We start from the raw sequence: 57,671 nt of genomic DNA, 5'->3' as shown, positions 1-57,671 counted from the left end.
CTGCGGCAATTTCCGGGCCGGGTGTTGAGCACATTGTCCAGTTGACGCTTAACAGACTCGATCAGTGCTTCAACGTCCGTTTCAGGGGAGGAACGACGCTCCTCCCCACGGATACGATCAAACAGACTTGCCGCGTTTCCCCTTTCCCAAGCAGAAAGAGACGGCATGAGTCTTATTCCTTATCCAAACGTCCTACCAGCGACAGCTCAAAATTCGCGCCCATGTACTTGAAGTGCGGGCGCACAGACATGGTGACCTGATACCAACCTGGTTCTCCTTCTACATCCAGCACTTTGATTTGTGCGGCACGTAGAGGACGACGGCTACGAACATCTGCCGGCGGGTTTTCCTGATCGGCGATGTACTGTTTAATCCAGGTATTCAACTCACGCTCAAGATCCTGACGCTCTTTCCATGAGCCAATCTGTTCACGCTGCAGCACTTTGATGTAGTGCGCCAGACGGTTGATGATGAACATGTACGGCAGTTGCGTACCCAGCTTGTAGTTGGTTTCCGCTTCTTTGCCTTCTTTGGTGTTTGGGAACACCTTCGGCTTCTGCACCGAGTTAGCCGAGAAGAAGGCCGCATTGTCGCTGTCTTTACGCATCGTCAGCGTGATAAAGCCTTCTTCGGCCATTTCATATTCGCGACGATCGGTGATCAGGACCTCAGTCGGGATCTTGGCCTGAAGTTGGCCCATGGCTTCATAAACATGCACGGGCAGGTCGGTAATCGCACCACCACTCTGCGGACCAATGATGTTCGGACACCAGCGATATTTCGCAAAGCTGTCCGTCAGCGCCGTTCCCATCAGATAGGCGGTATTGCCCCACAGATAGTGTTCGTGATTGGTGCTGATATCTTCCTTGTAGTTGAAGCCCTTAATCGGGTTCTCTACCGGGTCATAAGGCAGGCGAGCCAAGAAGCGCGGTGCCGTCAGCCCCAGATAGCGACCATCTTCGGACTCACGCAGTGAACGCCATTTCGTGTAAGCCGGGCCTTCGAAAACGGACTTCAGATCTTTGATAGAAGGCAGATCGGTGAAGCGATCCACGCCAAAGAAGGTCGGAGCAACGGAAGAGATGAACGGCGCATGCGCCATCGCGCCAACAGCGCTGACATACTGCATCAGCTTGATATCTGGTGAGCTTTGCGTCAGCGCATAGTCACCAATTACGCCACCGATAGGCTGGCCGCCGAACTGGCCGTAACCGCTGGAATATACGTGCTTATAGAAGCCAGACTGTGAGATTTCAGGGGCGAATTCGAAATCCTCCAACAGCTCTTCTTTCGTCGCATGCAACACCAACAGTTTGATGTTTTCACGGAAATCAGTGCGATCAACTAGAAGTTTCATAGAACGCCAGGAAGATTCCAGTTCCTGTAGTTCTTTAGCATGCAGAATAACGTCAATCTGCTTGCTGAGCTTTTTGTCCAGTTCGACGATCATGCTATCGACCAGCGCTTTGTTCACGGGTTCTGCTGCGTTACCGCTATCAAGAATGTTAGCGACCAGCGCGGCAATACCCTGTTTAGCCACGCTGTAGCCTTCATCAACTGGGCTGATACGCGCTTGAGCCATGATGTCATCAAGCAGCGACCCAGAAGCGCTGGCAGCGCCTGCCTGAACCTGTTCTTCAATTATTGACATATTTATTTCCCTATTTCGTCAATTATTCGGCGGGTTTTACCAGATCGAGCTCTTTCAAAAGCTGCTCTCTGGCTTCTTCGCTGGACAACAGATCCTGCAAACGATTACGGAATGAGGGAATATTGCCGAGGGGGCCTTTCAGCGCGACCAATGCCTCACGTAAATCAAGCAGCTTACGCAGTTCAGGCACTTGCTGGGCGATGCGGTCAGGGGAGAAATCATTCAGGCCACTGATGCTCAGCTTCACCGGCAGATCGTCCTGACTTTCTTCTTCAAGGCGATTTGGCACACTGAAATTTAGCTCCAGATTTGCTTCTTTCATCACAGAGGTAAAATTGTTTTTATCGATCGATACCGTCTGACGTTCTTCGATCGGCGTTTCCTCTGTGCGACCTTTCATATTTCCCACGATCATCAGCGTCAACGGCAATTCTATTTCCGCCTGCTGACCACCAGTGGCCGGAACATATTTAATATTAATACGTTCCTTTGGTGCGACAGATGCACCATCAGTTCCTTTTGCCATGTGTCTATACCAACGTAAGGGCGCTTGGGCCCGGAGAAGTAAAGTCGATTCCTACCAAAGCCTGCCATAGCCCATAAGAACAGCAGTGATTCGGCAAACAAATAGTACATTTGTTTTTCGACCAGCGAGATGAAATAAATTAAAAACGAATTAAAAACCATAATAAAATCGTAATATTACGATTTATCGGTGTAAAAAATTCACACCAAAAAGGAAGTAAAATACATTCATATTTTGAGTTTAGATCATACACACAACACAAACACATGGTCAACGCTTATATAGCAGAGCAACTAAATAGAATCGATAAAACAAAAATAACATAAAAAACAATAAGTTAAATTAAATAAAAGTAAAAATAATCATAAAAAAACAAAATAAAACACTGAGTTTCAATTAACGGAAAAGGAATATATTTTGCGCCTTTTAATTTCGTTAAAAACGAAATACTTAATACGCTAACAAAAATAAAAATCTATATTTACCTTGTTCATTTTAATTTAATAAGGAAATTTAATCTCTATTTTTTACTTTTGACAGAACAAATACCTATATCACTTAAAGAAACTATTTATTTGTTAAGGTATAAATATTAGATAATTTAGCAATCATTTATTTTTTAATTAAAATTTTCAGTTTTTTATACTACAAAACATAGCATAATAAGAATTGTTATCTAAATTATACAATTTATAATTATTTCATAACAAAAATTATCAACAATGGCAGTGAAATGAGCTTTTCAACGACGATTTCTGGTCAAAGAAATGGCCATTTTAGGCAGGAAAATATTCAGGCTACATGTGAGCGTAACAAAGGGGGGAGTGCCTTTATTATTTGATATTTGATGTACAACCAGACCTGTTGAAGTACGTACATGGCCTACGTTAATATTCATTTTCCCTAGGTTTTGTTAAACGGCATGATCCTCGGGCCTTCATTGATAAATGCATGTTCTACTAATCGGATGCACCACCTTTTTTGGTTTTCCGCTGGTCTACATTTTTCTTCGCACCAGAATCCATCTCACACAAATAATAACAACAGAAACTATATTAAATATAATTATTAGAATGATGAACATACTATAATAGCAGCTAATTGACTCACTGACTAAAAAATGCAGAAATTACCCTCCCATAAGGAAAAAGGATTTATGGGGCAGGATTATAGACAACATTAAGGAATGGATAATGGCAAATTTGATCTATCTGAAACTCACCGGTATCAAACAAGGTCTAATCTCTGCGGGCTGTTCAAGTGCAGACTCGATTGGCAACAAATATCAGATCGCTCATGAAGATGAAATTTTTGTTTATGAGTTAATGAATAGAATAACTCGACAGGATAATGTTGCTCTCAACCCCGTAGAAATAAGAAAGCCAATAGATAAAGCCACCCCACTTATTGCCCAGGCATTAGGCGATAACGAAAAACTAACCTGTGAATTTCTGTTTTACAGAACATCACAATCCGGTGGCAACGAACTCTATTTTAAAATGGTGCTGAGAGATGCGGTTATCAATGACATTCAGTTTTTCTATCCTAACTCATTGACACATAATGAAACCCAGCCACAGGAAAGTATTTCGTTCAAATTTGCATCAATCGAATGGGAGCATGTGGTAGCAAGAACCAGTTCTTTCCTCTTATGGACTGATTCGACTTACTAATACATAATTGATGGGCGATAGTGTTAAAATGTCTCTACGCCCTATCAAACACAATAAAATCGGGATAAAAAATGAATGATCAGGAAATGGAAAAAGAACTTTTAGAGAATGGTTTCTCTCAGAAAGATATTAACTTCATGAGAAAAATAATCTCTCGTGGTGAGGATAGTGAAGAGACACTACAAAATCTGACTCATACATTACGAGCACGGTTCTATAATGGATGCTTTTTGTTTATTGTTATAATTTCTGCATTTACCATTAATTTTATTTTTAATACACCGGTTGATTCAGTTGAATTCTTTGTTTATTTTTTTGTCATGATGCTTTCTCTTTTTTTAGTTTATCACATAGGGCCAATGAAGTTGGCGTATAAATCATATAGACTAATAAAGGCGAAGAAATATGAATGACCAAGAGATAGAAAAAGAGCTCTTAGAAAATGGTTTCACTCAGGGGGATGTTAATTTCATGAGGAAAATAATCTCTCGTGGTGAAAATAGTGAAGAGACATTATTGATGTTAACACACACGTTAAAAAGCAGATTTCACACTGGATGTTTTTTATGTATCGTTCTAATCACTATACTTATAACAACCCTGATTATAAAATATGACATTATTGTCATCTCGGTATATTTTTTATTTACACTTATTTTTATTTTTCTAGTCTATTATCTTACCCCAATGAACTTAGCATATAAATCATATTCCTACCTAAAGAGAAAAAGTAAGATGGGCTGAGTCAGCCCATTAGATTAAAGAGAATCATCTTTATATATATCGGACATTATCCGTATCTTATTTCCAGCCCCAACCATCTTCAGCATCAGCGATGCTCTGCTCTGCTCTGCTCTGCTCTGCTCTGCTCATCGTATTTATTTTTCTATAATAATCACTGGAAATATATCTAAAAAGCCGCCAGGCATCAGGTTTTTGTGTTAATTTTACGATACCATAGAATGAAGTGACAAGATCGACTGAGTGATAAGCCAACAGGCCTGATTTTTTATCAAACCCCAAAAATTCTGCTGTACGTATATAGCCAGACTTCATAAATCCGACGCTATTATCACGACCAATAAGATGTAAAAAATTTTCCATAGATGAACTTACGCCGTTTAATACAATATGAGCACCAATAAATTTACCGACGAAAGATGTAGCGCTGCGATAACACCAACTCCAGAAACAACCTGTGCACCACCAACCATCACACCGATTGCATTTATTGTATAACCAATTTCCTTCTCTCTTTTCTCCATGTTGATGGTAATAAATACTTTGGCTTTTTCAAGAGAAAGCATTGTTCCCTGCTTTTCAATATTGGCACACTCTTCCTTGATGTTATTAATAGCAACCTGACATTCTGATGAACTACTGGCATTTCTAACGATGTCCAGATTTCTATTAGAAAAACGCCGAATTTCATCCTCAAATTTTGCTTTAAGAAAAAGATCGTTAATATGGCGGGATGATACAATTCTGGCCGTTTTCATTAGATCAAACGCGGCGGCCTGAGCCATAGCCAAAAAATATTGATTACTAACACTATTTCTATTTAGGTAGTTGTCCATATTTCGCATCCTTTGCGTCAAAGAACATTGATAACCACCAATACCATTCCCTTGGTTATCTGTTCTGCTAATCAGCTAACTTTCAGCCCTTCGGCTCAATCCCCTGCCTTCTCAACTCCTGACGGGCAAGCTCTTTGAACCCATTGCCGAGACTAACACCTTATTTTACTACAGCAATCTTACCCTATGAATGATTGCGGCATTAGGCAAAAATGTCACCCATTATAAGCTCAACAACATTGATTGCTTCCCGATTGTACTCAATCTTCGTTTTATTGACCTTATACCTCTTCATGGCAAACTTGCGAGCCGCCTCGCGCGTTCGAGCAATAGTGGAAAAATCGGATACGCATCCCTGTCTCTGATCTTACCCGCCAATAGTGGACACGTGACTAAGTGAGTAAACTCTCTACCAGAGGTAGCTCACATGACAAAATCCGTATCAACCAGTAAAAAACCACGTAAGCAACATACGCCTGAATTTCGCAACGAAGCCCTCAAGCTTGCAGAACGCATCGGTGTTGCTGCCGCTGCTCGTGAACTCAGTTTGTACGAATCCCAGCTCTATAACTGGCGTAGCAAGCAGCAGAGTCAGACAACCTCCTCTGAGCGAGAGAGTGAACAGGCAGCAGAGATTGCCCGCCTCAAGCGCCAACTGGCGGAGAGGGATGAGGAGCTGGCCATTCTCCAAAAGGCCGCGACATACTTTGCAAAGCGCCTGAAATGAAGTATGTCTTTATCGAAAAACATCGGGCTGAGTTCAGTATCAAAGCCATGTGCCGGGTACTGCGGGTCGCCCGCAGCGGTTGGTATGCCTGGCGCGGTCGCCGCCATCAGGTCAACTCGCGTCAGCGGTTCCTGCTTGTCTGCGATGATGCTGTCAGCAAGGCATTCAATAACGCCAAACAGCGGTACGGTGCCCCACGACTGGCTGATGAGCTACCGGAATATAACGTGAAAACCATTGCTGCCAGTCTGCGCCGTCAGGGGCTGCGAGCAAAAGCTGCCCGGAAGTTCAGCCCGGTCAGCTACCGGGAGCACGGCCTGCCTGTGTCTGAAAATCTGCTGAAGCAAGATTTTATCGCCAGCGGCCCGAATCAAAAATGGGCGGGAGATATCACTTACTTACGTACAGATGAAGGCTGGCTGTATCTGGCGGTGGTCATTGACCTGTGGTCGCGTGCCGTTATCGGCTGGTCGATGTCATCGAGAATGACGGCGGCGCTGGCATGTAATGCACTACATATGGCACTGTGGAGACGTAAACGGCCTCAAAACGTCATAGTTCACACTGATCGTGGCGGTCAGTACTGTTCAGCAGACTATCAGGCCATGCTGAAAGGCCATAATCTGCGAGGCAGTATGAGCGCAAGGGGATGCTGTTACGATAATGCCGGCGTGGAAAGTTTTTTCCACTCACTGAAAGTGGAATGTATCCACGGTGAGTACTTTGCCAACCGGGAAATAATGCGAACGGCGGTGTTTAATTATATCGAGTGCGATTACAATCGGTGGCGTCGTCACAGCGCCTGTGGCGGTCTCAGCCCGGAACAGTTTGAAAACCAGAACCTCGCTTAGGGCTGTGTCCACATTACGTAGGTAGGATCACAGGGCTCGCCACACGAAGTCATGAAACCAGAATTACTACAACGGGTATTCAGCATCGATGCAGAGATCCATGCCGAGCCAGTCTCAGGCCAGCCGATGTGCGTAGTGCGGTGAGTGCGGGTCATGTTTTTTATCCAGCATCCGTGGGCATAACCTCCTCATAAAAATATTTATGCCCCCTCAAAAATAGCCTTGTTAGCAATGAGCCAGCGAAAGCACTACTCTACGTACATTACTTCGAATCAATACAGGTAGTAGGAACAGCATCATGGCGATGAGCTCAAACCATCAGGGCTAAATAATTTATATGGACACCGACCCAGTGCAAACACGGGAAATCTTTTTCTGACAAAGCAGTCACACACCTATCCAGCGTCGTGAGTTCTTTTTCCGCGTCTTCTCTCCCTGATGATATCTCATTTATGTGCTGATATTACCCAGACTCGTTATTTATTTCGGTAACATGGTCGTTAATAAGAAGAGAAATTGGATAATCATGATAATTATTTTCATTGAATTAAATAATATGGAAATTATATTGATGCACATTAGATAAGCTAAAACACATATAATATAATTATCATACTAATGAATTCGTAGTGCTAAAAAAATTATTTCTTTTGGAAGGATATTGATTAACAAGAGAGACAATTTTCCTGACATCTTCGGCGGTAAAGCATGGAGGAATAAGGATAAAACATCCTCCAGCAGTCAATAGCCTCTCGCTTGAAGCGTTTATACCGTTTAAAAGTAAGTCCTGAGCGTGTAAAAAAACCGCATGGTCATGTACATGCATCATTACGTATTCCTTGTAGAGTGAATGCTTGTAACTTATTGTAATGCATAGTCTTAATTAAAGTTAATTAGAATATTCAGTATAGCATATAGTCGGCCATAATTTACTGTCATAAAAATGCAAAAAATGTGACTCAAGCAGTTTTAATGCTGTAGCAGGGCGCTATAAAATCAGCATAGATTTTTAGGAGAATGAAAATAAACAAATAAAAGGTAGTGTATGAAAAACACATGCTTCGATTTTATGTTGCCGAATGGAATATCCATTGATCTAAATTCTTACATTGAACCTCTTGGACTGCTACCCAATGATATTATCATTGCATCAGGTACGCTGGTTGAGGGGATAGGAAATGAATATTCAGACATCGATATTTATGTAATCACTGATAGGTATAAAAAATCCAAAAAAATGGATATATCTAAATATTTCAGAGTGATAAGCACAACAAAAGAAATACTCAAGGATGGTGATGATGAAGATATTTTACTTATTCATCTTCCCGTTGAGAAAACCGGAATTAAAGTTGATGTGGAATTTAAAACTTTCAGCGAATTAGAAACCATGCAAAAAACGCTGATTGATAACTATAATTATGCTATGAGCAATCATATTCTCTTAACAAAAGAGATGCCTGAAAGACATCTTTCGTTCATTCATAGAATTCATCATTGTATCTGCATCTATAATGAACCTGGGTTTAAAAATCTTCGTGAAGGATTTAATCAATCTATTATGCGATATTATTTATATCGCCTGAATGCTTCCGATTTCTCAGACTTACTCGATATTTCTGGTGCTTGGAAAAAAGGTGAACTAGAAAGATGTTTTGATCTGGCAAGAGAGAACCTAATAAAACAAATGTTAGCTTATCTCTGTTTGATTGGAAATACAGACTATAAAAGGAAATGGATCTTAACGCGCTTAAAACAACTCAATGTTGAAAGCTCTATTCGTGATAGATTTATTGAATTGTTTTTGTGCAAAAACGTCTCATCAATCAATCAATACATATTAGACACAGTAGATTTTATTGATGAGATATATTCACTTTCAGCACAATTTTTTGAAAAAACGGAAGATAAATACTTTCCTACAACTTTACAAGTAATGAATTGGTTAAGTAATGAAAAAGATCATTGTCATGAAAAGTATGAGCATGTAGAAATTGAATATCGTATGAAGGCGTATTCCAAAACCTCGTCATGGTCAACGATCAATTTTATTGATGGTACGATTATATGAAAACTCCAGTTATCGGCGTTCTTTGCTGTGCAAGAATGATTGATGATGATTCGGATCTACATCATGTTGTTTTTAAAAGTTATCTGGATTTTATCAAAAAAAAATTGAACGCAGTACCACTACTCATACCTGCTATGTCAACATGTTTTGATTCATGCTATGCGAAAAATATTATTGATAGGATTGATGGGGTTTTCTTACCAGGATCGCCAAGTAATGTTTCCTTAAGAAAGGATACAAAAGGAATAAATGGATTTCTTGAGGAAGATACAAATGGCATCAATGATTTAGCTCGTGATTATACTGCGATGAGTTTAATTGAATACGCTTTAAAGGTTGACAAACCCATTCTAGGTGTCTGCCGTGGTTTTCAAGAAATTAATGTTTTTTTTGGTGGTGATTTATATAAAGAATTACATAAAATTCCAGGGAGAATAGATCACAGAGCAAAAAAAAGCCCTTCACTTTATGAAAAATATGCACCAACACACAGTATTTCTCTGTGTGATAACTCTCTTATTAAGCGTTTATGTTCTGGCAGTGAAGTGTCGGATATATGTCATGTTAACTCCCTTCACACTCAGGGAGTGTCCATTCTGGGCAATGGACTTAATATTGAATGCACTGCGAGTGACGGCACGGTTGAGGCTATAAGATATCCAAACGCATCTTTTGTGTATGGGGTTCAGTGGCACATGGAATGGTTACGCTCTCCAATAGATGAAATAATAGCTGATGAATTTCTTAGATGTTGCATTAATTAATATGTGATAAGGAATAATTACAATGAGTATTAAAATAAACCAAAAGCCTACAGACAAAGAATGGAAGTCATTTACAATATTTGGTTCCAAGAAAAATAGCTTTTCAACGGAAACATATTTTCGAGAAAGCTATTTTGATGGCTATCAAATACTCGGCGACCAGTTTCTTAATATTATTACTCGGACAGCCGTTGTTGTCCTTAAACCTGAGGTTTTTGCAGCCAGGAGAGCTATGGATGTTATCCGCTTGATTGAAAAATATGATTTTAGAATAAAACTAGGGCTCTCGGTAAAGTATAATCGACACAAAATAAGAGAAACATGGCGCTATCAATATAGTGAAGCCACAATTGATAGAATGTGCCTGGTTGATCATCTATATTGTCTGGGTGATGCGCTTGTATTATTTTTTGAAGATACATCAAGAGAAATATCGATGCCTGCAAGTGCAAGGCTTCATAAACTAAAAGGCGCATCAGAAGAAAGACTTCGTACTGCAGAATCATTACGTAGCATTATTAAAATACCTAATGGTGTAATACGTTTTTTTCATATACCTGATGAACCTGCAGATATCATTAGGGAAATTGGTATCCTTTTCTCTAATTCAGAGAGAGTCAGTTTATACCAGTCTCTAAAGGAAAAAAATCCAACTAACTTAGAAAACATAAATATACTTATTGATAATCTAGAAAACCAACATCCTAAATATGATTTCAGCCTTAATAAGGCATGGTCAAATGTACTATCATTCGCTTCAGGGAACGTTCAAAAAAATAATATCTATGCCCTAAAGGAGAAAATAGAATCAGGAGATGTAACTGGATGGGAGGACGTCTATAATCTTTTATCCTCAATGGGATGTAATATATATGATATTTTATCTATTGCATCATGTGCGATTAAGCAGGATGTTGATTATGAGTTTCACCTGATAGATGGTGATGCACTGAGAGGATGGGACTCTTCTTATTTTAAAAAAGTTTAAATTATGAACATATAAAATAAAAAAGGTATATCATGAATAATATTTTTGGTTTCTTTATTGGGAGTTCTGCTCTTTCATTATTAGGTATTGAGGTTTTTCACATAACTCTACCTTTATTAGTGCTTGCACTAGGGTTTTCACCTATTGAGGTTAGTTGGTGTATTTTTTCTTTTTTCCTTCCAGTTATAATCGTTAAAATAGCATCATCAACGTTTATTGAAAAAGGAAGTAAAATTAAAACATTAAAGATAGGTGAATATGGAAGGTTATTTATTGCATTCTCCCTCGCTTTGATTTTATTTCTATCAAAAGAATTAAACTTAGTGTTTATAGTTTCCATTTCATTTTTATTTGGAATATTTACGGTATTTACTGAAGTGGCTGAACCTGTTGTACTTAAGTCATTATTGAATAACAAACAATCAGCTAATGCATTATCTACATATGAAATACGCACGAGATCGGTACAATTACTGGCACCGGTGTTATGTGGTTTTTTAATTTCAATAAACTTATTCACTCCTTATTTAATAGTCGGTATCATTTCTATTTTTTCACTTTTCTTACTATCAAAAATAAAAATCCAAGAATCTCTATCTAAAGATAAAAATAAAGTTTACTTAAAGGATGATGTTTCTTATGCGATTAAATGGCTAAAGAAAAACAAATTATTTTCTTTAATGATAATATTGACTTCAATTAACAACCTTCTTCACCCTGTGTTATACTTATCAGTCATTTTCTCCTTGAGTGAGAAGAATGCTGGTTTCGAAATTACTGGGCTGATACTTTCAGGTCTTGGAGTGGGGGGGATTGTTGGTAGTCTGATGTCTAAAAAACTAATAGACAACATTCCATTACGGACTATTGTGTTATATATAAATATTTTTAGAGTAGCTATTTTCTCTGGTTTCATTATTATTGACTCTCCTCTTGGAATTTTCTCCCTATTTGTTCTCAAGGCCATTTTGGGCGGGGTATGGAATGTTAGTTATAATATTTTCACTATAAAAGAAATGCCCTTAGAATTAGCAGCAAGAATATCAGCAATAAGCGGAACTTTAATTAAGTTAAGTGCAGGTGCAGGTAGTCTAGGTGCTGGATATATGCTGAGTTTAATGGGTGTTGAAACCACTATCATTGTGCTTGTTATTTTTACTTTATTTATGCTACTTTGTTCATTTATGTATAAGGATGAGTATATTCGGTTTGAGAGTGAATGTTTAAAGTAAATATTCATATGGAACTTTTACTTCTCAACCTTCTTAAGACTCTAATTATTTTTAACAAGGCTATAGACAGGTCTTTTTTCTTGCAGGCAATATTAATTCTTATAAATCCGTTTCCACTTTCTCCATATAGAGATCCACTGTTTACAATTACGCCAGCTTCTGTACGAAGTATTTTGCAAATAGTATCACTACTTAAATTTAAGGACGAGCAGTCTATCCAACATAGAAATGTTGCCTGCAGATTAGTGATAGTACAACATGGAAGATATTTGTTAAACATATTAGTTAGTAAAATATAATTCTTATGAATGTAAAGTTTTAAAAATTCTAGCCACTGTTCTGACTCATTATATGCAGCAATAAGAGCATCAATTGCGAATACATTGATATCACTAACATCATTTACTCTAAGTTGTTTCTCTACGCAGGATCTAATTGTGATGTTTTTAATAATTATATTAGCTATTTTCAGGCCAGAGAGATTGAATGCTTTACTCGGTGAAACGCATATAATTGAGAGACAATTTGCATTTTCAGGCATGCTATCAAAAGGAACATGATTTATTTCCTTGTAAACGAAATCACAATGAACCTCATCGGAGATGACTATTACACCATGCCTGTAACAAATATCCCCTATTCTAATTAATTCGTCTCTCGACCATGCTCTCCCTGTCGGATTATGTGGATTGCAAAGCAAAAGTACTTTGGTCGATATATCAGCTGCACATCGTTCAAGATCGTTGAAATCGATGGTGTATTTACCTTTCGAATATTTTAATAAAGTGGAAATTTTGTGGCATCCAGCATTTGTTATGCTGGTAAAGAATCGATTGTATGCTGGTTCCATAACAATGATTTTATCATCAGGATGGGTTATTGCCTTAAGCGTTGCTGATATTGCGGGTAAAATACCCGTTGTATATAGTATCCATTCTTTTTTAATGTGATAGTGATAACGCCTTTCAAACCAACTTATAATTGATTGATAATACACATCTGGAACCTGAGAATAACCAAAAACCCCATGTTTAACTTTATTTGATAGTGCATTCAATATAGCAGGTGAAGCAATGAAATCCATGTCAGCTAATGATAACGGAAACGCATTATGTGTAACCTCATCAGCCCATTTATGTGAATTACTCTCTCGCCTATCAATAAAAATATCGAAATCATAAAACATATATGACATCCTTTTAAAAGATATGATATTACATAAATTAATATACTGATTTAATTTATTTTAATCCATTGATCTCTTGTGATTCTATAGAGAGTGTGACGTTCAAGGTCAGGACGTTTTTCAAAGCTAGGATGAATAAACTCCTCCCCAGTTTTTTTCATTCCAATTCTAATCATAACTTTCCGTGATTGTTTATTAGCTAATGTTGTATAAGAATAAATCTCCGAAAGTTGAAGCTCATCAAAAGAAAATTTTAGGGCTCTTTTTGCGGCCTCAGTCGCATAACCTTCCCCCCAATACTGGGACAATAAACGCCAACCGATTTCTATCAATGGCGCGTGGGGTATACCACTCTGAGCATCTTGTTCATGTAGTCCAACAAAACCGATAAACTCACCGGAATGTTTTAACTCTACAGCCCATGAGCCCCATCCCCTAACAGTAATAATATTCTTTAGTCTTTCGATTTGGCTATAGCACTCCTGTTCAGAAAGCATTGCTGGGAAATACCTCATAACGTCAGGATCTGAAACCAGTTTTTTATAAATGGGATAGTCATCATCACGCCATTGTCGCAAAATCAATCTATTTGTTTCTAACATTCTTTTACCTGGATTTTTTAGGTGATATTGAAGATAAAACAAGAATACCGTTAAATTTAATACTGGCAAATATTAATACCTAGATATGTGATAAAACACGTTTTAGCTCCACATACTTGTTAATATTTCCTGATTATTGGCTCTATTAAAAAATTAATGCAAAGCTAAATAGCTTCGTATATTACCGGCACTGATGGCTACGCGTTATGGTTTCGTATCACGACAGCCAGAGTAATTCGATTGTATTCAACCTTCGCTTTATTGAATTAATACATCAGGTAAACCTGCGAGCCGCCTCGCGTACTTGAGTAATCGTAGAAAAATCGGATACGCATCCCTGTCTCAGTCTGGTAACGTCGCCATGACGTCAAATCGCAGCCATCAATGGTAAGATAGCGCATTCGCGGGTGATGTTTTTCATCTGCCAGCCAGTATACTTCTGGCATTCCATTTAAATGCTCAGGTGACGCGCCATCAGTAAGGTTTGCCATCAAACCCAGTGCCATCACCTGAACGAACAAAAGCGTTAAGACTGAGTAAAATCAATATGAAAGATTCTACCGACAAGGATTTCACTGCCCACACACCAATGATGCAGCAGTACTTTAGGTTAAAGGCTGAACATCCGGAAATCCTGCTGTTTTACCGCATGGGCGATTTTTACGAGCTGTTCTATGACGATGCCAAGCGGGCTTCCCAACTGCTGGATATTTCGCTGACGAAGCGCGGTGCCTCCGCTGGTGAACCGATACCGATGGCTGGCGTTCCTCACCATGCCGTTGAAAACTACCTTGCCAGATTGGTGCAAATGGGTGAATCCGTCGCTATCTGCGAACAGATTGGCGATCCAGCCACCAGCAAAGGTCCGGTAGAACGCAAAGTTGTACGTATCGTCACGCCAGGAACCATCAGCGACGAAGCGCTATTGCAGGAAAAGCAGGATAACCTGCTGGCAGCGATCTGGCAGGACGGACGGGGATTCGGTTATGCCACTCTGGACATCAGTTCTGGGCGCTTTCGTGTCAGTGAACCCGCCGATCGTGAAACCATGGCGGCCGAACTGCAGCGCACTAACCCAGCGGAATTACTCTACCCCGAATCCTTTGAGTCCATGGATTTGATAGAAACTCGCCATGGGCTTCGTCGTCGTCCGCTGTGGGAATTTGAACCTGATACGGCACGCCAGCAGCTCAATCTACAATTTGGCACCCGCGATCTGACCGGCTTTGGCGTAGAGCAGGCGAAGCTTGCGCTACGGGCAGCCGGATGCCTGCTGCAATACGCGAAAGACACCCAGCGCACCTCGCTGCCGCATATTCGCGGCATTACGATGGAACGCCAGCAAGACGGCATCATCATGGATGCAGCCACCCGCCGTAACCTTGAACTGACGCAAAATCTGTCCGGCGGGGTGGAAAATACGCTGGCAGCGGTGCTGGACTGCACCGTGACGGCAATGGGCAGCCGGATGCTGAAGCGCTGGATTCATATGCCCAGCCGCGATATTGAGGCACTCAAACAACGTCAGCAGGCTATCAGCGCGTTGCAGTACATCACGCCCGATCTGCAACCCTCTCTGCGACAGGTCGGCGATCTGGAGCGTATTCTGGCGCGACTCGCGTTGCGCACGGCACGCCCACGCGATCTGGCACGTATGCGCCACGCTTTCCAGCAGTTTCCCGATATTCGTGAACAGCTTGCGCCACTGGATACCGATTCCGTGCGTCGTCTGGTCAGCCTGATTGGGCAATTTGATGAGTTACGTGATTTATTGGAACGCGCGGTTGTCGAAGCACCGCCCGTGCTGGTACGTGACGGCGGCGTTATCGCACCGGGCTACCATGCAGAGCTGGATGAGTGGCGCGCGCTGGCTGACGGTGCCAGCGATTATCTGGACCGTCTGGAAATTCGTGAACGTGAAAAGCTGGGGCTTGATACGCTGAAAGTCGGCTTCAACGGCGTGCACGGTTATTACATTCAGGTCAGCCGTGGTCAAAGCCATCTGGTGCCGATTCACTATGTACGTCGCCAGACGCTGAAAAATGCCGAACGCTATATCATTCCCGAGCTAAAAGAGTACGAGGACAAGGTTCTGACCTCGAAGGGCAAGGCGCTGGCGCTGGAAAAAGCGCTCTACGATGAGCTTTTCGACCTGCTGCTGCCTCATCTAGCCGAGCTTCAGCAAAGTGCAGCCGCGTTGGCCGAACTGGATGTTCTGACGAATCTGGCCGAACGCGCCGATACGCTGAATTACGTCTGCCCGACGCTGAGTGATAAACCCGGCATCAAAATCACGGGCGGTCGTCACCCTGTCGTCGAACAGGTGCTTCGTGAACCGTTTATCTCTAACCCTCTGTCGCTGGCACCACAGCGTCGCATGCTGATTATCACCGGCCCCAACATGGGCGGTAAAAGTACTTATATGCGTCAGGCCGCACTGATTGTGCTGATGGCGCACATCGGCTGCTTTGTGCCTGCGGATCAGGCGGTCATTGGCCCCGTCGATCGTATTTTCACTCGTGTAGGAGCCGCGGACGATCTGGCCTCTGGCCGCTCTACCTTCATGGTGGAAATGACAGAAACGGCGAATATTCTGCACAATGCCACGGAAAACAGTCTGGTATTGATGGACGAAATCGGCCGCGGAACCTCAACCTATGACGGCCTGTCGCTGGCATGGGCCTGTGCCGAAAATCTGGCGAACCGCATCAAAGCGATGACGCTGTTTGCAACGCACTACTTTGAACTGACCACTCTGCCGGAAAAAATGGAAGGCGTAGTGAATGTGCATTTAGATGCGCGCGAACACGGCGATACCATCGCCTTCATGCACAGCGTACAAGACGGCGCAGCCAGCAAAAGTTACGGTCTTGCCGTCGCCGCACTGGCTGGTGTCCCGAAAGAGGTGATTAAGCGCGCACGCCAGAAACTGAAAGAGCTGGAAACGTTATCGAATAATGCGTCATCCAGTCATATTGACGGCGCGCAGCTGGCTCTGCTGAGCAATGATGAGCCGTCGCCGGCGATTGAAGCGCTGGAAGCCATTGATCCGGATGCACTCACGCCACGCCAGGCGCTGGACTGGCTGTATCAGCTAAAGAAAATGCTTTAACGCGTAATCGATAGCAAAAAGGCACTGAAATCAGTGCCTTTTCTTTTTAACGCTGTATCAATCGATCCGCATATCACAGTTTTCACGCGCGTTCATATGTGCTTTATCGCTGCTGTTAGGGACCACCGCTTTCACCATCTGCCCTTCTTCCATCGACGGGACAATAGCAAAATGCGCGGTAAAGGAAACCAGCACAGGTTCACCCGGAGCTGTCATCGTGCGAAGATACTGCCTTTCCAGCACAATATTATTTACCACAACAAACGTTTTCCCTGTCGCGCAGTCAGAGAAGGTCGCAGCATCTGCCAGATAGCGGTACATGCCTTTCATCGACATCGGCGTATCCGGCAATGCCTGCTCGGTCGCCGTCAGTTGGCGAGGGAGAGAAGAATTGATGGGCAACCCTTGTTGATCCAGCATTTCAAGGGTGTTATCAACTGGGCGGAAGTAACGTTTTTCGCCCGCGCTATCCGTCAACACCAGCTTGTCTGCGGTGCGTCGCCATTGCCCATAGGAAGCAAACGTGTTGTTGCCCTCTCGCGTCGTTTGATACTGTTCACGCAGAACAAAAGTCCCGTCTTTTTCCAAAAACAGTGACGTATCAATCCCTCCGCAGTCCGCACAGGGTAAAACGCCACGATAACTTTGCGCCATTGGTTTAAGGGGTTCTTCCTGAACTTGCGAGCGGGTATGACACCCGATCAACCCAGAAATCCCTGCAATCAACAGCACACCGATAGCCAGTTTTTTCATCATTATTTTCCTGCCGTCTCTGCCCTGTTTTTATCGTTCTGACTCAACGATCTGGAATATATCCAATCTGTTATCATCCCTGAGTCTGAGGGATTTTCCACTCAGAAAATGCTATTTCCAGACTATTCTTATCATCAGACAACCAGATCGTGCCTTCCTGTATCGTTGCCTGCAATGACATGGTGCGCTGAACCAGTCCGGCAAGCTGAGCCAGCTGATTATCATCCAAAAATCGGATAGCAAGATTCTTGTACCCAGAGACTTTGCCCGATATTGCGCTCCACCAAACCTGTGCCGCACGCTCGCTGTAGGCGTACAACACGACGGAACGCGACTGATTGCAGGCTTTCTTGAGCCGTTTTTCATCCGGCAGGCCTAGCTCAATCCACAGTTCCAGCTCCATCGTATCGTTACGTCGCCAGATTTCCGGTTCGTCATCTGCGCTGAGCCCTTTGGTAAAGCGCAGGTTTTCATCAGCATGGCAGATCCACGCTAAAAGCCGCAGCATCATGCGCTGCTCAGTTTCAGACGGATGCTGCGCTATCGTCAGGTTCGCGTCGTGAAAAAAATTCCGATCCATATCGGCAATATTGATTGCTGCTTTGTAAACCGTTGCTTTTAATGCCATCAGTGACCTCGTATTTATTCCCTCCTAGTTTACTTGAGTTAGCGCCATCCTCACAGTAAAGGTGATATCTGCCACGTAACCGATAGATTAGGCCTCTAAGGACTACTGATATCCTGTTAGTGCCTATGCTATAGTCGGTTTGATAAATAGAGTTTATCTTCGTAGGCTTACAACATCGCGCACCACAGCTAGTGATGATGCATGAATATCTACCGAGCTAAGCTTTCAAGGGAGGATATAGTGCAAGAATACTGTGAATTAGTACGTCGCTTATACGCAGAGATCGCCAGTGGCGATCTGGGCTATATACCCGATTCGCTGGGTTGTGTTTTAAAAACCCTGGATGGCATTGCCGCGAATGGTGCGTTGCCATCCTCCGTCAGGGAACAGGCCGCTTTTGCCGCCGCTAACTTATTGGTGAGTGATTATGTCAATGAGTAATGAATATCAACCCATCAACTGTGATGATTACGACAGCCTGGAAGCCACTTGTCAGCAGAATTTGACGCTGACGCTGGAACTACGCAATGGTGAAGTTGTGACCGGTAAAGCCAGTGATATGATCTCACGTAAGCAGGTCGAATATCTGGTGATTGAAGCCTCAGGCACAACGCGCGAGCTGCGTCTCGACCACATCGTCAGTTTCAGTCATCCTGAAATCGGGAAGGTCGTCGTCAGCGAATCCTGACAGACTTCTCCTTTCATTTAGCGGCAAACGCTGAATCAATACTTCCAAAACGGACAACACAGGTTGTCCGTTTTTATTTCAGCACTTTTGCTTCAAGCTTTTTATCCTGGCTTATTTTTCCCAAACTTATTTTCCCCAAACAATGTGCCATACAGGCTGATTCTCTCTCGCCTGCCCTTCTCGCGTGACAAATCGCCCCACCGCCGCAATCAGTTGCTCGTTGTAAAACACCAGCGGTGTACGGTCGCGCCACCAGGGCGGAACATTCAACTCCTGCCAGAGCTTTTTGATTTGTCGCCCATGGGCTCTGCCGACAATATGCACGGTTCCATTGGTCGAAAAGCGAATACTCACCGCCTCACCGTTTTCCGGTGCGCGAATCGCCACACCGCTATCGGCCAGCAACAACGTGCCCAGATTATCAGGTAGCGACAGTGGGTATGACGGCGATTTCCACGGGATAACGCGGTCTTTTAGTGACGGCATCAGCGGTAGCAAATAGAGATACAGCCGAAAACGGCGGACCTGCATCTGATTCAGTTGCAATACAGGTTCAGCATCCTGACGGCTCGTCGCAACCTCATCCCAGAGCCGTTGTAGCTGTTCACGCGCAGGCATCGTTGCTCCTTGCTGCGCCAGCCAGCGCCGCAGTAGCGCAAAACGACGCACCGGGCTCAGCGGCGCCAGACCGTCAATGCTCAGCGCGCCATCCGGCTGACATAGCGCCTGCAATGATTCCTCTAGCAACTCATCGAGCAGTTGTTCCTGTTCGGCACAAAGCTGGGCGCTACGTGCCACGGCAGAGGGGAAATGCGGCCAGCGCTGCGTCAATCGCGGTAAGATCTGGCGACGTAGAAAATTACGGTCGAAACGTTCATCCTGATTGCTGTCGTCTTCGATCCACTGAAGCTGATGCCGCTGTGCGTACGCTTCCAACTGCAAACGAGAAATACCTAACAGCGGGCGCACAAGACGATGATGACTCAGCATACTTTGAGCCGCCATCGCAGATAACCCGGCAGGCCCGCTGCCCCGTTTAAGCGCCAGTAAAAAGGTTTCGCTTTGGTCATCCAGATGTTGCGCCGTCAGCAAGGCTTCGCCCTCTTGCAGGTGCGCTTGCAAAGCCTGATAACGCACTGTTCGGGCAGCGGCTTCGATACCGCCGTTCTGCGCCTCAACCTTCACCGGCAGCGAGGCAAACGGCACCTGCCAGCGTTCACACTGCTGGTGACAATGTTCAGCCCAGCTATCGGCCAGCGGATTTAAACCATGATGAATATAAGCCGCACGGATGGGTAGCCCAGAACGCTGACGCAGGGCCACCAGCAAATGCAAGAGCACGCTAGAGTCCAGACCGCCGCTGTAGGCCAGCAGGATCGACCCACATCCGGCCGTTTGCGCCACGATCGTCTGGAACAATCCATCAACAGGTTCGGTATGGTCCACGGTATCAGATCTCATACAGTTCTAAAGGCAAGCCGTCAGGATCGGAGAAAAAGGTGAAGCGCTGCTGCGTTTCAGGATCGATCCGGACAGGTTCACAGATAACGCAAGCCAGCTCCAACGAGGCGACGGCCTGTTCTACATTAGCCACGGCAAAAGCAAGGTGGCGTAGTCCACAGGCTTCCGGACGACTCACGCGCGCAGGTGGGTGAGGGAAAGAAAAGAGCTCAATGGTATAACGCCCATTCAGCGAGAGATCTCCTTTCCAAGACTGTCGCGCTTCACGGTAGACCTCGTTGTTCAACGTAAACCCCAGCACATCACAATAAAATGCCTTGCTGCGTTCATAGTCAGAGGCAATAACCGCAATGTGATGGACATCGAGCAACTTCAGCATGCTTCAAACCCTCATAGCAAAAAATCCGCTGTCATTTCTGACAACGGATTCTCAAGGTAATGCCAGAATTGACTGATTGATAATACATCAATCAGACAATCACCTTATCAGCAGTAACCATAATTCATCAAACGCTGATAACGGCGGTTCAACAGCTCTTCTTCAGTCAGGCCGTCGAGATCGAGCAGATCGGCCAGCAGCTGTGCTTTCAGAGACTCTGCCATCGCTGGGACATTACGGTGCGCAGAACCCAACGGCTCAGGGATCACGGTATCAATCAGTTTCAGCTCTTTCAGACGCGGCGCAATGATGCCCATGGCTTCGGCCGCCAACGGCGCTTTATCCGCACTCTTCCACAGGATAGACGCACAGCCTTCCGGTGAAATAACCGAGTAGGTGCTGTATTGCAGCATGTTGACCTTGTCACCCACGCCGATAGCCAGTGCACCACCAGAACCACCTTCACCGATAACGGTACAGATGATTGGCACACGCAGCGTCGACATTTCACGCAGGTTACGCGCGATAGCCTCAGACTGACCGCGTTCTTCTGCACCAACCCCCGGATAGGCTCCTGGCGTGTCGATAAAGGTGATAATCGGCATCCTGAAACGATCGGCCATTTCCATCAGGCGCAGCGCTTTGCGATAACCTTCCGGTGCTGGCATGCCGAAATTACGGCGAATCTTTTCTTTGGTTTCACGTCCTTTCTGATGACCAATGATCATCACCGGGCGCCCCTCCAAACGGGCAATCCCGCCGACAATGGCTTTATCATCGCCATAGGCACGATCGCCAGCCAATTCATCAAAGTCGGTAAAGATATACTTAATATAATCAAGCGTATAAGGACGTTGCGGATGGCGCGCTAATTGCGCAACCTGCCAGGCACCCAAATCGGCGAAGATTTTGCGCGTCAGTTCAACGCTCTTCTCACGCAGTCGCTGGACTTCTTCGTCCAGATTAATATCTAATTTTTCGTCTTGACGGCTGACTGCAGTCAGCGAGTCAATTTTCGCTTCCAACTCTGCAATCGGCTGCTCAAAATCAAGAAAATTCAGACTCATAGTATTCCTATATTAGTCAAATTCCAGTTCCACCTGCTCATTACCCACTAATGTGCGCAGCTCGTTCAGTAGCGCATCGGCAGGCGTTACACGCCATGCTGCGCCGAAACGTAACCGAGCGCGCGCATCTTCACGCTGGTAATAGAGATGCACTGGGATCGTCCCCGAACGATGGGGTTCCAACGATTGGCGGAGACGGTTTAATAGCTGGTCATCAATTTGCCTGTCAGTCAGCGAGATAGCAAGCCCGCGCGCGTATTTTTCCCGCGCTTCACTGATATCCATTAACTCTCGGACGGTCATTTTAAGCCCGCCGCTGAAGTCATCAAAGCTGACCTGTCCACTGGCGATAAGGATACGGTCTTTCTCAAGTAAATGCTGATATTTTTCCAATGCATCGGTAAACAGCATTATCTCAAGACGACCGGAACGATCGTCCAATGTACAGACACCAATACGGTTACCCCGCTTGGTTACCATGACGCGAGCCGCCAACACCAGCCCAACGGCAGTGGTCATTTTACCCCGATCCGTCGGGTGCATATCTTTCAAACGCACGCCACCAGCATAGCGTTCAATTTCCTTAATATATTGCGTGATCGGGTGACCAGTCAGGTACAACCCCAGCGTTTCCCGCTCACCATCCAGCACGACCTGCTCTGGCCACGGTGGCACGGTGCTGTAAGATTGCTCAACCTGCTCAGGCGCATCGGCCAGCACGCCGAACATATCGACCTGACCGGTAGCCTCCGCTTTCGCATGCTGATCTGCTGCCTTCAGTGCATCAGCCAATGAATTCATCAGCGCGGCACGATGCGGCCCCAGACGGTCGAACGCCCCAGACATAATTAGCTTTTCCAACACGCGGCGGTTCAGCTTTTTAATGTCCGTGCGCGCGCAAAGGTCAAACAGCTCTCTAAAATAACCGCCCTGATTACGCGCTTCAATAATCGCCTCAATCGGACCTTCACCGACGCCTTTAATCGCCCCGATGCCGTAAACAATCTCGCAATCGTCGTTCACGTGGAAGTGATACAGCCCGCTGTTGATATCTGGGGGCAGGATTTTTAACTCCATCCGCCAGCATTCATCAACCAGTCCCACCACTTTATCCGTGTTGTCCATATCAGCCGTCATCACCGCCGCCATGAATTCAGCCGGATAGTGCGCTTTTAGCCACAGCGTTTGGTAAGACACCAGCGCATAGGCAGCGGAGTGAGATTTATTAAAGCCGTAACCAGCGAATTTTTCCACCAGGTCGAAAATTTTAACCGCCAGTTCGCCGTTCACACCGCGAGATTTGGCCCCATCTTCAAAGCCACCACGCTGCTTCGCCATCTCGACAGGGTTCTTTTTCCCCATCGCACGGCGCAGCATATCCGCACCGCCCAGCGTATAACCCGCCAGAACCTGCGCAATCTGCATGACCTGTTCCTGATACAGGATGATACCGTAGGTCGGCTCCAGCACGGGCTTAAGTGACTCGTGCTGCCACTCGATATCAGGATACGAAATCGCCTCACGGCCATGCTTACGGTCGATGAAGTTATCCACCATACCGGATTGCAGCGGGCCGGGGCGGAACAGCGCCACCAGTGCGATCATATCTTCAAAGCAGTCGGGTTTCAGACGCTTGATCAGGTCTTTCATGCCACGCGATTCAAGCTGGAATACCGCGGTGGTTTCCGAGCGTTGCAACATATCGAAACTTTTCTTATCATTGAGCGGGATCGCCGCGATATCAATCGGTTCCTGCCCTTGCTTCGCACGGCGGGCGTTAATCATTCCCAGCGCCCAGTCGATGATGGTCAACGTACGCAGGCCAAGGAAGTCAAACTTCACCAGCCCAGCATATTCCACATCGTTCTTGTCAAACTGGGTAACCGGATGGTTCCCTTCCGCATCGCAATACAGCGGCGCGAAATCGGTAATCTTGGTGGGCGATATCACGACCCCACCCGCATGTTTACCAGCGTTACGCGTTACCCCTTCGAGCTTGCGTGCCATATCGATGAGAGCCTTAACTTCCTCATCGGCTTCATAAATTTCTGGTAGTTGCGGTTCGGCAGCAAACGCTTTTTCCAGCGTCATGCCCGGATCGGGCGGCACCAGTTTTGAAATACGATCGACAAACCCATAAGGGTGCCCAAGCACGCGCCCTACATCACGAATCACCGCTTTCGCCGCCATCGTACCGAAGGTGATAATCTGCGATACCGCATCACGCCCGTACATTTCCGCAACGTGATCGATAACCTTGTCGCGTTTTTCCATGCAAAAATCGACGTCGAAGTCAGGCATGGAGACACGTTCAGGGTTGAGGAAGCGTTCAAACAGCAGGTCGAATTCCAACGGGTCCAGATCGGTGATTTTCAGCGCGTAGGCCACTAACGAGCCCGCACCGGAACCACGTCCCGGCCCAACGGGCACATCGTTATCCTTCGACCACTGAATAAACTCCATGACGATCAGGAAGTAGCCGGGGAACCCCATCTGGTTGATTACGCCCAGTTCAATGTCCAGACGCTCATCATATTCAGGCCGACGCTCAGCGCGCACTTCCGGATCGGGGAACAAAAATTCGAGACGCTCCTCCAGCCCCTTTTTCGAGCACTGAACCAGAAAATCTGCCGTACTCATGTCGCCCGTCGGGAACTGCGGCAGGAAATACTCACCCAAGCGAATCGTTACATTACAGCGCTTGGCAATTTCAACGCTGTTAGCCAGCGCTTCGGGGATATCCGCAAACAGCTCGCACATTTCCTCTTCGGAACGCATGTACTGCTGCGGACTGTAATGACGCGGACGTTTGGGGTCATCAAGCGTGTAGCCGTCGTGAATAGCCACGCGGATTTCGTGAGCATCAAAATCATCGGTGCTGATAAAACACACTTCATTGGTCGCCACCACGGGTACCCTGTGCTTCGTCGCCAACTCGACGGCCGCGTGCAAATAGCTTTCTTCATCGGGGCGGGACGTGCGGATCAATTCCAGATAGTAACGCTGGGGGAAGTGTTCCTGATAGAAAGCCAGACACTGTTCGGCTTGCGTCTGGTTACCGCGCAGCAAAAATTGACCGACATCACCCCGACGGCCGCCAGACAGTAAAATCAGCCCCTCCTGATGCTCAATCAGCCAATCCCGGTCAATCGTCGGCCCAGCAGCACCATAACCTCGTTGATAAGCCTGGGAAATCAGCAGCGTGAGATTCTGGTAGCCAGCATTATTCATTGCCAGAACGGTAAGATGCGCGAGCTCATCACCTAATTCGTCGCTTTCGACACAGAAATCTGCGCCAATAATGGGCTTGATTCCCGCGCCATGCGCGCTGCCATAGAACTTAACCAGCCCACACAGATTGGTAAAATCGGTAATCGCCAGCGCTGGCATACCGAGTGCCGCCGCTTTTTTTACCAGCGGACCGACTTTGGCCAGCCCATCGATCATGGAATAGTCACTATGAACACGCAGGTGAACAAAACGTGGTTCGGCCATCTCCAGATCCCAGAATTTATCGATTAGTCAGCATGGCAACGACACGCTTACGTGCGCACGCCATACCGAGAGTTAATGATGATGTTTACGCCAGGCCTAATGCACGTTTGACTGGCGCGAAGCTCCGACGGTGAAACTCAGTGGCACCCAGTGCGGCCAGTTTCTCCAGATGAAAAGCCGTTGGATAGCCTTTGTGTTGGGCAAAACCATAAGCGGGGAAGCGTTGATCTAACTCGACCATCTCACGATCGCGAGTGACTTTCGCCATAATCGAGGCCGCACTGATTTCTGCCACACGGCTATCCCCTTTAACGACCGCCTGAGCAGACATCGGCAAGGCTGGGCAACGGTTGCCGTCAACGAGAACAAAATCAGGCACGATAGCCAACCCAGCCACCGCACGCTGCATTGCCAGCATGGTAGCATGCAGGATATTCAGTTGATCAATCTCTTCCGGTTCCGCACGGCCAAGGCTCCATGCCAGCGCCTTCTCTTTGATTTCATCATAGAGCGACAGCCGACGTTTTTCACTCAGTTGTTTGGAATCCGCCAACCCGACAATTGGCCTAGTTGGATCAAGAATCACCGCAGCCGTTACGACCGCGCCAACCAGAGGGCCACGGCCCACTTCATCAACGCCAGCGATACAGGTTGCCTGCGGATAAATAAAAATTTCAGTCATGGTTTTATTAGATGGTTTTACTAACATGGCTTTACTAATTCCAGTACCGTCTGAGCCGCTTGCTCATCGGCGTTACAGCGGATCTGCTGATGCAAATCTGCAAACGTCGTGCGTAGCTCAGCCATTTCTTTCGTATCTGCAAACAGCGGCAGCAGCGCAGCAGCCAACTTATCCGGCGTACAGTCTGTCTGAAGCAATTCCGTCACCAGTTCGCGCCCAGCCAGCAAATTCGGCAGCGACACCCACGGCGTTTTGACCAAGCGTTGTGCGAGCCAAAAGGTAAAAGGCTTCATGCGATAACCGACAACCATCGGGCATTTAGCCAGCATGCACTCCAGCGCCGCCGTACCGGATGCCAATAGTGCCGCATCACTGGCAATCATAGCTTCACGTGCCTGCCCATCCAGCAGGTGCACGCGCAGATCGGGCGCCACGCTACTTTTTATCCGCTCAAACTGTTCACGCCGCTTGCTGTTGACCAGCGGAACCACGATTTCCAGATCGGGAAAATGCTGGCGCAGTAGCACAGCCGTATTGAGAAAATCTGCACTAAGCATTTCAACTTCTGCACCGCGACTGCCCGGCAACAGCGCCAGACAATGCACATCAGGCGCAATACCCAACGTCGCGCGTGCTGCCAGTTTATCGGGATGCAGCGGCATCGCATCAGCCATAGTATGACCGATAAAGCGACAAGGGACATTGAAACGATCGTAAAACGCTTTTTCAAAAGGCAAGAAGGCCAGCACCAGATTGGTCGCTTTACCTATTTTGAAAACGCGTTTTTGCCGCCATGCCCATACAGAAGGGCTGACGTAGTGAATAGTATTGATACCGCGCTGCTTGAGGTTTCCCTCTAGCGTGATATTGAAATCAGGGGCATCAATGCCCACAAAAACATCAGGTTGAAGTTCGCTAAAGCGCTGGGTTAAATCCCGCCGAATTTTCAGCAGGCGAGGAAGCCGTTCAAGCACCTCAACAATACCCATGACGGCCAGCTCTTCCATCTCGTACCAGGTTTCACAGCCTTCGGCCTGCATACGTGGCCCGGCAACGCCGACAAACCGCGCATCCGGCACCTTTTCTTTTAGCGCTCGGATCAGGCCTGCGCCAAGGATGTCGCCGGAAGTTTCTCCGGCGACCAGCCCAATAGTCAAAGGACGTGATGACATGGATTAACGAATGATGCCGCGCGTGGAGCGGGCAAAGAAATCGGTAAACGCCTGCACCGCCGGGTGTTCAGCCGCCAGCGCTTCAATTTCCGGTTTCACTTCGTCCAGCGTTTTACCGCTGCGGTAGAGAAGCTTGTACGCGTTACGAATCGCGTGCAGGGTATCTTTTTCGAATCCACGGCGCTTCAGGCCTTCAATGTTCAGGCCGAACGGCGTAGCGTGGTTACCCTGTGCGATAACATACGGTGGAACATCTTGCGCCACACCAGAGCACCCACCAACCATAACGTGAGCACCGATAATGCAGAATTGGTGTACCGCGGTCATCCCGCCGATAATTGCAAAATCATCAACGGAAACATGCCCACCCAACGTCGCGTTATTCGCCAGAATACAGCGATTACCTACTACGCAGTCGTGTGCAATATGCGTGTTGATCATCAACAAATTATCGCTACCGACTTTAGTCAACCCACCGCCCTGCGACGTACCACGATGAATCGTGACGCTCTCACGGATGCGGTTACGATCGCCAATCTCAACGCGAGTCGGTTCCCCAGCATATTTGAGATCCTGATTCACTTCACCAATTGACGTGAACTGATAGACTTCGTTGTCGCGACCAATTTTAGTGACGCCATTGACGACGATATGTGATTTCAGCACCGTCCCCGCACCGATCTCAGCCTGAGAACCGATATAGCAGAACGGGCCAATATGAACGCCAGCACCAATAATGGCACCGTCTTCAACAATCGAGCTGGGGTGAATAAAGGCGGTTTGATCAATCACGTTATCAGGACTCCCGACGACGAGCACACATCATTGTCGCTTCACAGGCCACTTCGCCATCAACTTTGGCAACACCTTTAAAGCGTGCAACGCCACGACGCTCTTTAATGAATTCAACTTCAAGGATCATTTGATCGCCTGGCTGCACGGGGCGCTTAAAGCGCGCTTCGTCCACAGCGGCGAAATAATACAGCTCACCCGGCTCCAGTTTACCTACGCTTTTAAACGCAAGAATACCGGTAGCCTGAGCCATGGCTTCCAGAATCAACACGCCAGGAAAAATCGGTTTACCCGGGAAATGCCCCTGAAAGAAGGGTTCGTTGAAAGAGACGTTTTTCACCGCCCGCAGAAACTTCCCTTCTTCAAAATCCAGTACCCGATCAACCAGCAAAAACGGGAAACGGTGCGGTAATAATTCTAAAATCTCTTCAATATTCAGAGTATGAGTGTCAGTAGTCAAAATACTCTTCCTGTCCATAAAAACTGATGCCATCAACAACACGGCCTGCGCAGACCCTAAATTAGGTGTCTTCAGGCAGGCCGCAAATAAAACGCGAGTGATTAAACGTCATCGACTTTTCGTTCAACGGCTTTCAACCGTTTGCTTATCTCATCAATATTCATCACCAGCGCTGCAGTTTTGCGCCACACTTTGTTGGGTTGCAAAGGAATGCCCGAAGAGTATACCCCAGGTTCTGTGATTGGTCGCATGACCATCCCCATTCCCGTTACCGTCACTTTATCGCAGATCTCCATGTGCCCGTTAATCACGCTGGCACCACCGATCATGCAATAACGACCAATTTTCAAGCTCCCCGCCATAATGACGCCACCCGCGACCGCGGTATTGTCGCCAATCACGACGTTGTGCGCAATCTGACATTGGTTATCAATGATAACACCATTGCCAATGACCGTATCATCCAACGCACCACGATCGATGGTTGTACTCGCACCAATTTCAACCCGATCGCCAATTCTGACCGTGCCCAACTGCGGGATCTTCACCCAGTTGCCGCGATCGTTAGCATAGCCAAAGCCGTCAGAACCGATCACCGTTCCCGACTGGATCAAGCAATGCTCGCCAAGCTCAACACGGTGATAAATCGTTACATTTGCCCACAAACGAGTACCAGCACCAATGCGGGCATCTTTGCCGATAAAGCATCCGGGGCCAATGACAACGCCATTACCCAGCTGTGCACCAGATTCGATGACGGCATTTGCGCCAACGGACACGTTCTGGCCCAGCATCACGTCTGGCGCAATAACTGCACTCGGCGCAATATCGGTTGCCGGCTGCGGCGTCGTATCCAGCAGTTGCGCCATACGCGCATAGGTAAGATAGGGATTCTTCACTACCAGCGCCGCAACCTGACAGTAAGGTAAATCCGCTTCCGTCAGCACGACCACTGACGCTTGCGTCCCAGCCAGTTGTTCACGGTAACGACTGTCGGAAAGAAACGTAATTTGCCCAGTTTTTGCTGAATGCATAGAAGCAACACCGGTGATGACGATATCGCCATCACCGTGTAATTGTGCATCCAACTGTTGAGCTAACGCGTCCAGTCGAATTGAATACATGGTTTATTTAACCTGTTTCAGCACATCGGCAGTAATGTCTTTAGCATTGGCCACATACGCAACAGCGTTAGCGTCAATCACAACATCATAACCTTCTTTGGTTGCAACGGCTTTCACCGCATCCTGAATACGGCTCAGGATTTTGTTACGTTCTTCAGTCTGACGGCGACGGTTGTCCTGCTCAAAAGCCTGCGCTTTAGTAGAGAACTGCTCGCGCTGCGCCATGACGTCTTTTTCCATTTTGCTGCGATCGCTCGCTTTCATGGTAGAACCATCACGTTGCAATTTCTGCATCTTGCCCTGTAAATCGTTTTCCATCGATTGCAGTTCAGAAGCACGACCTTTGAATTCGTTTTCCAGCTGTTTGCCAACGGTTTCACGCTGCGGCAGCTGTTGGAAAATGCTGGAAACGTTAACAACGGCAATTTTGTCAGCAGCCTGAACGCTGGCTGAAGCAGCCAATGCTAAACCGAGGCCTGCGGCACATAACCACTTTTTCACTATAAACTCCTCAACCTAACCTAATTTGTGTCTTAACACTTTAATTATGAGCATCACGTCATGACATGACATGACATGACATGAATAGTTTATGTTCAACTATTCATGTCCATGAACTATTCATATCAACGAATCATGATGCGACATTCCCTGCATACGATCTATTGACGTCACACTACCAGGTTTTGCCAATGTTAAACTGGAATTGTTCCGACTTGTCTCCATCGTACTTTTTAACCGGCTGGGCATAGGAGAAGACCAATGGCCCAAGCGGAGACATCCATTGCAACGCGATACCGCTGGAAACACGGAAGTTACTCGCTTTGCTGTAATCCGGTACGCCTGCGTCAATCGTTTCTTGTGTATTTTTCCAGTTGGTATCCCATACCGTACCGCCATCAACAAAGAAGGACGTACGTACGGAGCTCGCGTATTTATCACTGATGAACGGCGTCGGCACGATCAGTTCCGCACTCAGTACGGCCATCGCGTTACCGCCCACGGCATCATCCAGATTGGTTTTATCAATCGGACAACCGGAATACGACGTTGCACCCACAGCACAGTTGTAATACGCCGCTTTAGGTCCAATCGTATTCGACTGGAAGCCACGCACCGTACTGGAACCACCGGCATAAAAGTTGTCATAGAACGGCACTTCTTTACTACCGATACCATCCGCAAAACCTGCTCGCGTACGGCCCATCACCACCCATTTGCCACTGTCGGTCAACGGATAGTAGCTCGCCGAATCAAACGTCAGTTTGTAGTATTCGTTGTCCGAACCCGGCACGGCGATCTTGGCATTCGCGGACGCACGCGTTCCTTTCGTCGGGAAGTAACCACGGTCCAGATTGTTATACGACCATCCAGTATTCAGGAAGAAATCGTTCGCTTTGAAGTCCGCACTCGATTTGTTGTTATTACCAGCAACAACCTCTGGATTAACACCCACGGAATCCAGATAACGCCACATCGCCACCTGCGGTCTCATATCCGACAGATCGTTATGTACATAATCCAGACCGACACGCAGTGAGTTATTCTCGTTAATCGGGAAGCCCAAGGTGCTGCCAACGCCATAGCTCACGTTGGTGTAGTCAGACAAATCGGCGTCAGACGCCTCAAATTTGTTATAAAATATGCGGCCACCGAGGCTAACGCCATCGACGGTAAAGTACGGGTCAGTCAGTGACAGCTCAACATACGTCTGGTAGTCGTTTTTAGTCCCACTGATACCAACGGAGTTACCCGTTCCCAGCCAGTTGTCCTGCTGGACCCCAGCCTGGAAGCTCACGCCACTTTCTGTACCGAAACCGACACCAAAGTTGAATGTACCCGTATTACGCTCTTTGACTTTATACGTTACATCAACCTGATCGGCCACGCCGGGAACACGCTGCGTTTCTACATCAACGCTTTCAAAGTATCCCAGACGGTTTAAACGCTCTTTGCCCTGCTCAACCAGATCGTTACCTAGCCAAGCGCCTTCCATCTGGCGCATTTCACGGCGCAGAACGGAGTCTTTAGACGTGTCGTTACCATCAAAGCGGATATGACGCACATAGAAACGGTTACCGGCATCAACGTTGATGTTTAATCTCACCGTCTTGTCTGCGTCGTTGATCTCCGGCTGTGTTACCACGCGCGGATAGGCATAACCATAACGACCCAACAACTTCTTGATGTCCTCTTCCATTCGGGTCACTTTCGTCCCGTTGTAGAGTTCACCTGGTTCAATCTTCGTCAATCCTTCGATTTCCGCAGAGTGACCAGCCAGATTACCTTTCACCGTTACACCGGACAGCTTATACTGCTCTCCTTCCGTCATATTGATGGTGATATAGATGCCTTTCTTATCTGGCGTCAAACTCACCTGTGTGGAATCGATGTTGAAACGCGCATAGCCGCGATCCAGATAGAAACTCCGTAAGGTTTCCAAATCGCCAGACAGTTTTTGCTTTTGGTATTTACGGTCACCAACCACGTTCCACCACGGCACTTCATCACGCAGTTGAAAACGGGAGATCAATTCGTCGGAACTGAACGCTTTGTTACCGACAATATTAATCTGCTGGATCTTGGCGGAAACGCCTTCCGTGAAGACCAGTTTCAGGTCTATGCGGTTACGCGGTAGTGGCGTGACAACGGCTTTAACCGACGCACTATACTTACCTACGCTGTAGTAGAAATCTTCCAGTCCTTTTTCGATGCTGGTGAGCGCTGTGCGGTCTAACGCCTCACCGACGCGCACGCCCGAGGCTTCCAGATTTTCTTTCAACATGTCGTCTTTGACTGACTTATTGCCGGAAAACGTGACGCTGGCGATTGTCGGACGTTCTTTCACCTGCACAATCAGTGTTTCGCCATCGCGCAGGACGCGAACATCTTCAAAATTTCCGGTCGCAAACAAGGCACGGATGGTGTTACCGATATCATCGTCACCGATGGTATCACCAACGCGGACAGGCATACTGAGTAATGCCGCCCCGACGGCAACCCTTTGCAGGCCCTCGAAATGAATGTCCTTCACTACGAACCCGTCTGCACCGTATACGGTTGCGCTGCTAAACAGCAGCGACGCTATGAGCAACTTTTTGATCGCCATCGTTGTTATGCGTTTTTCCTAACCTAATCCCGCGCCTAGAGACGAGAGAAATCATTGAAAAGTGCGAGTCCCATTAACAACATCAGCAATACTGTACCAATGCGATAGCTAACGTCCTGCACACGCTCAGAAACCGGCCTGCCCTTCAACTTTTCAACCGCAAGAAAGAGCAGGTGTCCACCATCCAATACCGGCAGAGGGAACAGATTGATGATCCCCAAATTGACGCTGATTAAGGCCAAAAACATCAGGTAATAAATCAATCCATAATCTGCTGACATTCCTGCGCCCTGAGCAATCGAAATGGGACCGCTCAGGTTGTTCAGCTTAACATCACCCATAACCAGTTTCCCTAACATACTGACGGTCAATTTCATCAGTTGCCAGGTTTTATCTGTTGCCTGGTAGATCGCGCTGAACGGCCCATACTGGCGCACAGTCCTGTATTCTTCAGGCAGTGGCGTCACGCTTGGCATTACGCCTGCCAGCCCTTCAACTCTGCCACTTCCCACAGATTTGCTGTCTGGCGTTAACGTCAACGGTATTGCTGTGCCGTTTCGCTCCACCTCCAGAGCAATAGACTGCCCTGGGTTATCACGCACGGCGATGACAAAATTACGCCAATGTGCTAAAAGCTGCCCGTCGACTTTAACGATCCTATCCCCGACTTGCAAACCTGCTTTTTCTGCCGCCGATCCTGCTTGCACCTGGTTCAGTACAGGCTCAATTTGTGGACCCCGCGGAATAATCCCGAGCGAAGCAGCGGGATCTTGCTTATCAGGCTCAAACTGCCAATCGCGTAAATCCAGGGTTTTCTGGACGACACGATCGGAACCCAAAAGCGCAGCTCCGATCACAACATCGCTATCACCGATTTTTCCGATCATCGCAAGACGCGCGGTATCCCAATCAGGCGTTTCGATACCATCAACTGACTTTAGTTCCATTCCCGCCGACATTTCCGCTTGTGCTGCGATGGAATTGGGCAGTATTTCACCCACTATCGGACGCACACTCGGCACGCCGAGAATAAACACCAGCCAGTACACCACAATAGCAAATAGGAAATTGGCAATCGGACCTGCGCTGACAATAGCAGCACGCTGCCAGACCGTTTTGCTGTTAAATGACTGGTGGCGGAGTTCTGGCGCTACCGTGTCGACACGTTCATCCAACATCTTCACGTAACCGCCAAGCGGGATCAGCGCAATCACGAATTCCGTACCAGTACGATCGCGATGACGCCATAATGCACGACCGAAACCAACAGAGAAGCGTTCCACCTTCACACCACAGCGACGCGCCACCCAGAAATGCCCAAATTCATGGACGGTGACTAACACACCTAGTGCGATGATAAACGCGGCAAGATTCCAGAGAAAACTCAGCATAAATAGCTCTACCGCTTTATTTTAAGCTACTTTAAACAACAGCAGCATCAGGCAAGAAAACACAGGAACCGCAGCGGTCAGGCTATCGATACGATCGAGCACACCACCGTGCCCCGGAATCAAATGGCTACTGTCTTTGATGCCCGCCTCGCGTTTGAACATACTTTCCGTCAAATCTCCAAGCACCGAAGCCAGTGCGGCGGCGATAGAACAAATCAGCAACGTCGAGGGCGCTACCGTTAATGGCACATAAAGGCTAAACAGTACAGAGATAAGCGCTGAAGTCGCTAGCCCACCAAGAAAACCTTCCCAAGTTTTACCCGGTGAAACTTTTGGTGCGAGCTTGCGTTTACCAAACAGTTTACCAAACATGTAGGCGCCGCTGTCCGCTCCCCACACCAGCAACATGACGTACAGCAGCCACCAGGCACCGGCGAATGGATTAATGGCGTAATTGTAATGACGAAGTGCAACCATGCCCCAGAAAAACGGCACGATCGTCATGATACCAAACACAAGCCGCAATGCGCGTGAATAGCGCCAAAATGAGGCTGAAGCCGGATAGAACAGAACCAACAGCAGCGCCCCCCCCCACCACACCAACGATGACCAGAGTGCAATACTGATTTGCGGAATATGGACGGAATAATGGTAAGCTGGGAGTGATAACAGCATCAGTGCCAGCAAGAAACCACACAGGATTGCAAGCCACAGACGTTGGCCAGAAGAGGCAAAACCAGCCAATTGACCCCATTCCCACGCTGCCAGCATACAAACAGCTAACGTAACGAGCGTGAATCCTAAAGGAGGCAGCAAGAACAGTGCCGCAATAACAATTGGGATCAAAATAAAAGCAGTAATCAGGCGATACTTCAGCAAAAGTTCCCCCTAGGATGCATCAGCATCGATAGGTGTTGTTCCCCCGAAGCGGCGCTCGCGTTGTGCAAAAGCATTCAGCGCACCTTCAAAGACTTGTTCATCGAAATCAGGCCAGAGGACATCAGTAAAGTAAAGTTCAGCGTAAGCAATTTGCCACAGAAGAAAATTACTGATGCGGTGTTCTCCACCGGTTCTGATCACTAAATCAACCGGAGCCAGATCATTCAGACAGATGTACTGACATAATGACGCTTCATTAATGCTATCAGGGCGCAGAATACCTTCCTGTACCTGCTCTGCAAGTTGCCGTACTCCCTGAATAATATCCCAACGGCCGCCATAATTCGCGGCAATATTCAATGTGAGCCCCTGATTCTTTTCTGTCAGTGTTTCTGAACGGCGGATTCGCTCTTGCAAACGCGGACTGAAGCGGCCGATATCGCCAATGACCCGCAAGCGAACATTGTGCTTGTGCAGGCTTTTCACTTCGCTGTCCAGCGCTCTAACAAACAGTTCCATGAGTGCGGAAACTTCCTGCGCTGGACGGTTCCAGTTTTCACTGCTAAATGCGTAAAGTGTCAGTGCATCCAACCCCTGGCTCACTGCAAAACTGACCGAACGTCGCACAGCCTTTACGCCAGCCTGATGGCCAAAAATCCGCATTTTCCCTCGGCTTTTCGCCCAGCGACCATTACCATCCATGATAATGGCAACATGCCGCGGCCCTGCGGGTGGCAGATCGTTAGTATTTTTTTGATTATCGGACGGCATAACGCGTACTTATTTCCTCAAGCAAGAAATACAACAGTTCTTCCGTAACATCAGATCCCGTTAGCGCAAAAAAAGCCGTGAACGATCACGGCTTAGCTTCTCGGTCGATTAAACAACTTTCGCATAATCAACCATTGAGTGGCGCAGACTATACCACCTCCACCGCACATGAACAAATTGTGCCACGGCGCTATCACGCGTAACGTGTCAGGGTCTGTGTTGCGACCTGTCTGGCCCAACGGTCAATAAACAGAACATCATCGACGCTGGTGGGTTCTGATAATGTAAGTTGTTCAATAACATTCCGATTTACCGTTGCAATATCCGTAAAGCGGATTTGCGACTGCAAAAATGCCGCTACCGCAATTTCATTCGCAGCGTTCAGTGCCGTGGTGGCCGACTGACCATGATTACAGGCATCAATCGCGAGCTGTAAACAAGGATAGCGTGCATAGTCTGGGGCTAAAAATGTCAGCGCGCCAATCTGGCAAAAATCTAACGCTTTTGCACCCGATGTCACACGTTCAGGATACGCCATTGCATGAGCAATCGGCGTACGCATATCGGGCGTTCCCAACTGCGCCAGAACGCTGCCATCACGGTAACGTACCATCGAGTGAATCACCGACTGCGGATGAATAATGACTTCCATCTGTTCGGCAGAAGCATTAAACAGCCAGCGCGCTTCGATATACTCCAGCCCCTTGTTCATCATCGTGGCAGAATCAACCGAAATTTTGCGCCCCATTGACCAGTTTGGATGCGCGCACGCCTGATCCGGCGTCATGTCCGCCAGTGCCGACACCGGTGTTTCACGAAACGGCCCACCGGACCCAGTCAGAACGATACGCTCGACCCCATGTTGCGACAATGAAGCGTAGCCTAATTGACGCTGAATTTGCTCAGGTAAACTCTGAAAAATCGCATTATGTTCGCTATCAATCGGTAAAAGCTGTGCGCCGCTTTTCGCCACAGCGTCCATAAAGAGGCGTCCGCAGGTAACCAGTGATTCTTTGTTCGCCAACAAGACCTGTTTTCCGGCATGGATTGCTGCCAGCGTCGGCAATAATCCAGCAGCCCCCACAATCGCGGCCATTACCTGATCAACGCCATCTAATGCAGCAAGGTCACACGCGGCCTGAACTCCCGCCAGCACTTCCGTTTTACAACCATATTCCGCCAACTGCTGGCGCAGGGCGGTTGCTGAAGCTTCATCAGCCATTGAGGCATAAGCGGGTTGGAAAGTGAGGCACTGCTCTAGCATCAACTTGACGTTGTGCCCAGCAGATAGCGCGCGTACAGCAAATTTATCGGGGTTGGCTTTAATTACTGCCAGAGAACTGACGCCAATAGAGCCAGTGGAACCAAGAATTGTCAGTTGCTTCATTAAAAATGCTCTGAATAACCGGATTTGATGACAGGAAGGTACACGAGTCTGAGGCGATTACCATGATATATCTCTGCTATCGATCACAGTCACGATAACTGCAGGCATATACACAGCAAAAATTGTTTACTACCCAGAGGGGCTAGCCTTCGCCCATTCCTTGCATGACCATTGTAATACTCTAAATAATTCAAGTTTTAGGAAGGCGGCGAGAGAAGGCATCCCGATGAGCTTACTCAAGTAAGTAATTCGGGTGGCTGAACGCGGCTAACGCACATGCAACTTGAAGAATGACGAGTATAAAAATAAAGCGCCGCTGGAAAAGAGGGGAAAAACCACAAGTTCCCTGCGACGCACTATCCAACAGGCTGATTAGAACTCCATCAGCTCCGCTTCTTTTTCTGCCAGAGCAACGTCTACTTTCTTAATGAAGTTATCAGTCAGTTTCTGCACGTCGTCCTGAGCACGACGTTCTTCATCTTCACTGATCACTTTATCTTTCAGCAGCGCTTTCAGTTTGTCGTTCGCATCACGGCGCACGTTACGTACAGAGATACGACCCTGCTCTGCTTCGCCACGAACCACTTTGATCAGGTCTTTACGGCGCTCCTCCGTCAGCGGTGGCAACGGAACACGGATTACGGTGCCTGCAGAAGACGGGTTCAGGCCGAGGTCGGAAGCCATGATCGCTTTTTCAACTGCCGGACCAAGTGAACGATCGAATACCGAAATCGCCAGCGTGCGGGAATCTTCTACAACAACGTTAGCAAGCTGACGCAGTGGCGTTGCGCTGCCATAATATTCAACCTGAATGCCATCGAGAATGCTAGGCGATGCACGGCCGGTACGGATTTTGCTGATCTGATTTTTAAACGCTTCAACACATTTGTCCATGCGCGTTTCAGCATCTTTTCTGATTTCATTAGTCACGTTGTGAACCCTTGAAAACTGGTTGCCTGGCAGGCCATGTCAGTACATAGCCCAGTGAATAATTAATGCCAGCGCGCGGCTGGCGTATAGAGCAATACTGAGAATATATTACCCTATAATCGGGATTAGCCGTTATTACTGACTAATCAACGTCCCTTCTTTTTCACCCATGACAACGCGACGCAGCGCGCCAGGTTTGTTCATGTTGAAAACACGGATCGGCAAATTATGGTCGCGTGCCAGCGTAAACGCGGCAAGATCCATCACTTTCAGCTCACGTTCTAACACGTCTTGATAGGTTAGCGTTTCGTACATCGTCGCTGAAGGATCTTGTACCGGATCGGCAGAATAGACGCCATCGACTTTTGTCGCTTTCAATACGACATCAGCTTCAATCTCAATGCCGCGCAGGCAAGCCGCTGAATCCGTGGTGAAGAAAGGGTTGCCTGTTCCAGCGGAGAAAATCACTACGCGGTTATTACGCAGCAGGCTAATCGCTTCTGCCCAACTGTAATTGTCACAAACGCCATTCAGGGGAATGGCAGACATCAGGCGAGCGTTCACATAGGCACGGTGCAACGCATCACGCATTGCCAGACCATTCATGACGGTCGCCAGCATTCCCATGTGGTCGCCCACAACGCGGTTCATACCCGCTTTAGCCAGACCCGCGCCACGAAACAGGTTACCACCGCCGATAACCACACCGACCTGAATGCCTAACTCAACCAGTTCTTTCACTTCCTGAGCCATGCGATCCAGAATGCTCGCATCGATACCAAAACCTTCAGTTCCCTGTAAAGCTTCGCCACTGAGCTTCAGCAGGATTCGTTGATAGACGGGTTTTGCATTGGTTGCCATGGTGTTCTTATCCTACAGGCTGTCGTCGTATTGGGGGGTTGTAAAAATCAAAACTGTTCCACCCGGCCCCTATCTGAATGCAGGAAACCAAGCGTACTAAAACTCTTTGGGCTGGATAAAAAGGAACCGCCAACTGGCGGCTCTTTTTTTGCTATTAAGACTGCTTGCTCATCGCTGCAACTTCAGCAGCAAAGTCAGTCTCAACTTTTTCAATACCTTCACCCACTTCGAAACGGATGAAGTTAGTCACGTCAGCGTTGTGCTCTTTCAGCAGTTGGCCAACAGACTTGGCTGGATCCATAACGAAAGGCTGACCAGTCAGAGAAACTTCGCCGGTGAATTTCTTCATACGGCCTTCAACCATTTTCTCTGCGATTTCTTTCGGCTTACCAGACTGCATCGCGATTTCCAACTGAACCTGGTATTCTTTCTCTACCACTTCAGCAGACACGTCTTCTGGCTTAACGAATTCAGGCTTGCTTGCGGCAACGTGCATAGCCAGGTGTTTAACCAGCTCTTCGTCAGCGCCTTTAGCAGCAACCAGAACACCGATGCGCGCACCGTGTTGGTAGTTACCCAGAACTTCGCCTTCCAGAGCAGAAACGCGGCGAATATTGATGTTCTCACCGATTTTCGCAACCAGCGCGACACGCTCTTCTTCGAACTGTGCTTTCAGCACGTCAACATCAGTGATTTTGCCTGCAACAGCAGCATCCAGCACTTTGTCAGCAAACGCCTGGAAACCACCGTCTTTAGCAACGAAGTCGGTCTGGCAGTTAACTTCCAGGATCACAGCGTAGTTACCGTCGATCTTAGTCTTGATCACGCCATCAGCGGCAACATTACCTGCTTTTTTCGCCGCTTTAATCGCGCCGGATTTACGCATGTTTTCGATTGCAAGCTCGATGTCGCCATTAGCTTCAACCAGCGCCTTCTTACATTCCATCATGCCCGCAGCGGTACGCTCACGCAGCTCTTTTACCAGGGATGCGGTAATTTCAGCCATTCTAAAATCCTCGGAAGATTTGTTCTGCCTGGTCGTCACGACCCAAACAGCTTTAAAAGTGAAAAAGGGGCCATAAAAAGGCCCCTAACCAAACTAGTACTACCTGGTTAATAAGGGCTCAACGAGCCAGACTTATTATTCAGCTTCTACTAAGCCTTCTTCTGCCTGCACAGCCAGATCTTGAGAACGGCCTTCGCGGACAGCAGTAGCAACAGCGCTCAGGTACAGGTTAACTGCACGGATTGCGTCATCGTTACCAGGGATGATGAAGTCAACGCCATCTGGATCGGAGTTGGTATCAACCACTGAGAATACTGGAATACCCAGGTTGTTAGCTTCTTTGATTGCGATGTGCTCGTGATCGGCGTCGATAACGAACAGCGCGTCTGGCAGACCGCCCATATCCTTGATACCGCCCAGGCTGTTTTCCAGCTTGTCCAGTTCACGAGTGCGCATCAGCGCCTCTTTTTTGGTCAGCTTGTCGAACGTGCCGTCTTGAGATTGGGTTTCCAGATCTTTCAAACGCTTGATGGACTGACGAACGGTTTTCCAGTTAGTCAGCATACCGCCCAACCAACGATGGTTCACGTAGAACTGATCGCAGTTGTTGGCCGCATCTTTTACCGCTTCGCTTGCTGCGCGCTTGGTACCAACGAACAGAATTTTGCCTTTGCGAGAAGCAATTTTGCCCAGCTCAGCCAAAGCGTCGTTGAACATTGGTACCGTTTTTTCAAGGTTGATGATGTGAACTTTGTTACGTGCACCGAAGATGAATGGCTTCATTTTCGGGTTCCAGTAACGGGTCTGGTGACCAAAGTGTACGCCAGCCTTGAGCATATCGCGCATGGAAACAGTTGCCATGATTACCTCTATTGATTAAGTATGGGGTTATGCCTCCACATGTCCCATTGCGCCGACCCCATCCGGTGAAACACCTCAGGAGCACCCCGGCGAACGTGCCGACATGTGTGTGTTATTTACACAAAGTGAGTTCAGTTGATGTGGTTGAATACCGCATAACGATATCCAGCCGGATCATCGGCGCGCTTTATACCATAAATCCCCCCTAGACACCAACATTTGTTATTCAATGGTCCACCAATCAGAATGATAATTTGGCAAGCTAGCGGCAGGGCTGATAACATAAGTTATTAGTTATCGAACTTATATTCTCGTGCTCACTCTGGCACCTGCGGACAATCATCAATGGCAATTTCAATTAAAACTCCTGAAGACATCGAAAAAATGCGCGTAGCTGGACGTCTGGCTGCCGAAGTCCTGGAAATCATCGAACCTCACGTGGTGCCAGGCGTTAGTACCGCCGAATTAGACAGAATCTGTCACGATCACATCACCAATAAACAGCAGGCCATTTCTGCCAGCCTGGGCTATCACGGCTTCCCGAAATCCGTCTGCATCTCTATCAATGAAGTGGTGTGTCACGGCATCCCTAGCGAAGAACGTATTTTGAAAGACGGTGATATCGTCAACATCGACGTCACCGTGATCAAAGACGGCTTCCACGGCGATACGTCAAAAATGTTTATCGCTGGCAATCCGACTATTCTGGGCGAGCGCCTCTGCCGCATCACGCAGGAAAGCCTTTATCTGGCGCTGAAAATGGTTAAGCCGGGCATTCGCCTGCGCACGTTGGGTAAAGCGATCCAGCAGTTTGCGGAAGGGAATAACTTCTCCGTGGTGCGTGAGTATTGTGGTCACGGCATCGGCAAAGGCTTCCACGAAGAGCCACAGGTTCTGCACTATGATGCAGATGACGGTGGCGTAGTGCTGCAAGCGGGTATGGCATTCACGATCGAGCCTATGCTCAATGCTGGTGATTTCCGCATCCGTACGATGAAAGACGGCTGGACGGTAAAAACCAAAGATCGCAGCTTGTCGGCGCAGTACGAGCATACTATTGTGGTAACCGATAACGGCTGCGAAATAATGACGTTGCGAAAGGATGACACCATCCCCAACATCATCACGCATGAACAGTAAACACTAAGCCGGCAGACGCCGGCTTTTTTATGGCGTGCGGAAAGCACGCCCCCCTACGGGCCGTCGCAAGCGACGTTGAAAAACGCGCTCTGCGTTTTTTTATAGGCTGCGCTATGACAGATAACCGATTTTCGCCAGACAGTACGCCACCTGACGCGTCCTCATCAAACAGCCCCATTGCTCCAGTACAGTTGCCCGCCTCACCGCTGACCTATGCTGATGACATGCTGAATTGTCAGACGTTAAAACAGCAGTTGGAACTGTTTCAGCTTTGGCTCGGTTCAGAATTCCGTTCCGGCGTCAGCGCAGAAAAACTGATTGATGCCAGAACCTTGTTCATCGATCGCCTGTTGCAGCGGCTGTGGTACTTCCACGGCTTTGAAAATATCGCCCAAGCTTCACTCGTGGCAGTTGGCGGATATGGCCGAGGTGAGCTGCACCCACTTTCCGATATCGATGTGCTGGTACTAAGCCAGACGGCGTTGAGTGAAGAACATTCCCAGCGTGTCGGCCAATTCATCACCCTACTGTGGGATTTGAAGCTGGAAGTCGGCCATAGCGTCAGAACGCTGGAAGAGTGCTTACAGGAAGGACGCGCAGATATTTCCGTCGCGACCAACCTGATCGAATCCCGCATGATATGCGGCGACGTCGCCCTGTTTCTCTCGCTGCAAAAAAACATATTCAGTGATGAATTTTGGCCGTCAGACACGTTTTTCCCGGCAAAAATCGCCGAACAGCAGGAACGCCATCAGCGCTATCACAGTACCAGCTACAATCTGGAACCCGACATCAAGAGCAGTCCGGGCGGGCTACGCGACATTCACACGCTGCTGTGGGTGGCGAGACGCCACTTCGGCGCGACTTCACTCAATGAAATGGTGGGTTTCGGCTTTCTGACCGAGGCTGAGCGTAAAGAGCTTAACGAATGCCAAAGCTTTTTGTGGCGCATCCGCTTCGCTCTGCATCTGATCCTACCGCGTTACGACAACCGGCTGCTATTCGACAGGCAGTTGAACGTCTCACAGTTGCTGCAATATCAGGGCGAAGGCAACACGCCAGTCGAGCGCATGATGAAGGATTTCTACCGTATGACGCGTCGCGTCAGCGAGTTGAACCAGATGCTGTTGCAACTCTTTGACGAAGCGATTCTGGCGTTGGATGCGAGTGAAAAACCTCGCCCGATTGACGATGAATTTCAGCTACGCGGCAACCTGCTAGACCTGCGCGATGAAAACCTGTTTATCAAAAAACCGGAAGCCATCATGCGCATGTTCTACCTGATGGTACGCAACCGTGACATCAGCGGCATTTACTCCACCACGTTGCGCCAGCTGCGCCATGCTCGTCGCCATCTCACCAGCCCGCTTTGCACCATCCCAGAAGCGCGCCAGTTGTTCATGAATATTCTGCGCCATCCGCATGCGGTAAGCCGTGCGCTATTGCAAATGCACCGCCACAGCGTGCTGTGGGCGTATATGCCGCTGTGGGGAAACATCGTCGGTCAGATGCAGTTCGATCTGTTTCACGCCTATACGGTGGATGAGCACACGATCCGCGTTCTACTCAAGCTGGAAAGCTTTGCCGATGAGGATACGCGCCCCCAGCATCCGCTGTGCGTAGAGCTCTACCCTCGCCTGCCCCAGCCCGAATTATTGCTGCTGGCTGCATTGTTCCACGATATCGCGAAAGGCAGAGGAGGCGATCACTCTGAGCTGGGCGCGCAGGATGTACTGGAGTTTGCCGCACTGCACGGGCTGAACTCGCGCGAAGCTCAGTTGGTTTCCTGGCTGGTGCGCTGCCATCTGCTGATGTCTGTCACCGCACAGCGTCGCGACATTCAGGATCCCACCGTCATTCAGCAATTTGCTACCGAAGTACAGAGTGAAACCCGCCTGCGCTATCTGGTCAGCCTGACGGTTGCGGATATCTGTGCCACCAATGAAACGCTGTGGAACAGTTGGAAGCAGAGCCTGTTGCGTGAGCTCTATTTCGCTACCGAGAAGCAGCTGCGCCGCGGCATGCAAAATACGCCGGATTTACGCGAACGCGTCCGCCACCATCGGTTGCAGGCGCTCGCGCTACTGCGCATGGACAACATTGACGAAGAAGCGCTGCACCACATCTGGAGCCGCTGTCGAGCCGATTATTTCCTGCGCCACTCGCCAAACCAGCTTGCCTGGCACGCACGTCATCTACTGGAACATGGTGCCAACAAACCGCTGGTATTGATTAGCCACCAGGCTAGCCGCGGCGGCACGGAGATCTTTATCTGGAGCCCAGACAGGCCTTATCTGTTCGCGGCGGTCGCCGGTGAGTTAGATCGACGCAACCTTAGTGTGCACGACGCGCAGATCTTTACCAGCCGCGACGGCATGGCGATGGATACGTTCATCGTGCTGGAACCGGACGGCAGCCCGCTGGCGCAGGATCGGCATGAAATGATACGCCATGCGCTGGAGCAGTCGCTGACGCACCGACATTACCAACACCCGCGCGTACGCCGACCGTCGCCCAAGCTGCGTCATTTCAGCGTGCCAACCGAAGTCAACTTTCTGCCGACACACACGGACAGACGTAGCTACATGGAGCTCAGCGCACTCGATCAACCGGGGCTGCTGGCACGAATCGGTGAGATTTTTGCCGATCTCAACCTGTCGCTACACGGCGCACGCATTTCCACGATCGGCGAGCGGGTAGAGGATCTTTTCATTCTGGCCGACAGCGACAGACGGGCATTAAAGCCGGATTTACGCCTTAAATTGCAAGAACGGTTGACAGAAGCCCTTAACCCAAACGATAAAGTATCATTGAGTTAATTTTTACAATCAGGAAAGAGAAATCAGGATGCACCAACAATTACAGAACATCATTGAGACGGCTTTCGAGCGCCGCGCTGAAATCACTCCGGCAAACGCAGACACCGTCACGCGTGAAGCCGTCAATCAGGCTATCAACCTGCTGGATAGCGGCGCCCTGCGCGTTGCAGAGAAAATCGATGGACAGTGGGTTACCCATCAGTGGCTGAAGAAAGCCGTGCTGCTCTCTTTCCGTATTAACGATAACCAACTTATCGAAGGCGGAGAAACACGCTTTTTCGACAAAGTACCAATGAAATTCGCTGACTATGATGAAGCGCGTTTCCAGCGTGAAGGCGTGCGCGTTGCCCCGCCGGCCAGCGTGCGTCGAGGTGCCTATATCGCACGTAATACTGTGCTGATGCCATCTTACGTCAACATCGGCGCTTACGTTGATGAAGGCACGATGGTGGATACGTGGGTAACCGTAGGTTCTTGTGCTCAGATTGGTAAAAATGTTCACCTGTCTGGCGGCGTCGGCATCGGTGGTGTTCTGGAGCCGTTACAGGCTAACCCAACCATCATTGAAGATAACTGCTTCATCGGTGCGCGTTCTGAAGTCGTGGAAGGCGTTGTCGTTGAGGAAGGTTCCGTCATCTCCATGGGCGTGTTCATCAGCCAAAGCACCCGTATTTACGATCGTGAAACCGGTGAAATTCACTATGGTCACGTCCCGGCTGGCTCCGTTGTGGTTTCCGGCAACCTGCCGTCCAAAGATGGCAGCCACAGCATGTACTGCGCAATCATTGTGAAGAAAGTGGATGCAAAAACCCGCGGTAAAGTGGGTATCAATGAGTTATTACGCTCCATCGACTAAACTAGAAACGGCGGGTTAATCAACCCGCCGTTTTTTTACCGAGAAGGTGACGCTATGTATGACAATCTAAAAAGCCTGGGCATTACCAATCCCGATGATATCGATCGCTATAGCCTGCGTCAGGAAGCAAATAACGACATCCTGAAGATCTATTTTCGCAAGGATAAAGGCGAGTTTTTTGCTAAAAGCGTGAAATTTAAATATCCACGCCAGCGTAAAACCATCGTGGCCGACAACACTGGCCAGGGCTACAAAGAGATCAATGAGATCAGCCCAAATCTTCGCTATGTGATTGATGAACTAGACAAAATTTGCCAACAGGAGCAGGTTGAAGTCGATCTGAAACGCAAAATCCTTGACGACCTGCGTCATCTGGAAAGCGTGGTTTCCAACAAAATTACCGAAATCGAAGCGGATTTAGAGAAGCTGACCAAGAATCGCTAAGCGCGATTGTCTCAACAGGCCGCAACGAAAACGGGAGCGCGACAGGCTCCCGTTTCTCATTTCAGCACAGCATCACTGCGCGTCAACCAAATCAGCCCATGCTTCAACCCACGGGCATGAAATCACTTCCGGCTCAGGATGTTCGACGGCATCAACGTCCAAAACATCGCCCAGGCGCTTAGCACCGATTTCCTGCAATAAGGCATCGAACAGATGGCCGCCCGCGCAGAAGTTCGGATAACTGCTGTCACCCAGCGCAATCACGCCATAGCGCAGCGCGGGCTGGTAACCGCCTTTTTCACGCAGTGCAGCGTAAAGCGGAACAATAGAATCAGGCAACTGGCCTTGTCCCGTCGTCGACGTGACAACTAAAACCGTCTGCTCGCGGTAGTCCAGCCAGGATTCCAGCGTCGCGTCTTCAAAGACCTTAACCTCATGGCCACGATCCTTGAGGATATTTTCGGCTTCTTCGGCCACCAGCAATGCATTCCCGTAGACTGTACCAACAAAAATACCAATCTGCGCCATGCTTCTGACTCCCTTTTTAATTCGATATGTTTGATATAAAAGTAATACGGCAGTAATAAGACAGAGATTACTGCTCGACGAAATGCTCGCTATCCTGACCTGAGTCGGCAGGAAACTCAACCCCTTCAAACTCAGGGAGAATCCCCTTCCAGCCAAACTGTGTCATCACGCCCTGCCACGGTGCATCCCAACGCGCCTGCAACGTCAATGGCTGCCCGTTCACCGGATGATTCAGCTGCAACTCGCTGGCATGCAGCATGAGCCTGCCGCAGGAGAAGTGCGATTCCATACCGCGATTGTGTCGCAGGTCGCCATGCGCGGTATCGCCGATGATGGGATGGTGGATATGTGTCATATGGCGGCGGAGTTGGTGCTTGCGCCCGGTCTGTGGCTTCAACTCCATCAGACTGTAGCGTGCCGTTGGGTAACGGCCGATGGCAACCGGCATCTCGACCTGCGCCAAAGAACGGTAATGCGTGACAGCAGGCTGCGGCGCCTTATCAGGATTGGTAAATTTGTCGGCGATCTTGTCCAGCTCTTCGGTGAGCGCATAATCGATCACGCCGTCATCCAGCACATAGCCCCGCACAACGGCATGATACATTTTCTGCATCTGATGCGATTCAAACTGCTGGGATAACGCCCGCGCGACCTCGCTGGACAGCGCGAGCAGCAATACGCCGGATGTTGGCCTGTCGAGACGATGAACGGTATACACGTGCTGGCCGATCTGATCGCGCACGGTCTGCATCACCACAACTTTTTCTTTACGATCCAGCCAGCTACGATGGACTAACCAGCCGCTGGGTTTATTGACGGCAACCAGATGCTCATCCTGATAAATAATCTCAAGCATCGTGCACTGCGCCATCCTGTACATCGGGGGTGAATAGCTCATCAAGCAGCTTGATACGCAACAGAACCGCTGCAGTTTCTTCTGGCGACCCTTCCAGCGCGTCTTCAAAATAAGGCAGTAAAGCCAGTTCAGCGGGCAACGCTAGCTCGCTGTCCAATAAGGCATGCATACGTGGCAAAAAGACCCACTGCAGCCACTCTTCGGGTTTCATGGTATCGAGGCTAAAGGGCTCCGTGCTGTTAAACGCCTCCTCTTCCGGCGGGACAACCTGCCAGAAAGGGCTTTCCCTCAACGCGCGCTCAATATCGAATAATGACTGACGAACCTGGTTTTCTCTACTCATGCGGTTTCTCGCCCTTGACACCAACAGTAATGGCGGCAAAGCATAGCACTGATATCAGCCTGACCCAATCGTCGTATTTGGGTCAGGCAGTATAGGCAATAGCACCAGTACCAAACCGTTAAAGGCAAAAAATTGGGGGTACTGATTGCTCAGTACCCCCGGTTCGTTTTATAGCTATCCCGCTACACATTTGCATCCCTGCTCATCCGTGAAAACTTTTCCTTTTTGGTCATCCTGACCTACAATCCTTGCTGGCGTCCCACTTTCTTCCTGACGTGTCCATCCTGTATCTTCCGTGATTCAATCCCTTTAGGCTCCTGCCCCACCGATATTCCTAATCGGCTCTCGGTCTCCTTCCTGGAGGTGTCCCTGATTTCATCCTGAAATCGTGTTTCTTCCTGAAACTGCTGTTTCTTCCTAAAACAATCTCTCTTCCTGAAAAGAACCCGAGTGCAGTAACGTTATTTTGTTACTGATAGTCATCGCTACACACACTGTAACCGGTTACTAACTTAAGTAATAAGATGTATTAATTGTCAGCTTTCGGCAAGGGGTAAGTGACAATGTTTCTCAACTCCCCTTAAGCAATACTATAAATTTTGGCTATAATTAACTAATTAATAATGAAAAAATAAAAATGAAACCTATTTTCAACATTAAAGATAAGACATTTCTTACAGCAAATGTAAGAGATCTCTTACAAAGCAGAAAGTGAAATTCGATTAACCATTAGGCCACTAACGGATTAAGGTCAGAAAGAAACGCAGCCAGCGTAGGCGCTAAGAGCTGCCGTTTTTTCGTGCCGAACGCTTCCAAGATGATTTCCCCAGAAACATTACACAGCGACACCATTGTCAGCTCCGAATCGGTCGTCGCTAAAAACAGCGTGGGCGTGAGCTTAAGGCGCTTCTGCGTTAATAAATGACCAATCAGATTCTCCTGCATCCGGGTGAAATCCTCTTCGCTCCACACCTGCAAAAGCTGGCAAGATAGCGAATCAAACTGCGCAACCATATCCCCAGCATACTGCGCGGTGTAAAAAGCATGAATATCGGGATGCAGTCTGATTTCCAGCGCACGTTCCACACCATCCAATGCGGCTGAAGAAGAAAAAGGCTGTGGAGACCAGTAAACCGTATCTTCATGATTTTCGACAATACACGGGGAAGGTATACCGTAAAGTGCTTCACTGGCAGGCAAATGCCCCTTTTCCTGCTGCCAACAGGCAACATAGCGCTGCGTAAACGCCGCCAGTGCTGAAACAACCTCATGCTCCATAATTTTTCTCATCACTCTTTTAGTCAGGTTACACTATTCGCCATCACGCTTATCACATCAAGGTAACAGCATGTCCGTCTATGACAAGCATCAGGCCCTGAGCGGGCTGACACTGGGCAAACCCACTCCCTATCACGACCGCTATGATGCCGCACTTCTGCAACCCGTGCCACGTAGCCTGAACCGCGATCCACTCGGTATTTATCCTGACAATCTGCCTTTTCATGGCGCGGATATCTGGACGCTCTATGAGCTTTCCTGGCTGAACAATCGCGGCGTGCCTCAGGTGGCCGTCGGTGAAATGCATCTCAATGCAGAAAGCCTGAATCTGATTGAATCAAAAAGTTTTAAGCTGTATCTGAACAGCTTTAATCAGACGACATTCGACAGTTGGGAAAGCGTACGCGCAACGTTAGCCAAAGATCTGGCGCATTGTGCTCAGGGAGATGTCAGCATCACGCTTTTCAAACTCAGCGAGCTTGAAGGCCAACCGCTAGCGGGATTCACAGGCGAGTGCATCGACGACGAAGACATTCAGATCGACAGCTACGGCTTCAACGCCGACTATCTGGCGACAAACGAGCAGGACGCGCCTGTCGTTGAAGAAACGCTGGTCAGCCACCTGCTGAAATCCAACTGTTTGATCACCCATCAGCCCGACTGGGGCTCGGTACAAATTCACTATCGCGGCAAGCGCATCAACCGTGAAGCGCTGCTGCGCTACATTGTCTCGTTTCGTCATCATAACGAATTTCACGAACAGTGTGTGGAACGAATTTTTAACGACATCACACACTATTACCAGCCGGAAAAACTTAGCGTGTATGCCCGCTATACCCGGCGCGGCGGACTGGATATCAACCCGTGGCGCAGTAACACCGCGTTTAACGCGCCAAATGGACGCCTGCCACGCCAGTAACCGGCCGATAAATCGCAGGCTTGCACGCTAATATGCGTGGCGTCACGCAAGTTAGGCGAGAAGCAGTTGTCAACATTGGAAAAAATGATGGTAGCGCGTTAAGGTGGTGTGCCAGACAACAAAAGATCCATAACGTCTGAACGGTGCTCAAGTAGGTTTCATTTAGGCTCGCGGTATTTAACGCATGCGCGTTCCGCGTCGTGTCTTAAATGAATGACATTCGTGCCGTGCTGCTGAAACGTCGAGCGTGTAACAACGGAACGTGCTCTCGGCAGCCAGCATGGCATCGCGAATTATATTGCGTTTCAAGGAGCAAAATTGATTACACATATCAGCCCATTGGGATCGATGGATTTGTTATCGCAGTTGGAAGTGGACATGCTGAAAAGCACAGCCAGCAGCGATCTCTACCGTTTGTTTCGCAACTGTTCCCTCGCCGTACTGAATTCCGGTAGCCAGACAGATAACAGCAAAGAGCTGCTGTCTCGTTATGAAGATTTTGATATCAACGTGCTGCGCCGCGAGCGCGGCGTCAAACTGGAATTGGTGAACCCGCCGGAAGACGCCTTCGTTGACGGCAACATCATTCGCGCCTTGCAGGCTAACCTGTTCGCCGTATTGCGCGACATTCTGTTCGTCAACGGCCAAATCGCCAGCGCAGGCCGCTATCAGAACCTGAATCTGGAAAATTCCGCCCATATTACCAATCTAGTGTTCTCTATCCTACGTAATGCCAGAGCGCTCCACGTTGGGGAAGAACCGAACATGGTGGTCTGCTGGGGCGGCCACTCGATTAATGAAATCGAATACCAGTATGCTCGCAAGGTGGGCAGTCAGCTCGGCCTGCGTGAACTGAATATCTGCACGGGCTGCGGTCCGGGTGCGATGGAAGCACCAATGAAAGGTGCCGCCGTCGGTCATGCGCAGCAGCGCTATAAAGAAGGACGCTTCATCGGCATGACTGAACCGTCCATCATTGCCGCCGAGCCGCCTAATCCGCTGGTCAATGAACTGATTATCATGCCAGATATCGAAAAGCGTCTGGAAGCCTTTGTCCGTATCGGACATGGCATCATCATTTTCCCCGGCGGGGTCGGAACGGCAGAAGAGTTCCTCTATCTGCTGGGCATCATGATGAACCCAGAAAACAGCGAGCAGGTGCTGCCGATTATCCTGACCGGGCCGGAGGAAAGTGCAGACTATTTCCGCGTGCTGGACGAATTCATTGTTAGCACGCTGGGCCGTCAGGCGCGCCGTTACTACTCGATCGTCATTAATGACGCCGCAGAAGTCGCCCGTCAGATGAAGAAAGCGATGCCGCAGGTGAAAGAAAGCCGCCGCCACACGGGCGATGCTTACAGCTTTAACTGGTCACTGCGCATCGCACCCGACCTGCAACTGCCCTTTGAGCCGACACATGAAAATATGGCCGACCTCAACCTGCATCCGAATCAGCCAGCTGAAGAGCTGGCTGCCGCGCTACGCCGGGCGTTCTCCGGTATTGTGGCCGGTAATGTGAAAGAGGTCGGTATTCAGGCAATTGAGCAACGTGGGCCGTACAAAATTCACGGCGACCCGCAGATGATGAAAAGCATGGATACGCTGCTACAGGGCTTTGTCGCACAGCAGCGCATGAAGCTGCCCGGCAGCGCCTATATTCCCTGCTACGAAATCTGCGCCTAACGGTTCACCGCTCGGTCATACCTACGTGGGGAAGCCCTGCTTCCCCCTCTTATCACATCAGGAATTACGCGATGCCCGTCCATTTGCTGATTGTCGACGCGCTCAATCTGATACGTCGCATTCATGCGGTACAAGGTTCGCCCTGTATCACGGCATGCCAACATGCGCTGCATCAACTCATACAGCACAGCCAGCCTACGCACGCGGTGGCCGTCTTTGATGATGAAGATCGCGATACCAGTTGGCGTCACCAACTCTTGCCGGACTACAAGGCAGGACGCACGCCAATGCCGGATAATTTGAAGCAGGAACTCCCGCAGATTAAAGCGGCCTTTGCCGCCGTTGGCGTAGCAAGCTGGCATAGCCTCGGCAATGAAGCCGACGATCTGGCGGCTACGCTGGCCGTCAAGCTATCATCAGCGGGCCATCAGGCAACGATCGTGTCGACCGATAAAGGGTACTGCCAGCTATTGGCTCCACACATTCAGATCAGGGATTATTTTCAGAAACGCTGGCTGGATCTGCCGTTTATCGAACAGGAATTTGGTGTGTCACCGCAGCAGTTGACAGACTACTGGGGGCTGGCAGGCATTAGCAGCAGCAAGATTCCAGGTGTCACAGGAATCGGCTCTAAAAGTGCCGCACAGCTTTTACAACAGGCAGGGAGTCTGGAGGCGCTGTATCAGCAGTTAGATGCCGTACCGGAAAAGTGGCGTAAGAAGCTGGAACAGCATAAGGAAATGGCGCTGATCAGTCGTCAAATCGCGATGCTGCGTACCGATTTAACGCTTAATGGCAATCTGCAGCAGCTGAGGCTGCCAGTGCAGAATAGCGCCCCGCCGCATTCTCACTAGCGGATGAATACAGATGCGTACCTGAGTGACCCCAGGTACGCATCAGCACGAGATTATCGCTCGTCGCGACGGCCAGGCACCGCACTCCAGAAACGACGAACATGCACCGTGATTTCTTCACGGTCATGGTACAAATGCTTGGCATGCACTTCGGCATTAATCCCATTTTCGCTTAGGCGCTCACGTAGCACGGCCAGATTCTGCGACACTTCTTCATAGCGCTTCTTCATCGGCAGCTTCAGGTTGAATATCGCTTCACGACACCAGCCCTTGATTAGCCAATCGCTCATCAGGCTGGTGACTTTCGCCGGTTTCTCCACCATATCGCACACCAGCCAATACACGTTATTACGCGGCACTTCGAAGCGGAAGCCATCCGCCTGATGGTGCATCACCTGTCCGGTATCCATCAGGCTCGGTGCCATCGGGCCGTTGTCTACCGCATAAACCATCATGCTGCGTTTAACCAGTTGGTAAGTCCAGCCGCCGGGGCAGGCACCTAAATCCACCGCGTACATGCCGCTGCCCAGACGCTCATCCCACTCGTCGGCAGGAATAAAGACATGAAACGCTTCTTCCAGCTTAAGTGTCGAACGGCTTGGTGCATCGGAAGGGAACTTGAGGCGTGGGATCCCCATATAAAACGGTGAATTGTTATTGCTATAAGAGTAACCGGCATAGCAGCAGCCGGGCGCAATGAACAACACATGCAGCACCGGACGATCCGCTTTTTCATAGCCCAGCAGAATTTTATGCTCGCGTAATGCAGCACGCAGCGGCACGGTGAATTTGCGGCAGAACTTCATCAGCTCTTTGCTTTCATTGGTGTCGGGAACTTCGACGCGCAGCTCCCCCGCACGCTCAATGGCTCCCGTCAGCATACCAACGATTGGCGTGATGCGGTCTTCCGGCGGCAGATCGCGCAGCAGTTCACCGCTCAGGAACATCTGGCGGGCAAAAATCAGCTCATGAAACGGCAGCGTTTTTACCAGACGTTCGGCATCTTCATGCTGATAGCATTCAAACACAACGTAGCCACTGTTCTCTTTTACCCGCGCGAAGCCAAAGGCATTATGCTCCGTGGCTTTTTCCGTTATTTCCGCCGCACACTCTTTCTCAAACCCAGAGCGGCAATACAAAATGACTTTATTCATGGCGTTTAGCCTTTCTCTTCAGACGCAGTGCGCCAATCAATATTAATATCCACCCCACCAGAAAACAGGCTCCGCCAATTGGCGTCACATAAACCCACAGTTTCAGGTGAGAAAGCGCCAGACAGTACAAACTTCCGCTGAAGAGTACCGTTCCCAACGCCAGAAAAACGCTGCTCCAGTAAAACCACAGATTGGTTCGCTGTTGCATCGCAACCGATAGTGCCAAAATCGCCAGCGTGTGAAATGCCTGATATTCAAGGCCGGTATGTAGCCAGCCCAGCTCCGTTGCGCCCAGCGTTTTGCTGAGAACGTGAGAGCCAAACGCACCCAGCGCGACAAAAGTGAAGCCGCTGATAGCAGCAAACACCAGCATGAAACGACTATTCATCGTAGTTACCTATAATCGTTGTTACCTATAAACAAGGTTGCTGACAAAGACCGCCGAGCGGTAGTAACGGATAGATCGTAAAGTCGCTGTAAACACGTCCCTGTGCGCTCGGCTTGCGCCATCCATGGCGCAAACGCTTTACTCTTCCATTCCGTTACTACCGTTTTCATTCTGCAAATAGATCTATCATCAGTCTGAAACGTAGTTACCTGTGAGCTATTCGGTCAATCCCTCTTCGACAACCAGCGACACGGCTTCAGCGCGTGCCGTTGTCATAGCGGAAGCGAAATTTTTCCTGTTCGCTGGCTGCCCGCGCCAGAATCCAATGGCGAAAGGCGGCTATTTTACCCAGTTCTGCCTGACTGTCATGACATACCAGATAAAAAGCATTCCGGCTGACCAGCACATCGTTAAACGGACACACCAGTCGCCCAGCTTCGATTTCCGTCTGTGCCATCACATTATTCGCCAGCGCTACGCCCTGCCCGTGGATCGCCGCCTGCAACACCATCGCGCTGTGGCTGAAAATCGGCCCTTGCTGCACGTTAATCTGCACGCCAAGCTGACGCGTATAGGACAGCCAGTCACGACGCGACGCATCGTGCAGCAGCGTATGTGCCACCAAATCATCCGGCGTTTTTAACGGGTGATTCCCCGTCAGCAATACCGGTGAACAAACGGGCAAAAGATACTCGGCGTACAGCTTTTCTACTCGTAACCCCGGCCAGTTGCCCCGACCATAGAAAATCGCGACATCCACATCATCCGCCAGACGATCTTCATCGCGATCCACGGCCTGAATACGAACATCAATCCCTGGATAGTCAGAGTTAAAACTTGAAAGACGCGGCACCAGCCAATGAATAGCAAAGCTGGGCAACAGGCTGACCGTTAACGCGCCTTTGGCGCTGCGGGATTGCAGCTTACGGGTTGCATCATTCAAAGAGGAGAAGATCTCTTTGATATCAAGATAGTAACTTTGCCCTTCTTCCGTCAGTAGCAGAGAGCGATTACGACGGCGGAATAATTTAAGCCCCAGGAAATCTTCCAGTGACTTAATTTGGTGGCTGACGGCAGCCTGCGTGACAAACAGTTCTTCTGCTGCTTTGGTAAAACTTAAATGGCGAGCCGCCGCATCAAAAACGCGCAATGCGTTGAGCGGAGGGAGACGTTTTGACATGAATGAAATCTTTTGGTTTACGCTAAATCAGCGATTTATCAGGCACATTCGTACCCAATAACGCTTAAGATGCAGAAAGACGACAATGGGAAATCGCCCAGTCGCTCCGCTGTCTACACGATCAAAATAATCGACAGCGACCAACCTCTCCACAACGAAAAAATGATGGGTACATCGATACCCTAAATAATTCGAGTTGCAAGAAGGCGGCAACCGCACGAGTCCCCAGGAGCTTACATGAGTAAGTGACTGGGGTGAGTAAGGGAGGCCAACGCACATGCAGCTTGAAGTATGACGGGTATATTAGTTTTTGTAATCCGAGACATTATAATTTGTCCGTTGAGGATGTACCAGCAAATACCTATATTAGCGCAACTTCCTGGGCCGGAACGAAAAGTGCGGAGGGGTGACCTGAGGTGCTTTTGGCTTGTGGTTGTGATGTTGTGTTTGCTATTTGTTTGTCTGCCTTTTGCAGATGTGGTAGCGAGTCTACCCTATTCACTTCCTGTACATTTACCCTGTCTGTCCAAAGTGATTTTTTGTGTAGCACCGCAAATTGCGGTGCTTTTTTTTGCTTACGTTTCACACCTGAATGCCATAACACGCTTATCTAGCATCTGGCATAACTTAACAGGCAACGTGTGATGATATACCCGTCATACTTCAAGTTGCATGTGCGTTGGCTGCGCTACTCGGCGCACTGCCGTGTGCCTCGCCCCGTTGGGGCCGCTGCAAGCAGCGTTCAAACCTGCCTATGGCAGGTTTGTCACTCACCCGAATCACTTACCTGAGTAAGCTCGTCGGGATTCCTTCTCTTGCCGCCTGCCTGAAACTCGAATTATTTAGGGTATGGGCAAACGGCACTATTTCCCTTTCGCCATTTCTTTCACATTATCACGGTTAATTTGCTGCTGCTGACCGTAGGCATCGGTATAGCTGATCATACCCGTCTCATCATCCACCTTCGGTTTCCCCTCTGCAACAATGGTACGACCGTCATTGGTATGCATGACGTAATTACTGGAACAGGCTGCCAGAGAAAACGCCATTACGATAGCGGCAAAAATAGAAATTTTATTCTTCATAGTTAACCCTCAATGAATTTAAATGTCTTCTAGTTAACCTTATTCATCAGGAAATCCTGAAAATTAACACTTTAAAGCGTAGCAATAGTTGATTTTTTTTCCATAAAATCGCATTAGGCATAGTCCTAAACTTGTCTCTCTCGACAAAATGGGACAGGATCTGCCCTCCAAAAGAGGATGCTCATGACACCGTTTAACACCGCCACCTTTCGCCAACAGTTTCCCGCTCTCCAGCATTCGACTGTCTATCTTGATAGCGCCGCGACTGCGCTGAAACCACAGTCCGTCATTGATGCGGTGCAGGCGTTCTATGGCAGCGAGAGTGGTACGGTGCATCGCAGCCAGCATCGCGGCGCGCAGGCGTTAACCCAGCGTTTTGAAGGCGCTCGTGAGCAAGTCGCCACGTTGCTCCACGCCGACGATCCGCGTTCCATTGTCTGGACCAGAGGCACGACGGAAGCGATCAATCTGGTCGCGCAGAGCTATGCACGCCCTCGCCTTCAACCGGGCGACGAGATCGTCGTTAGCGAAGCAGAACATCACGCGAACCTCATTCCGTGGCTGATGGTGGCGCAGCAGACTGGCGCGAACATCGTGAAGTTACCGATAGGCGCGGACTTTTTACCGGATATCGAACAGTTAGCCACGCTGATCACGCCAAAAACCCGCCTGCTGGCGCTGGGACAGATGTCAAACGTGACAGGCGGCCAGCCCGATCTGGCGCGGGCGATTACGCTGGCTCACCGCTATGGTGCGGTAGTAATGGTTGACGGTGCGCAGGGCATTGTTCACTGCCCGCCCGATGTACAGGCGCTGGATATCGATTTCTATGCGTTTTCCGGGCACAAGCTTTATGCTCCAACCGGGATCGGCGTGCTGTACGGCAAAACTGCCTTACTGGAAAGCATGATGCCGTGGCAAGGCGGCGGGAAAATGATGACGCAGGTTTCCTTTGACGGCTTCAAACCGCAGGCGATTCCACAGCGTTTTGAAGCGGGAACCCCGCACATTGCTGGCGTGCTTGGCCTGTCTGCGGCGCTAGACTGGCTGACCACGCTGGACTGGCACGCAGCAGAGCAGCACAGCCAGCAGTTAGCGCAGCTTGCCGAAACGTATTTAGCGCAGTTCCCCGGCTTTCGCAGTTTCCGTAGCCCGCAGTCCAGCGTGCTGTCCTTTGATATTGCCGATGTGCACCACAGCGATCTGGTTACGCTGCTAGCCGAAAGCGGCATCGCACTGCGTGCTGGGCATCACTGTGCGCAGCCGCTGATGGACGCGCTCGGCGTCA

53 protein-coding genes and 3 pseudogenes (2 of these 56 cut by a window edge) are annotated in these 57,671 nt (G+C 48.6%); 19 read left to right on the top strand and 37 right to left on the bottom strand.

Annotated features, from left to right (window positions below):
* The 3 genes in view from tssE to tssB are tightly spaced (at most 22 nt apart) and all read right to left on the bottom strand, a layout consistent with a single transcriptional unit that may run on beyond the window.
* A protein-coding gene (tssE, locus tag K7X24_RS14245; protein ID WP_161529677.1) for a type VI secretion system baseplate subunit TssE crosses the window boundary here: on the bottom strand, positions 1-167 show its 5' portion. The gene continues 265 nt to the left of window position 1, outside the view; the window shows 167 of its 432 coding nt (coding positions 1-167); it begins with the start codon at positions 165-167; its stop codon lies off the left edge, out of view.
* A gap of 5 nt (positions 168-172) precedes the next feature.
* The gene (gene tssC / locus K7X24_RS14240; RefSeq protein ID WP_116155689.1) at positions 173-1,651 is read right to left on the bottom strand and encodes a type VI secretion system contractile sheath large subunit; all 1,479 of its coding nucleotides are present in this window, start codon (positions 1,649-1,651) and stop codon (positions 173-175) included.
* Between the two features lie 22 nt (positions 1,652-1,673).
* Positions 1,674-2,177: a type VI secretion system contractile sheath small subunit gene (gene tssB, locus K7X24_RS14235; protein ID WP_224555441.1), complete on the bottom strand. Its 504-nt coding sequence runs from the start codon at positions 2,175-2,177 to the stop codon at positions 1,674-1,676.
* A 1,193-nt stretch (positions 2,178-3,370) separates the two neighbouring features.
* Between tssB and K7X24_RS14230 the strand changes: the two genes are divergently transcribed.
* A complete protein-coding gene (locus K7X24_RS14230) occupies positions 3,371-3,850 on the top strand; it encodes an Hcp family type VI secretion system effector (protein ID WP_010296476.1) in 480 nt (159 codons plus the stop codon).
* A 71-nt stretch (positions 3,851-3,921) separates the two neighbouring features.
* Positions 3,922-4,263 (top strand): hypothetical protein, encoded by a 342-nt coding sequence (locus K7X24_RS14225; protein WP_010296465.1) that lies wholly within the window; start codon positions 3,922-3,924, stop codon positions 4,261-4,263.
* Between the two features lie 388 nt (positions 4,264-4,651).
* Here the strand turns inward: K7X24_RS14225 and K7X24_RS22105 are convergent.
* Together K7X24_RS22105 and K7X24_RS22100 are read right to left on the bottom strand one after the other, a co-directional pair.
* Positions 4,652-5,157 (bottom strand): annotated as a pseudogene (locus K7X24_RS22105) (DUF4225 domain-containing protein).
* 352 nt (positions 5,158-5,509) lie between these two features.
* A pseudogene (locus K7X24_RS22100) lies at positions 5,510-5,587 on the bottom strand (toxin-antitoxin system HicB family antitoxin); the annotation flags it as partial.
* 267 nt (positions 5,588-5,854) lie between these two features.
* On the opposite strand from K7X24_RS22100, the gene K7X24_RS14215 reads away from it, so the two are divergent.
* From K7X24_RS14215 to K7X24_RS14190, 6 genes and pseudogenes are all read left to right on the top strand, one after another.
* Positions 5,855-7,005, top strand: a protein-coding gene (locus tag K7X24_RS14215) for an IS3 family transposase (protein ID WP_224555439.1) whose coding sequence is annotated in 2 segments (ribosomal slippage) — positions 5,855-6,113 and positions 6,113-7,005 — 1,152 coding nt in all. Because the reading frame shifts where the segments join, the coding sequence is not laid out codon by codon here.
* Positions 7,006-7,026: 21 nt separating this feature from the next.
* Positions 7,027-7,149, top strand: a pseudogene (locus K7X24_RS14210) (ferric citrate ABC transporter ATP-binding protein FecE); the annotation flags it as partial.
* 901 nt (positions 7,150-8,050) lie between these two features.
* Complete coding sequence (locus K7X24_RS14205; RefSeq protein WP_224555437.1) at positions 8,051-9,076, top strand: hypothetical protein; 1,026 nt, start codon at positions 8,051-8,053, stop codon at positions 9,074-9,076.
* Positions 9,073-9,840, top strand: coding sequence for a gamma-glutamyl-gamma-aminobutyrate hydrolase family protein (locus K7X24_RS14200; protein ID WP_224555436.1), 768 nt, complete (start codon positions 9,073-9,075; stop codon positions 9,838-9,840). Before K7X24_RS14205 ends, K7X24_RS14200 begins: the two co-directional genes overlap by 4 nt.
* 22 nt (positions 9,841-9,862) lie before the next feature.
* Complete coding sequence (locus K7X24_RS14195; RefSeq protein ID WP_224555434.1) at positions 9,863-10,828, top strand: nucleoside-diphosphate kinase; 966 nt, start codon at positions 9,863-9,865, stop codon at positions 10,826-10,828.
* 32 nt (positions 10,829-10,860) lie between these two features.
* Positions 10,861-12,060 carry an MFS transporter gene (locus K7X24_RS14190; RefSeq protein ID WP_224555432.1) on the top strand — a complete coding sequence of 400 codons (1,200 nt, stop codon included), beginning with the start codon at positions 10,861-10,863 and terminating at the stop codon, positions 12,058-12,060.
* 4 nt (positions 12,061-12,064) lie between these two features.
* Here the strand turns inward: K7X24_RS14190 and K7X24_RS14185 are convergent, their stop codons facing one another.
* From K7X24_RS14185 to K7X24_RS14175, 3 genes are all read right to left on the bottom strand, one after another.
* Positions 12,065-13,246: a MalY/PatB family protein gene (locus K7X24_RS14185; RefSeq protein WP_224555431.1), complete on the bottom strand. Its 1,182-nt coding sequence runs from the start codon at positions 13,244-13,246 to the stop codon at positions 12,065-12,067.
* 50 nt (positions 13,247-13,296) lie between these two features.
* Positions 13,297-13,848, bottom strand: a complete 552-nt coding sequence (locus K7X24_RS14180; protein WP_224555429.1) for a GNAT family N-acetyltransferase — start codon at positions 13,846-13,848, stop codon at positions 13,297-13,299.
* 266 nt (positions 13,849-14,114) lie between these two features.
* Positions 14,115-14,339: a hypothetical protein gene (locus K7X24_RS14175; protein ID WP_224555427.1), complete on the bottom strand. Its 225-nt coding sequence runs from the start codon at positions 14,337-14,339 to the stop codon at positions 14,115-14,117.
* A gap of 56 nt (positions 14,340-14,395) precedes the next feature.
* Here K7X24_RS14175 and mutS point away from each other — a divergent pair, with 56 nt between their 5' ends.
* Entirely contained in the window at positions 14,396-16,960 is a 2,565-nt protein-coding gene (mutS, locus tag K7X24_RS14170) for a DNA mismatch repair protein MutS (RefSeq protein ID WP_224555425.1), read from the top strand.
* Between the two features lie 57 nt (positions 16,961-17,017).
* On the opposite strand, the gene nlpE is transcribed toward mutS, so the two are convergent.
* A complete protein-coding gene (gene nlpE / locus K7X24_RS14165; RefSeq protein ID WP_224555423.1) occupies positions 17,018-17,713 on the bottom strand; it encodes an envelope stress response activation lipoprotein NlpE in 696 nt (231 codons plus the stop codon).
* Positions 17,714-17,786: 73 nt separating this feature from the next.
* Entirely contained in the window at positions 17,787-18,341 is a 555-nt protein-coding gene (locus K7X24_RS14160; RefSeq protein ID WP_039483887.1) for a YaeQ family protein, read from the bottom strand.
* Positions 18,342-18,581: 240 nt separating this feature from the next.
* On the opposite strand from K7X24_RS14160, the gene K7X24_RS14155 reads away from it, so the two are divergent.
* Both K7X24_RS14155 and rof read left to right on the top strand, forming a co-directional pair.
* The gene (locus K7X24_RS14155; protein ID WP_224555421.1) at positions 18,582-18,782 is read left to right on the top strand and encodes a YaeP family protein; all 201 of its coding nucleotides are present in this window, start codon (positions 18,582-18,584) and stop codon (positions 18,780-18,782) included.
* Positions 18,769-19,029, top strand: a complete 261-nt coding sequence (rof, locus tag K7X24_RS14150; protein ID WP_029367608.1) for a Rho-binding antiterminator — start codon at positions 18,769-18,771, stop codon at positions 19,027-19,029. Before K7X24_RS14155 ends, rof begins: the two co-directional genes overlap by 14 nt.
* Before the next feature lie 126 nt (positions 19,030-19,155).
* On the opposite strand, the gene tilS is transcribed toward rof, so the two are convergent.
* The 19 genes from tilS to rpsB all read right to left on the bottom strand — a co-directional run bounded on the left by tilS (position 19,156) and on the right by rpsB (position 40,856).
* Positions 19,156-20,490 (bottom strand): tRNA lysidine(34) synthetase TilS, encoded by a 1,335-nt coding sequence (gene tilS / locus K7X24_RS14145; protein WP_224555419.1) that lies wholly within the window; start codon positions 20,488-20,490, stop codon positions 19,156-19,158.
* A complete protein-coding gene (locus K7X24_RS14140; protein ID WP_224555417.1) occupies positions 20,480-20,869 on the bottom strand; it encodes a VOC family protein in 390 nt (129 codons plus the stop codon). Before K7X24_RS14140 ends, tilS begins: the two co-directional genes overlap by 11 nt.
* A gap of 107 nt (positions 20,870-20,976) precedes the next feature.
* On the bottom strand, positions 20,977-21,936 hold the full coding sequence (accA, locus tag K7X24_RS14135; protein WP_224555415.1) for an acetyl-CoA carboxylase carboxyl transferase subunit alpha: 960 nt from the start codon (positions 21,934-21,936) through the stop codon (positions 20,977-20,979).
* Between the two features lie 12 nt (positions 21,937-21,948).
* On the bottom strand, positions 21,949-25,431 hold the full coding sequence (gene dnaE / locus K7X24_RS14130) for a DNA polymerase III subunit alpha (RefSeq protein WP_224555413.1): 3,483 nt from the start codon (positions 25,429-25,431) through the stop codon (positions 21,949-21,951).
* Positions 25,432-25,516: 85 nt separating this feature from the next.
* A complete protein-coding gene (rnhB, locus tag K7X24_RS14125; RefSeq protein ID WP_224555454.1) occupies positions 25,517-26,113 on the bottom strand; it encodes a ribonuclease HII in 597 nt (198 codons plus the stop codon).
* A 20-nt stretch (positions 26,114-26,133) separates the two neighbouring features.
* Positions 26,134-27,285 carry a lipid-A-disaccharide synthase gene (lpxB, locus tag K7X24_RS14120; protein WP_224555412.1) on the bottom strand — a complete coding sequence of 384 codons (1,152 nt, stop codon included), beginning with the start codon at positions 27,283-27,285 and terminating at the stop codon, positions 26,134-26,136.
* A 3-nt stretch (positions 27,286-27,288) separates the two neighbouring features.
* Positions 27,289-28,077 carry an acyl-ACP--UDP-N-acetylglucosamine O-acyltransferase gene (gene lpxA, locus K7X24_RS14115; protein WP_224555410.1) on the bottom strand — a complete coding sequence of 263 codons (789 nt, stop codon included), beginning with the start codon at positions 28,075-28,077 and terminating at the stop codon, positions 27,289-27,291.
* A gap of 4 nt (positions 28,078-28,081) precedes the next feature.
* Positions 28,082-28,555: a 3-hydroxyacyl-ACP dehydratase FabZ gene (gene fabZ, locus K7X24_RS14110; protein ID WP_224555453.1), complete on the bottom strand. Its 474-nt coding sequence runs from the start codon at positions 28,553-28,555 to the stop codon at positions 28,082-28,084.
* A gap of 83 nt (positions 28,556-28,638) precedes the next feature.
* Entirely contained in the window at positions 28,639-29,661 is a 1,023-nt protein-coding gene (gene lpxD / locus K7X24_RS14105; protein ID WP_224555408.1) for a UDP-3-O-(3-hydroxymyristoyl)glucosamine N-acyltransferase, read from the bottom strand.
* Positions 29,662-29,664: 3 nt separating this feature from the next.
* Entirely contained in the window at positions 29,665-30,162 is a 498-nt protein-coding gene (gene skp / locus K7X24_RS14100) for a molecular chaperone Skp (RefSeq protein WP_103861163.1), read from the bottom strand.
* A gap of 175 nt (positions 30,163-30,337) precedes the next feature.
* Complete coding sequence (gene bamA / locus K7X24_RS14095; RefSeq protein ID WP_224555406.1) at positions 30,338-32,770, bottom strand: outer membrane protein assembly factor BamA; 2,433 nt, start codon at positions 32,768-32,770, stop codon at positions 30,338-30,340.
* A gap of 35 nt (positions 32,771-32,805) precedes the next feature.
* Positions 32,806-34,161 carry a sigma E protease regulator RseP gene (rseP, locus tag K7X24_RS14090; RefSeq protein ID WP_224555404.1) on the bottom strand — a complete coding sequence of 452 codons (1,356 nt, stop codon included), beginning with the start codon at positions 34,159-34,161 and terminating at the stop codon, positions 32,806-32,808.
* Between the two features lie 21 nt (positions 34,162-34,182).
* A complete protein-coding gene (gene cdsA / locus K7X24_RS14085) occupies positions 34,183-35,040 on the bottom strand; it encodes a phosphatidate cytidylyltransferase (RefSeq protein ID WP_224555402.1) in 858 nt (285 codons plus the stop codon).
* A gap of 9 nt (positions 35,041-35,049) precedes the next feature.
* A complete protein-coding gene (ispU, locus tag K7X24_RS14080) occupies positions 35,050-35,811 on the bottom strand; it encodes a (2E,6E)-farnesyl-diphosphate-specific ditrans,polycis-undecaprenyl-diphosphate synthase (protein ID WP_224555401.1) in 762 nt (253 codons plus the stop codon).
* Between the two features lie 193 nt (positions 35,812-36,004).
* Positions 36,005-37,198: a 1-deoxy-D-xylulose-5-phosphate reductoisomerase gene (ispC, locus tag K7X24_RS14075; RefSeq protein WP_224555400.1), complete on the bottom strand. Its 1,194-nt coding sequence runs from the start codon at positions 37,196-37,198 to the stop codon at positions 36,005-36,007.
* Between the two features lie 372 nt (positions 37,199-37,570).
* A complete protein-coding gene (gene frr / locus K7X24_RS14070) occupies positions 37,571-38,128 on the bottom strand; it encodes a ribosome recycling factor (RefSeq protein ID WP_224555399.1) in 558 nt (185 codons plus the stop codon).
* 135 nt (positions 38,129-38,263) lie between these two features.
* Entirely contained in the window at positions 38,264-38,989 is a 726-nt protein-coding gene (gene pyrH / locus K7X24_RS14065) for a UMP kinase (protein ID WP_005975910.1), read from the bottom strand.
* A 154-nt stretch (positions 38,990-39,143) separates the two neighbouring features.
* Positions 39,144-39,995, bottom strand: coding sequence for a translation elongation factor Ts (gene tsf / locus K7X24_RS14060; protein WP_010296401.1), 852 nt, complete (start codon positions 39,993-39,995; stop codon positions 39,144-39,146).
* A gap of 135 nt (positions 39,996-40,130) precedes the next feature.
* Complete coding sequence (rpsB, locus tag K7X24_RS14055) at positions 40,131-40,856, bottom strand: 30S ribosomal protein S2 (protein WP_039483864.1); 726 nt, start codon at positions 40,854-40,856, stop codon at positions 40,131-40,133.
* A 345-nt stretch (positions 40,857-41,201) separates the two neighbouring features.
* Between rpsB and map the strand changes: the two genes are divergently transcribed.
* The 4 genes from map to K7X24_RS14035 all read left to right on the top strand — a co-directional run bounded on the left by map (position 41,202) and on the right by K7X24_RS14035 (position 46,115).
* The gene (gene map, locus K7X24_RS14050; protein ID WP_224555398.1) at positions 41,202-41,996 is read left to right on the top strand and encodes a type I methionyl aminopeptidase; all 795 of its coding nucleotides are present in this window, start codon (positions 41,202-41,204) and stop codon (positions 41,994-41,996) included.
* Positions 41,997-42,109: 113 nt separating this feature from the next.
* Positions 42,110-44,815: a bifunctional uridylyltransferase/uridylyl-removing protein GlnD gene (gene glnD, locus K7X24_RS14045; RefSeq protein ID WP_224555397.1), complete on the top strand. Its 2,706-nt coding sequence runs from the start codon at positions 42,110-42,112 to the stop codon at positions 44,813-44,815.
* Between the two features lie 28 nt (positions 44,816-44,843).
* Entirely contained in the window at positions 44,844-45,671 is an 828-nt protein-coding gene (gene dapD / locus K7X24_RS14040) for a 2,3,4,5-tetrahydropyridine-2,6-dicarboxylate N-succinyltransferase (RefSeq protein ID WP_224555396.1), read from the top strand.
* Between the two features lie 54 nt (positions 45,672-45,725).
* On the top strand, positions 45,726-46,115 hold the full coding sequence (locus K7X24_RS14035; RefSeq protein ID WP_180742176.1) for a DUF3461 family protein: 390 nt from the start codon (positions 45,726-45,728) through the stop codon (positions 46,113-46,115).
* 72 nt (positions 46,116-46,187) lie between these two features.
* Here the strand turns inward: K7X24_RS14035 and K7X24_RS14030 are convergent, their stop codons facing one another.
* From K7X24_RS14030 to syd, 4 genes are all read right to left on the bottom strand, one after another.
* Positions 46,188-46,643: a flavodoxin gene (locus K7X24_RS14030; protein WP_039510960.1), complete on the bottom strand. Its 456-nt coding sequence runs from the start codon at positions 46,641-46,643 to the stop codon at positions 46,188-46,190.
* 67 nt (positions 46,644-46,710) lie between these two features.
* Positions 46,711-47,499 (bottom strand): tRNA pseudouridine(65) synthase TruC, encoded by a 789-nt coding sequence (truC, locus tag K7X24_RS14025; protein WP_224555395.1) that lies wholly within the window; start codon positions 47,497-47,499, stop codon positions 46,711-46,713.
* Complete coding sequence (locus K7X24_RS14020) at positions 47,492-47,842, bottom strand: YqcC family protein (protein ID WP_103861172.1); 351 nt, start codon at positions 47,840-47,842, stop codon at positions 47,492-47,494. The genes truC and K7X24_RS14020 overlap by 8 nt, the downstream gene beginning before the upstream one ends.
* Positions 47,843-48,571: 729 nt before the next feature.
* Positions 48,572-49,120 carry a SecY-interacting protein gene (gene syd, locus K7X24_RS14015; protein WP_224555394.1) on the bottom strand — a complete coding sequence of 183 codons (549 nt, stop codon included), beginning with the start codon at positions 49,118-49,120 and terminating at the stop codon, positions 48,572-48,574.
* Between the two features lie 70 nt (positions 49,121-49,190).
* Between syd and queF the strand changes: the two genes are divergently transcribed.
* From queF to xni, 3 genes are all read left to right on the top strand, one after another.
* Positions 49,191-50,039: an NADPH-dependent 7-cyano-7-deazaguanine reductase QueF gene (gene queF, locus K7X24_RS14010; protein WP_224555392.1), complete on the top strand. Its 849-nt coding sequence runs from the start codon at positions 49,191-49,193 to the stop codon at positions 50,037-50,039.
* Between the two features lie 318 nt (positions 50,040-50,357).
* Entirely contained in the window at positions 50,358-51,722 is a 1,365-nt protein-coding gene (ppnN, locus tag K7X24_RS14005; RefSeq protein WP_039490387.1) for a nucleotide 5'-monophosphate nucleosidase PpnN, read from the top strand.
* A 71-nt stretch (positions 51,723-51,793) separates the two neighbouring features.
* Positions 51,794-52,576, top strand: a complete 783-nt coding sequence (gene xni / locus K7X24_RS14000) for a flap endonuclease Xni (RefSeq protein ID WP_224555390.1) — start codon at positions 51,794-51,796, stop codon at positions 52,574-52,576.
* Between the two features lie 53 nt (positions 52,577-52,629).
* Here xni and rlmM read toward each other — a convergent pair whose 3' ends face one another.
* The 4 genes from rlmM to K7X24_RS13980 all read right to left on the bottom strand — a co-directional run bounded on the left by rlmM (position 52,630) and on the right by K7X24_RS13980 (position 56,383).
* Complete coding sequence (gene rlmM, locus K7X24_RS13995) at positions 52,630-53,730, bottom strand: 23S rRNA (cytidine(2498)-2'-O)-methyltransferase RlmM (RefSeq protein WP_103157900.1); 1,101 nt, start codon at positions 53,728-53,730, stop codon at positions 52,630-52,632.
* On the bottom strand, positions 53,723-54,118 hold the full coding sequence (locus K7X24_RS13990) for a DUF423 domain-containing protein (RefSeq protein WP_103861178.1): 396 nt from the start codon (positions 54,116-54,118) through the stop codon (positions 53,723-53,725). Before K7X24_RS13990 ends, rlmM begins: the two co-directional genes overlap by 8 nt.
* 256 nt (positions 54,119-54,374) lie before the next feature.
* Positions 54,375-55,298, bottom strand: coding sequence for a transcriptional regulator GcvA (locus K7X24_RS13985; protein WP_039362098.1), 924 nt, complete (start codon positions 55,296-55,298; stop codon positions 54,375-54,377).
* A gap of 863 nt (positions 55,299-56,161) precedes the next feature.
* Positions 56,162-56,383 (bottom strand): YgdI/YgdR family lipoprotein, encoded by a 222-nt coding sequence (locus tag K7X24_RS13980; protein ID WP_005975888.1) that lies wholly within the window; start codon positions 56,381-56,383, stop codon positions 56,162-56,164.
* A 183-nt stretch (positions 56,384-56,566) separates the two neighbouring features.
* Between K7X24_RS13980 and csdA the strand changes: the two genes are divergently transcribed.
* A protein-coding gene (gene csdA / locus K7X24_RS13975) for a cysteine desulfurase CsdA (protein ID WP_224555388.1) crosses the window boundary here: on the top strand, positions 56,567-57,671 show its 5' portion. 101 nt of this gene lie beyond the right edge of the window; only the first 1,105 of its 1,206 coding nucleotides appear in the window; the start codon lies at positions 56,567-56,569; its stop codon lies beyond the right edge, outside the window.

The organism is Pectobacterium versatile (assembly GCF_020166435.1).
Taxonomy (GTDB): domain Bacteria; phylum Pseudomonadota; class Gammaproteobacteria; order Enterobacterales; family Enterobacteriaceae; genus Pectobacterium; species Pectobacterium versatile.
This window is presented reverse-complemented; position numbering and strand designations above follow the sequence as displayed.

Coding starts and splice junctions, on each gene's coding strand:
- tssC (WP_116155689.1), bottom strand. CDS start 1,651: ATGTCAATAATTGAAGAACAGGTTCAGGCAGGCGCTGCCAGCGCTTCT.
- tssB (WP_224555441.1), bottom strand. CDS start 2,177: ATGGCAAAAGGAACTGATGGTGCATCTGTCGCACCAAAGGAACGTATT.
- K7X24_RS14230 (WP_010296476.1), top strand. CDS start 3,371: ATGGCAAATTTGATCTATCTGAAACTCACCGGTATCAAACAAGGTCTA.
- K7X24_RS14225 (WP_010296465.1), top strand. CDS start 3,922: ATGAATGATCAGGAAATGGAAAAAGAACTTTTAGAGAATGGTTTCTCT.
- K7X24_RS14205 (WP_224555437.1), top strand. CDS start 8,051: ATGAAAAACACATGCTTCGATTTTATGTTGCCGAATGGAATATCCATT.
- K7X24_RS14200 (WP_224555436.1), top strand. CDS start 9,073: ATGAAAACTCCAGTTATCGGCGTTCTTTGCTGTGCAAGAATGATTGAT.
- K7X24_RS14195 (WP_224555434.1), top strand. CDS start 9,863: ATGAGTATTAAAATAAACCAAAAGCCTACAGACAAAGAATGGAAGTCA.
- K7X24_RS14190 (WP_224555432.1), top strand. CDS start 10,861: ATGAATAATATTTTTGGTTTCTTTATTGGGAGTTCTGCTCTTTCATTA.
- K7X24_RS14185 (WP_224555431.1), bottom strand. CDS start 13,246: ATGTTTTATGATTTCGATATTTTTATTGATAGGCGAGAGAGTAATTCA.
- K7X24_RS14180 (WP_224555429.1), bottom strand. CDS start 13,848: ATGTTAGAAACAAATAGATTGATTTTGCGACAATGGCGTGATGATGAC.
- K7X24_RS14175 (WP_224555427.1), bottom strand. CDS start 14,339: ATGGCAAACCTTACTGATGGCGCGTCACCTGAGCATTTAAATGGAATG.
- mutS (WP_224555425.1), top strand. CDS start 14,396: ATGAAAGATTCTACCGACAAGGATTTCACTGCCCACACACCAATGATG.
- nlpE (WP_224555423.1), bottom strand. CDS start 17,713: ATGAAAAAACTGGCTATCGGTGTGCTGTTGATTGCAGGGATTTCTGGG.
- K7X24_RS14160 (WP_039483887.1), bottom strand. CDS start 18,341: ATGGCATTAAAAGCAACGGTTTACAAAGCAGCAATCAATATTGCCGAT.
- rof (WP_029367608.1), top strand. CDS start 18,769: ATGTCAATGAGTAATGAATATCAACCCATCAACTGTGATGATTACGAC.
- tilS (WP_224555419.1), bottom strand. CDS start 20,490: ATGAGATCTGATACCGTGGACCATACCGAACCTGTTGATGGATTGTTC.
- K7X24_RS14140 (WP_224555417.1), bottom strand. CDS start 20,869: ATGCTGAAGTTGCTCGATGTCCATCACATTGCGGTTATTGCCTCTGAC.
- accA (WP_224555415.1), bottom strand. CDS start 21,936: ATGAGTCTGAATTTTCTTGATTTTGAGCAGCCGATTGCAGAGTTGGAA.
- dnaE (WP_224555413.1), bottom strand. CDS start 25,431: ATGGCCGAACCACGTTTTGTTCACCTGCGTGTTCATAGTGACTATTCC.
- rnhB (WP_224555454.1), bottom strand. CDS start 26,113: ATGACTGAAATTTTTATTTATCCGCAGGCAACCTGTATCGCTGGCGTT.
- lpxB (WP_224555412.1), bottom strand. CDS start 27,285: ATGTCATCACGTCCTTTGACTATTGGGCTGGTCGCCGGAGAAACTTCC.
- fabZ (WP_224555453.1), bottom strand. CDS start 28,555: ATGGACAGGAAGAGTATTTTGACTACTGACACTCATACTCTGAATATT.
- lpxD (WP_224555408.1), bottom strand. CDS start 29,661: ATGTATTCAATTCGACTGGACGCGTTAGCTCAACAGTTGGATGCACAA.
- bamA (WP_224555406.1), bottom strand. CDS start 32,770: ATGGCGATCAAAAAGTTGCTCATAGCGTCGCTGCTGTTTAGCAGCGCA.
- rseP (WP_224555404.1), bottom strand. CDS start 34,161: ATGCTGAGTTTTCTCTGGAATCTTGCCGCGTTTATCATCGCACTAGGT.
- ispU (WP_224555401.1), bottom strand. CDS start 35,811: ATGCCGTCCGATAATCAAAAAAATACTAACGATCTGCCACCCGCAGGG.
- ispC (WP_224555400.1), bottom strand. CDS start 37,198: ATGAAGCAACTGACAATTCTTGGTTCCACTGGCTCTATTGGCGTCAGT.
- pyrH (WP_005975910.1), bottom strand. CDS start 38,989: ATGGCAACCAATGCAAAACCCGTCTATCAACGAATCCTGCTGAAGCTC.
- tsf (WP_010296401.1), bottom strand. CDS start 39,995: ATGGCTGAAATTACCGCATCCCTGGTAAAAGAGCTGCGTGAGCGTACC.
- rpsB (WP_039483864.1), bottom strand. CDS start 40,856: ATGGCAACTGTTTCCATGCGCGATATGCTCAAGGCTGGCGTACACTTT.
- map (WP_224555398.1), top strand. CDS start 41,202: ATGGCAATTTCAATTAAAACTCCTGAAGACATCGAAAAAATGCGCGTA.
- glnD (WP_224555397.1), top strand. CDS start 42,110: ATGACAGATAACCGATTTTCGCCAGACAGTACGCCACCTGACGCGTCC.
- dapD (WP_224555396.1), top strand. CDS start 44,844: ATGCACCAACAATTACAGAACATCATTGAGACGGCTTTCGAGCGCCGC.
- K7X24_RS14035 (WP_180742176.1), top strand. CDS start 45,726: ATGTATGACAATCTAAAAAGCCTGGGCATTACCAATCCCGATGATATC.
- K7X24_RS14030 (WP_039510960.1), bottom strand. CDS start 46,643: ATGGCGCAGATTGGTATTTTTGTTGGTACAGTCTACGGGAATGCATTG.
- truC (WP_224555395.1), bottom strand. CDS start 47,499: ATGCTTGAGATTATTTATCAGGATGAGCATCTGGTTGCCGTCAATAAA.
- K7X24_RS14020 (WP_103861172.1), bottom strand. CDS start 47,842: ATGAGTAGAGAAAACCAGGTTCGTCAGTCATTATTCGATATTGAGCGC.
- syd (WP_224555394.1), bottom strand. CDS start 49,120: ATGGAGCATGAGGTTGTTTCAGCACTGGCGGCGTTTACGCAGCGCTAT.
- queF (WP_224555392.1), top strand. CDS start 49,191: ATGTCCGTCTATGACAAGCATCAGGCCCTGAGCGGGCTGACACTGGGC.
- xni (WP_224555390.1), top strand. CDS start 51,794: ATGCCCGTCCATTTGCTGATTGTCGACGCGCTCAATCTGATACGTCGC.
- rlmM (WP_103157900.1), bottom strand. CDS start 53,730: ATGAATAAAGTCATTTTGTATTGCCGCTCTGGGTTTGAGAAAGAGTGT.
- K7X24_RS13990 (WP_103861178.1), bottom strand. CDS start 54,118: ATGAATAGTCGTTTCATGCTGGTGTTTGCTGCTATCAGCGGCTTCACT.
- K7X24_RS13985 (WP_039362098.1), bottom strand. CDS start 55,298: ATGTCAAAACGTCTCCCTCCGCTCAACGCATTGCGCGTTTTTGATGCG.
- K7X24_RS13980 (WP_005975888.1), bottom strand. CDS start 56,383: ATGAAGAATAAAATTTCTATTTTTGCCGCTATCGTAATGGCGTTTTCT.